This window comes from Martinezella sp. CNPSo 3890 (assembly GCF_057784455.1).
In genome coordinates this window covers 1-56,186 of sequence record NZ_JBXSOR010000024.1, presented here as the reverse complement: position 1 = coordinate 56,186, position 56,186 = coordinate 1, and the positions used below count along the sequence as shown (strand labels likewise).

At 60.9% G+C, this 56,186-nt stretch carries 55 protein-coding genes, 1 other RNA gene and 1 pseudogene (1 of these 57 running past the window's edge); 21 read left to right on the top strand and 36 right to left on the bottom strand.

The genetic code is table 11. From position 1 onward, the window contains the following. Nucleotides 1-417 carry the 3' portion of a GNAT family N-acetyltransferase gene (locus AC13RC_RS31710; RefSeq protein ID WP_113397395.1) on the top strand. It extends 165 nt beyond the left edge of the window, so 417 of the gene's 582 nt are visible here — the last part of the coding sequence; the start codon falls outside the window, past its left edge; its stop codon occupies nt 415-417. Between the two features lie 42 nt (nt 418-459). On the opposite strand, the gene AC13RC_RS31705 is transcribed toward AC13RC_RS31710, so the two are convergent. From AC13RC_RS31705 to recR, 13 genes are all read right to left on the bottom strand, one after another. After that, nucleotides 460-1,476, bottom strand: a complete 1,017-nt coding sequence (locus AC13RC_RS31705; protein ID WP_145324221.1) for a class I SAM-dependent methyltransferase — start codon at nt 1,474-1,476, stop codon at nt 460-462. A gap of 214 nt (nt 1,477-1,690) precedes the next feature. Continuing rightward, a complete protein-coding gene (gene pnp, locus AC13RC_RS31700; protein ID WP_488559565.1) occupies nt 1,691-3,829 on the bottom strand; it encodes a polyribonucleotide nucleotidyltransferase in 2,139 nt (712 codons plus the stop codon). 325 nt (nt 3,830-4,154) lie between these two features. Next, on the bottom strand, nt 4,155-4,424 hold the full coding sequence (gene rpsO, locus AC13RC_RS31695; RefSeq protein WP_113354142.1) for a 30S ribosomal protein S15: 270 nt from the start codon (nt 4,422-4,424) through the stop codon (nt 4,155-4,157). A gap of 152 nt (nt 4,425-4,576) precedes the next feature. Continuing rightward, nucleotides 4,577-5,428 (bottom strand): alpha/beta fold hydrolase, encoded by an 852-nt coding sequence (locus AC13RC_RS31690; protein ID WP_488559564.1) that lies wholly within the window; start codon nt 5,426-5,428, stop codon nt 4,577-4,579. A gap of 92 nt (nt 5,429-5,520) precedes the next feature. Beyond that, nucleotides 5,521-6,453 carry a tRNA pseudouridine(55) synthase TruB gene (gene truB / locus AC13RC_RS31685; RefSeq protein ID WP_113389925.1) on the bottom strand — a complete coding sequence of 311 codons (933 nt, stop codon included), beginning with the start codon at nt 6,451-6,453 and terminating at the stop codon, nt 5,521-5,523. 12 nt (nt 6,454-6,465) lie between these two features. After that, nucleotides 6,466-6,873 carry a 30S ribosome-binding factor RbfA gene (rbfA, locus tag AC13RC_RS31680; RefSeq protein ID WP_113354140.1) on the bottom strand — a complete coding sequence of 136 codons (408 nt, stop codon included), beginning with the start codon at nt 6,871-6,873 and terminating at the stop codon, nt 6,466-6,468. 68 nt (nt 6,874-6,941) lie between these two features. Continuing rightward, nucleotides 6,942-7,556 (bottom strand): hypothetical protein, encoded by a 615-nt coding sequence (locus AC13RC_RS31675; protein ID WP_488559563.1) that lies wholly within the window; start codon nt 7,554-7,556, stop codon nt 6,942-6,944. A gap of 79 nt (nt 7,557-7,635) precedes the next feature. Further along, nucleotides 7,636-10,383 (bottom strand): translation initiation factor IF-2, encoded by a 2,748-nt coding sequence (gene infB, locus AC13RC_RS31670; protein ID WP_113354138.1) that lies wholly within the window; start codon nt 10,381-10,383, stop codon nt 7,636-7,638. A gap of 101 nt (nt 10,384-10,484) precedes the next feature. Then, nucleotides 10,485-11,177 (bottom strand): RNA-binding protein, encoded by a 693-nt coding sequence (locus tag AC13RC_RS31665; protein WP_069613594.1) that lies wholly within the window; start codon nt 11,175-11,177, stop codon nt 10,485-10,487. Then, nucleotides 11,174-12,784 (bottom strand): transcription termination factor NusA, encoded by a 1,611-nt coding sequence (nusA, locus tag AC13RC_RS31660; protein WP_113389927.1) that lies wholly within the window; start codon nt 12,782-12,784, stop codon nt 11,174-11,176. The genes AC13RC_RS31665 and nusA overlap by 4 nt, the downstream gene beginning before the upstream one ends. A gap of 63 nt (nt 12,785-12,847) precedes the next feature. After that, nucleotides 12,848-13,453, bottom strand: a complete 606-nt coding sequence (gene rimP, locus AC13RC_RS31655; protein WP_113330935.1) for a ribosome maturation factor RimP — start codon at nt 13,451-13,453, stop codon at nt 12,848-12,850. A gap of 158 nt (nt 13,454-13,611) precedes the next feature. Next, a complete protein-coding gene (locus AC13RC_RS31650; RefSeq protein WP_113389949.1) occupies nt 13,612-14,895 on the bottom strand; it encodes a lytic murein transglycosylase in 1,284 nt (427 codons plus the stop codon). Between the two features lie 202 nt (nt 14,896-15,097). After that, complete coding sequence (gene recR, locus AC13RC_RS31645; RefSeq protein WP_069613597.1) at nt 15,098-15,703, bottom strand: recombination mediator RecR; 606 nt, start codon at nt 15,701-15,703, stop codon at nt 15,098-15,100. Between the two features lie 57 nt (nt 15,704-15,760). Between recR and AC13RC_RS31640 the strand changes: the two genes are divergently transcribed. Beyond that, nucleotides 15,761-16,384 carry an MOSC domain-containing protein gene (locus AC13RC_RS31640; RefSeq protein ID WP_113354136.1) on the top strand — a complete coding sequence of 208 codons (624 nt, stop codon included), beginning with the start codon at nt 15,761-15,763 and terminating at the stop codon, nt 16,382-16,384. Nucleotides 16,385-16,386: 2 nt separating this feature from the next. On the opposite strand, the gene AC13RC_RS31635 is transcribed toward AC13RC_RS31640, so the two are convergent. After that, a complete protein-coding gene (locus tag AC13RC_RS31635) occupies nt 16,387-16,998 on the bottom strand; it encodes a LysE family translocator (protein ID WP_113354135.1) in 612 nt (203 codons plus the stop codon). A gap of 95 nt (nt 16,999-17,093) precedes the next feature. Then, nucleotides 17,094-17,630: an RBBP9/YdeN family alpha/beta hydrolase gene (locus AC13RC_RS31630; protein ID WP_113389930.1), complete on the bottom strand. Its 537-nt coding sequence runs from the start codon at nt 17,628-17,630 to the stop codon at nt 17,094-17,096. A gap of 114 nt (nt 17,631-17,744) precedes the next feature. On the opposite strand from AC13RC_RS31630, the gene AC13RC_RS31625 reads away from it, so the two are divergent. Further along, nucleotides 17,745-18,221: an Lrp/AsnC family transcriptional regulator gene (locus AC13RC_RS31625; protein ID WP_113389931.1), complete on the top strand. Its 477-nt coding sequence runs from the start codon at nt 17,745-17,747 to the stop codon at nt 18,219-18,221. Between the two features lie 16 nt (nt 18,222-18,237). Here AC13RC_RS31625 and AC13RC_RS31620 read toward each other — a convergent pair whose 3' ends face one another. The 3 genes from AC13RC_RS31620 to ffs all read right to left on the bottom strand — a co-directional run bounded on the left by AC13RC_RS31620 (nt 18,238) and on the right by ffs (nt 20,704). Continuing rightward, nucleotides 18,238-18,561: a YbaB/EbfC family nucleoid-associated protein gene (locus AC13RC_RS31620; protein ID WP_037155519.1), complete on the bottom strand. Its 324-nt coding sequence runs from the start codon at nt 18,559-18,561 to the stop codon at nt 18,238-18,240. A 106-nt stretch (nt 18,562-18,667) separates the two neighbouring features. Beyond that, entirely contained in the window at nt 18,668-20,542 is a 1,875-nt protein-coding gene (locus AC13RC_RS31615; protein WP_488559562.1) for a DNA polymerase III subunit gamma/tau, read from the bottom strand. Between the two features lie 64 nt (nt 20,543-20,606). Continuing rightward, an RNA gene (gene ffs / locus AC13RC_RS31610) (signal recognition particle sRNA small type) lies at nt 20,607-20,704 on the bottom strand. A 91-nt stretch (nt 20,705-20,795) separates the two neighbouring features. Between ffs and AC13RC_RS31605 the strand changes: the two genes are divergently transcribed. The 6 genes and pseudogenes from AC13RC_RS31605 to AC13RC_RS31580 all read left to right on the top strand — a co-directional run bounded on the left by AC13RC_RS31605 (nt 20,796) and on the right by AC13RC_RS31580 (nt 24,633). Further along, entirely contained in the window at nt 20,796-21,206 is a 411-nt protein-coding gene (locus AC13RC_RS31605; protein ID WP_488559561.1) for an HIT family protein, read from the top strand. Then, on the top strand, nt 21,203-22,162 hold the full coding sequence (gene nudC / locus AC13RC_RS31600) for an NAD(+) diphosphatase (protein ID WP_488559560.1): 960 nt from the start codon (nt 21,203-21,205) through the stop codon (nt 22,160-22,162). Before AC13RC_RS31605 ends, nudC begins: the two co-directional genes overlap by 4 nt. 12 nt (nt 22,163-22,174) lie before the next feature. After that, entirely contained in the window at nt 22,175-22,861 is a 687-nt protein-coding gene (locus AC13RC_RS31595) for a helix-turn-helix transcriptional regulator (protein ID WP_069613605.1), read from the top strand. Between the two features lie 185 nt (nt 22,862-23,046). Beyond that, on the top strand, nt 23,047-23,274 hold the full coding sequence (locus AC13RC_RS31590) for a hypothetical protein (protein WP_488559559.1): 228 nt from the start codon (nt 23,047-23,049) through the stop codon (nt 23,272-23,274). A gap of 320 nt (nt 23,275-23,594) precedes the next feature. Continuing rightward, on the top strand, nt 23,595-23,963 hold the full coding sequence (locus AC13RC_RS31585; RefSeq protein ID WP_069613607.1) for a VOC family protein: 369 nt from the start codon (nt 23,595-23,597) through the stop codon (nt 23,961-23,963). Between the two features lie 272 nt (nt 23,964-24,235). Next, a pseudogene (locus AC13RC_RS31580) lies at nt 24,236-24,633 on the top strand (VOC family protein). 190 nt (nt 24,634-24,823) lie between these two features. On the opposite strand, the gene AC13RC_RS31575 reads toward AC13RC_RS31580, so the two are convergent. Next, nucleotides 24,824-25,678 carry a prephenate dehydratase gene (locus AC13RC_RS31575; RefSeq protein WP_113397404.1) on the bottom strand — a complete coding sequence of 285 codons (855 nt, stop codon included), beginning with the start codon at nt 25,676-25,678 and terminating at the stop codon, nt 24,824-24,826. 23 nt (nt 25,679-25,701) lie between these two features. Then, nucleotides 25,702-26,457 carry a 3-deoxy-manno-octulosonate cytidylyltransferase gene (locus AC13RC_RS31570; protein ID WP_113354128.1) on the bottom strand — a complete coding sequence of 252 codons (756 nt, stop codon included), beginning with the start codon at nt 26,455-26,457 and terminating at the stop codon, nt 25,702-25,704. A gap of 151 nt (nt 26,458-26,608) precedes the next feature. On the opposite strand from AC13RC_RS31570, the gene AC13RC_RS31565 reads away from it, so the two are divergent. Further along, the gene (locus tag AC13RC_RS31565) at nt 26,609-27,187 is read left to right on the top strand and encodes a c-type cytochrome (protein WP_113354127.1); all 579 of its coding nucleotides are present in this window, start codon (nt 26,609-26,611) and stop codon (nt 27,185-27,187) included. A 60-nt stretch (nt 27,188-27,247) separates the two neighbouring features. Here AC13RC_RS31565 and AC13RC_RS31560 read toward each other — a convergent pair whose 3' ends face one another. Beyond that, the gene (locus AC13RC_RS31560; protein WP_113396127.1) at nt 27,248-28,405 is read right to left on the bottom strand and encodes a patatin-like phospholipase family protein; all 1,158 of its coding nucleotides are present in this window, start codon (nt 28,403-28,405) and stop codon (nt 27,248-27,250) included. Nucleotides 28,406-28,526: 121 nt separating this feature from the next. Beyond that, a complete protein-coding gene (locus tag AC13RC_RS31555; RefSeq protein ID WP_113354125.1) occupies nt 28,527-29,471 on the bottom strand; it encodes an AEC family transporter in 945 nt (314 codons plus the stop codon). Between the two features lie 397 nt (nt 29,472-29,868). Here AC13RC_RS31555 and AC13RC_RS31550 point away from each other — a divergent pair, with 397 nt between their 5' ends. After that, nucleotides 29,869-30,861 carry an adenosine kinase gene (locus tag AC13RC_RS31550; protein WP_145324186.1) on the top strand — a complete coding sequence of 331 codons (993 nt, stop codon included), beginning with the start codon at nt 29,869-29,871 and terminating at the stop codon, nt 30,859-30,861. Nucleotides 30,862-31,255: 394 nt separating this feature from the next. After that, nucleotides 31,256-32,194: an IS110 family RNA-guided transposase gene (locus AC13RC_RS31545; RefSeq protein WP_488559558.1), complete on the top strand. Its 939-nt coding sequence runs from the start codon at nt 31,256-31,258 to the stop codon at nt 32,192-32,194. Between the two features lie 14 nt (nt 32,195-32,208). On the opposite strand, the gene AC13RC_RS31540 is transcribed toward AC13RC_RS31545, so the two are convergent. Together AC13RC_RS31540 and AC13RC_RS31535 are read right to left on the bottom strand one after the other, a co-directional pair. Next, a complete protein-coding gene (locus AC13RC_RS31540) occupies nt 32,209-32,811 on the bottom strand; it encodes a cadmium resistance transporter (protein WP_233788791.1) in 603 nt (200 codons plus the stop codon). A 94-nt stretch (nt 32,812-32,905) separates the two neighbouring features. Further along, nucleotides 32,906-33,445 (bottom strand): SH3 domain-containing protein, encoded by a 540-nt coding sequence (locus AC13RC_RS31535; RefSeq protein ID WP_113330920.1) that lies wholly within the window; start codon nt 33,443-33,445, stop codon nt 32,906-32,908. A gap of 192 nt (nt 33,446-33,637) precedes the next feature. On the opposite strand from AC13RC_RS31535, the gene AC13RC_RS31530 reads away from it, so the two are divergent. Further along, complete coding sequence (locus AC13RC_RS31530; RefSeq protein ID WP_095433520.1) at nt 33,638-34,639, top strand: 2-hydroxyacid dehydrogenase; 1,002 nt, start codon at nt 33,638-33,640, stop codon at nt 34,637-34,639. Between the two features lie 142 nt (nt 34,640-34,781). After that, nucleotides 34,782-36,095: a UDP-N-acetylglucosamine 1-carboxyvinyltransferase gene (gene murA, locus AC13RC_RS31525; protein ID WP_113397407.1), complete on the top strand. Its 1,314-nt coding sequence runs from the start codon at nt 34,782-34,784 to the stop codon at nt 36,093-36,095. Nucleotides 36,096-36,122: 27 nt separating this feature from the next. Here the strand turns inward: murA and AC13RC_RS31520 are convergent, their stop codons facing one another. Genes AC13RC_RS31520 through recF form a run of 3 tightly spaced genes read right to left on the bottom strand, consistent with a single transcriptional unit; the run spans nt 36,123 to nt 38,532 of the window. Continuing rightward, nucleotides 36,123-36,602, bottom strand: a complete 480-nt coding sequence (locus AC13RC_RS31520; RefSeq protein ID WP_488559557.1) for a GNAT family N-acetyltransferase — start codon at nt 36,600-36,602, stop codon at nt 36,123-36,125. Continuing rightward, nucleotides 36,599-37,369: a molybdopterin-synthase adenylyltransferase MoeB gene (locus AC13RC_RS31515; protein WP_145324544.1), complete on the bottom strand. Its 771-nt coding sequence runs from the start codon at nt 37,367-37,369 to the stop codon at nt 36,599-36,601. The genes AC13RC_RS31520 and AC13RC_RS31515 overlap by 4 nt, the downstream gene beginning before the upstream one ends. A gap of 35 nt (nt 37,370-37,404) precedes the next feature. Beyond that, nucleotides 37,405-38,532 (bottom strand): DNA replication/repair protein RecF, encoded by a 1,128-nt coding sequence (recF, locus tag AC13RC_RS31510; protein ID WP_488559556.1) that lies wholly within the window; start codon nt 38,530-38,532, stop codon nt 37,405-37,407. A gap of 363 nt (nt 38,533-38,895) precedes the next feature. Here recF and AC13RC_RS31505 point away from each other — a divergent pair, with 363 nt between their 5' ends. Beyond that, complete coding sequence (locus AC13RC_RS31505) at nt 38,896-39,699, top strand: APH(3'') family aminoglycoside O-phosphotransferase (protein WP_488559555.1); 804 nt, start codon at nt 38,896-38,898, stop codon at nt 39,697-39,699. A 70-nt stretch (nt 39,700-39,769) separates the two neighbouring features. On the opposite strand, the gene dnaJ is transcribed toward AC13RC_RS31505, so the two are convergent. From dnaJ to AC13RC_RS31490, 3 genes are all read right to left on the bottom strand, one after another. Further along, nucleotides 39,770-40,915, bottom strand: coding sequence for a molecular chaperone DnaJ (gene dnaJ / locus AC13RC_RS31500; RefSeq protein WP_152094670.1), 1,146 nt, complete (start codon nt 40,913-40,915; stop codon nt 39,770-39,772). Between the two features lie 84 nt (nt 40,916-40,999). Beyond that, a complete protein-coding gene (gene dnaK / locus AC13RC_RS31495) occupies nt 41,000-42,919 on the bottom strand; it encodes a molecular chaperone DnaK (protein WP_113354116.1) in 1,920 nt (639 codons plus the stop codon). Nucleotides 42,920-43,316: 397 nt separating this feature from the next. Next, complete coding sequence (locus tag AC13RC_RS31490; RefSeq protein ID WP_488559554.1) at nt 43,317-45,737, bottom strand: transglycosylase domain-containing protein; 2,421 nt, start codon at nt 45,735-45,737, stop codon at nt 43,317-43,319. Between the two features lie 613 nt (nt 45,738-46,350). Here AC13RC_RS31490 and AC13RC_RS31485 point away from each other — a divergent pair. Then, nucleotides 46,351-46,473: a hypothetical protein gene (locus tag AC13RC_RS31485; protein WP_257714005.1), complete on the top strand. Its 123-nt coding sequence runs from the start codon at nt 46,351-46,353 to the stop codon at nt 46,471-46,473. 230 nt (nt 46,474-46,703) lie between these two features. Beyond that, the gene (locus AC13RC_RS31480) at nt 46,704-46,946 is read left to right on the top strand and encodes a DUF982 domain-containing protein (RefSeq protein WP_095433530.1); all 243 of its coding nucleotides are present in this window, start codon (nt 46,704-46,706) and stop codon (nt 46,944-46,946) included. Nucleotides 46,947-47,174: 228 nt separating this feature from the next. Here AC13RC_RS31480 and AC13RC_RS31475 read toward each other — a convergent pair whose 3' ends face one another. Beyond that, complete coding sequence (locus tag AC13RC_RS31475; protein ID WP_488559553.1) at nt 47,175-48,062, bottom strand: SH3 domain-containing protein; 888 nt, start codon at nt 48,060-48,062, stop codon at nt 47,175-47,177. 460 nt (nt 48,063-48,522) lie between these two features. On the opposite strand from AC13RC_RS31475, the gene AC13RC_RS31470 reads away from it, so the two are divergent. Further along, nucleotides 48,523-48,756: a hypothetical protein gene (locus AC13RC_RS31470; RefSeq protein ID WP_488559552.1), complete on the top strand. Its 234-nt coding sequence runs from the start codon at nt 48,523-48,525 to the stop codon at nt 48,754-48,756. 13 nt (nt 48,757-48,769) lie between these two features. Here AC13RC_RS31470 and AC13RC_RS31465 read toward each other — a convergent pair whose 3' ends face one another. The 4 genes from AC13RC_RS31465 to AC13RC_RS31450 form a co-directional block, all read right to left on the bottom strand. After that, nucleotides 48,770-50,233: an efflux transporter outer membrane subunit gene (locus tag AC13RC_RS31465; protein WP_488559551.1), complete on the bottom strand. Its 1,464-nt coding sequence runs from the start codon at nt 50,231-50,233 to the stop codon at nt 48,770-48,772. A 349-nt stretch (nt 50,234-50,582) separates the two neighbouring features. Next, complete coding sequence (locus tag AC13RC_RS31460) at nt 50,583-51,527, bottom strand: phosphoribosylaminoimidazolesuccinocarboxamide synthase (protein WP_488559566.1); 945 nt, start codon at nt 51,525-51,527, stop codon at nt 50,583-50,585. A gap of 143 nt (nt 51,528-51,670) precedes the next feature. After that, nucleotides 51,671-52,354 carry a phosphoribosyltransferase gene (locus AC13RC_RS31455; RefSeq protein WP_488559550.1) on the bottom strand — a complete coding sequence of 228 codons (684 nt, stop codon included), beginning with the start codon at nt 52,352-52,354 and terminating at the stop codon, nt 51,671-51,673. A 12-nt stretch (nt 52,355-52,366) separates the two neighbouring features. Beyond that, complete coding sequence (locus AC13RC_RS31450) at nt 52,367-53,167, bottom strand: pseudouridine synthase (RefSeq protein ID WP_113396138.1); 801 nt, start codon at nt 53,165-53,167, stop codon at nt 52,367-52,369. A 362-nt stretch (nt 53,168-53,529) separates the two neighbouring features. Between AC13RC_RS31450 and AC13RC_RS31445 the strand changes: the two genes are divergently transcribed. Then, a complete protein-coding gene (locus AC13RC_RS31445; RefSeq protein WP_092720253.1) occupies nt 53,530-54,249 on the top strand; it encodes a response regulator in 720 nt (239 codons plus the stop codon). 3 nt (nt 54,250-54,252) lie between these two features. Further along, on the top strand, nt 54,253-55,605 hold the full coding sequence (locus AC13RC_RS31440; RefSeq protein ID WP_488559549.1) for an ATP-binding protein: 1,353 nt from the start codon (nt 54,253-54,255) through the stop codon (nt 55,603-55,605). A 66-nt stretch (nt 55,606-55,671) separates the two neighbouring features. Here AC13RC_RS31440 and AC13RC_RS31435 read toward each other — a convergent pair whose 3' ends face one another. Next, nucleotides 55,672-55,878 carry a hypothetical protein gene (locus AC13RC_RS31435; RefSeq protein WP_092720247.1) on the bottom strand — a complete coding sequence of 69 codons (207 nt, stop codon included), beginning with the start codon at nt 55,876-55,878 and terminating at the stop codon, nt 55,672-55,674. 60 nt (nt 55,879-55,938) lie between these two features. On the opposite strand from AC13RC_RS31435, the gene AC13RC_RS31430 reads away from it, so the two are divergent. Further along, the coding region (locus AC13RC_RS31430; RefSeq protein ID WP_488559548.1) for a hypothetical protein at nt 55,939-56,186 on the top strand (248 nt) is incomplete at its 3' end.

The following is a 56,186-nucleotide window of genomic DNA, read 5'->3' as shown; positions in this document are numbered from 1 at the left end:
TTCGATATCCGCCTGAGCTCCCCTTTCTCCGAGGACGGAGATACGCTGTTATGCGCTGTCATACGGCGGGAGGATGGCGCTTTGGTGGGTGACGTTAGCCTGACATTCGCAAGCAAGGTCGCACTTCAGGCCGAGCTCGGCTATACCTCCAACCCAGCCTATGCCAGGAAGGGTTATGCCACCGAGGCGGCGGAAGCCATGATTACCCTCGGTTTCGAAAAATTCGGCTTCCACCGGATCTTTGCACGGCTGGATGCGAAAAATGCCGGCTCGGTCGGTGTCGTCGAACGGCTCGGCCTGCGCCGCGAGGCGCTTCTGATCGAGAATGATCGCTTCAACGGCATATGGGGCGACGAATGCATCTACGCCGTGCTGAACCGCGAATGGGCCGCAAGAGCGTCGAAACGAAGCCCCTGAGCCCCGCTCAAAAAATGGCGGCCATCTGACCGCCATCATTCCTTATTTCTTCGCCCAGAGCACCTTGTAGCGGGCGTTGCGGCAGGTCTCGCCGAACTCCTTGAAATTCTCCGCCAGCACCGGCTCATAGGGCAGGCCGCGATTGGCGACCAGCATTAGCCGTCCGCCGCCGCGCAGCGCCGAAGCGGCAGTCTTGATCATCGCCTGGCCGAGCGAAGGTTCGGCGGCATGGCCCTCATGGAAGGGCGGGTTCATGATGATCAGGTCGTACTTGTCCTTGACCGGCTCGCTCGCCAGATCGTGCCAGAAGAAGCGCTGCGCGACCTTGGGGCAGTGCGACAGCAGATTGGCCCGTGCGGCCTCCAGAGAGCCGTAATGGGCCTCGTAGAGGTCGATGCGTTCGATTCTCGGCGACTTCATTGCCAGCTCGACGGAAAGGTAACCCCAGCCGGCGCCGAAATCGGCAGCATCGCCGGTAAAATCGGTCGGCAGGCGCGAGGCAAGCAGCTCCGAACCGGCGTCGATACGGTCGTGGGAGAACATGCCGGGCGCTGTGGTGAAGCTGTCGTCAACGAGCGTCGCCGGCTTCGCGAGCTGCGCCGTCAGCAGCTTGATATCGGCAGGGCGGGTAAACCAGAAGGCAACGCCGTGATATTTGGGCATATGCTCGATGTCGAGACCGAAGGCCTCGACGCGCTTGCGCAACGGCTGGATGCCGTCTTCCTTGCCGCCGGCAACGACGATGAGGCCGCCTTCTCTCACGCGCGTCAGGGCTTCGGCGAAGTGATCCTCGTTCTCGCCCTTGTGCTTGCCGCAAAGCACGAGCGCGCCGTCATAGCCTTCGCCTTCGATCTCCGGCGTCACGTTGATGCGCTGCGCCTGCAGCTGGCGATAAAAGGGACGGAAGCCCTGGACGGCGGAAAGCTCGGCAGCAAATCCCTCCGGCAGCGCAAAGCCCGCCTCGGCGCCGAGGAACAGGATCCGCTGACCCTCGCCGGGCGCGTCGACGGTGCCGGAGGCAAAGGGATGGAACAGGGTCTTCAGGGCATCGCGGCTCATGGGCGTGGTCTCGTTATGGGAATGGGTTTCGTCTGTCGGATATGCGCCATCGTCGTATTCTGGGCTTGTCCCTCACCCTAACCCTCTCTCCGCATGCGGGAGAGGGCTAGGGTGAGGGGCCGGGCACCCACTTTCTACAAAACGGTCGGCACCGATAATATAAAAAGGGCGCGGAAAAGATCCCGCGCCCCGGAAAGTTTATGAAGGCGCGGGCTTATTCGGCCGCGTCATCCTTCTTCTTTTCGGCAACGATTTCCTGGCCGGTTGCCTGGTCGACAACCTTCATGGACAGGCGAACCTTGCCGCGCTCGTCGAAGCCGAGCAGCTTGACCCAGACCTTGTCGCCTTCCTTGACGACGTCCTGCGTCTTGGCCACGCGCTCGGAAGCGAGCTGCGAGATGTGGACGAGGCCGTCGCGGGCGCCGAAGAAGTTGACGAAGGCGCCGAAGTCGGCGGTCTTGACCACAGTACCTTCGTAGACCTGGCCGACTTCCGGCTCGGCGACGATCGAGTGGATCCACTTGCGGGCCGCTTCGATTTCCTTGCCGGAGGAGGAGGCGATCTTGACGGTGCCGTCGTCCTCGATGTTGATCTTGGCGCCGGTCTTTTCGACGATTTCGCGGATGACCTTGCCGCCGGAGCCGATGACTTCGCGGATCTTGTCGACCGGAATGTTCATGACTTCGATGCGCGGTGCGAATTCGCCGAGCTGGCCGCGGCTTTCGGAGATGGCCTTTGCCATTTCGCCGAGGATGTGCAGACGGCCGCCCTTCGCCTGGTTCAGGGCGACCTTCATGATTTCTTCGGTGATGCCGTCGATCTTGATGTCCATCTGCAGCGAGGTGATGCCTGCTTCCGTGCCGGCAACCTTGAAGTCCATGTCGCCGAGGTGGTCTTCGTCACCCAGGATGTCGGAGAGAACGGCAAAGCGCTCTTCTTCCTTGATCAGGCCCATGGCGATGCCGGCAACCGGCTTTGCCAGCGGCACGCCGGCATCCATCAGCGCCAGCGAGGTGCCGCAGACGGTCGCCATGGAGGAGGAGCCGTTGGACTCGGTGATCTCGGAGACGACACGCAGCGTGTAGGGGAACTGTTCCGCCGACGGCAGCATCGGGTGGATGGCGCGCCATGCGAGCTTGCCATGGCCGATTTCGCGGCGGCCCGGAGAACCCATGCGACCGGTTTCGCCGACCGAGTAGGGCGGGAAGTTATAGTGCAGCATGAAGTTTTCTTTGTACATGCCGGTCAGGCTGTCGACATACTGCTCGTCCTCACCGGTGCCGAGCGTGGCAACGACGATCGCCTGCGTCTCACCGCGGGTGAAGAGCGCAGAACCGTGCGTGCGCGGCAACAGGCCGACTTCGGCGAGGATCGGGCGAACCGTCTGCAGATCGCGGCCGTCGATGCGGCTCGACGTGTCGAGGATGTTCCAGCGAACGATCTTCGCCTGCAGGTGCTTGAAGATGGCGCCGACTTCTTCGGCCGTGTACTTGGCTTCGCCTTCTTCCGGCAGGAAGTGTGCCTTCACCTTCGTCTTGACGGCGTCGACGGCAGCATAGCGATCAGCCTTCTGGGTGATCTTGTAAGCGTCGCGCAGTTCCGCTTCGGCGAGGCCGAGCATTTCCTTTTCGAGCTCGGAATAGTCTTCCGGCTGGAAGTCGCGAGGCTCCTTGGCAGCCACTTCGGCGAGCTTGATGATCGCGTCGATGACGGGCTGGAAGCCGCGGTGGCCGAACATGACGGCGCCGAGCATGATGTCTTCAGGCAGTTCCTTGGCTTCGGATTCAACCATGAGAACGGCTTCCTGCGTGCCGGCGACGACGAGGTCGAGGCTCGATTCGTCCATCTCGTCGAGATGCGGGTTCAGCACGTATTCGCCGTTGATGTAACCGACGCGGGCGCCGCCGATCGGGCCCATGAAGGGGATGCCGGAGAGCGTCAGGGCTGCAGAGGTCGCGACCATGGACAGGATGTCCGGATCGTTTTCGAGGTCATGCTGGATGACGGTGACGACAACCTGCGTGTCGTTCTTGTAGCCTTCCGGGAAGAGCGGGCGGATCGGGCGGTCGATCAGGCGGGAAACGAGCGTTTCGTTTTCGCTCGGACGTCCCTCGCGCTTGAAGTAACCGCCGGGGATCTTGCCGGCCGCGTAGGTCTTTTCCTGATAGTTGACGGTAAGCGGGAAGAAGTCCTGGCCCGGCTTCGGCGCCTTGGCGGAAACGACGGTCGCAAGCACGACGGTCTCGCCGTAGGTGGCGACAACGGCGCCGTCGGCCTGGCGGGCAATCTTGCCGGTTTCGAGCTTCAGCGGGCGGCCTGCCCACTCGATTTCGACGGTATGGATATCGAACATATCTTGTCCTTGCACTATGCGGGAAAAGGCGCCGAGGCCGACGAATTCGGCAGGGCACATCTTCAACCGCACGAAATGTGACGCATCACGGGCAAGACAACGAGAGGCTTTCGAAGGTCGGCCGAAGCGTGAAGCTTCGGCTGAAAGCATCCGGCAATCCTGCCCCATGACAGGTCAACGGTTGTTGTTGGCAGCACCGGCCCATCCGGCCTGCCGGCGGTTTCGCATCGCACCGGCGTAAGGCGCGAGGGAAACTGGTCTCAAGGGTTTATACCCTTCATAAGCATCCGGCGGGCGTCCAGGTGAACGCCCGCCGGAAATTCCGTTAGCGGCGGATACCGAGGCTGTTGATCAGCTTGGTATAACGGCCCTCGTCCTTCTTCTTGAGGTAGTCAAGGAGCGAGCGTCGGCTGGAAACCATCGTCAGAAGGCCACGACGGGAGTGGTTGTCCTTCTTGTGGTCCTTGAAGTGTTCCGTGAGGTTGTTGATGCGCTCGGTCAGGATCGCAACCTGGACTTCCGGAGAACCGGTGTCGCCTTCGGCGGTAGCGTATTCCTTGATCAGCGCAGCCTTGCGCTCAGCAGTGATCGACATCGGATGGTCCTTTCTATGAGAGGAGATTGAAGTCGCCAAACGCCGGGATGTCGTCCAGCATTGGCCGCGAATGCAATCAGGCATGCCTGATGCTGGCGCTGCCTATAAACCAAATGAGCGCCAATTGAAAGAGGGTTCTCCCTGGGCGCCCTTCAGCGCCCCGCCATGGCATCCCGGATCATGGCATTGTAGCCTTCCGGATCCTGCAGCATGGCGAAATGGCTGGCATCCTTCAGGATGACGAGCTTCGCGCCGGGGATCTCCTTCGCCATCATCTCGGTATGGTCCAGCTTCACCGCTTCGTCATGGTCGCCGATGGCAAGTATCACCGGCACCGTGATCTTGCCGAGGTCGGCTGCGGTCCATGCCGGTTGCGTCTCCCACATCTTCGAGATCTGTTTGACGAAGGCGTCATATTCGTTCGGGGTCGGCGACAGCTTCCTGTAATAGTCGCCGGCGACGTTGATGTAGTCGTTGAAAGTCTTGTTGCTCATGACATCGGGTTTCACGCCGTCGGTGGTGACATTGGCGGCTTGAGCGACCACGCGCGTCAGCTTTTCGGGATGTTTCATCGCCATGTCGATGCCGATGATGCCGCCATCGGACCATCCAACCAGCGTCACCTTGTCGACCTTCAGATAGTCGAGCAGCGCGGCATAATCCGAGGTCATCAGATCGTAGCCGAAAGACTGCTGGCTGCGCGTCGAGCGGCCATGCCCGCGGCTGTCGGCGACAATGACGAGATGATCTCTCGCGAAATCGGCGACCTGAGCGCCCCAGACATCGGCATTTCCGAGGCCGCCATGAATGAAGAGGATCGGGTCGCCCGCGCCATATTCGGCATAATACATCTTGATGTCGTTGACATCGGCCATGCCGCTCGTTTTCGGCTGCGGCATCGGCGGAAATGGCGGTAGCCAGGCCCACCGCTCGGCGGATTGGGCGTTCGTCACCGTCAGGAACAGGGAAAGGAATGCAACTATTCCGAATGCAACGCTGCGCATGTTTGCCCCCTTTGGACGGGCCATGATGGCCCGTCGGGGAACATATCGCATAGGCATCGCCCGTAATAGCCGCTATTTGCGGTTGATTGAGGTCAGCCGAACACGCGCTTCGGACGGAACTCGCCCTGGCCGATCTCGCCGATCGCGATCAGCTTGCCGCGCGCCGTGGCATAGGCCTCGGTTTCGGCAACAGGCGCATCGCGGCCGCGCACCAGGATCGGATTGCCCATCTTCAGGCGGTGCGCCTGATCGTCGCTGATGACGAGATGCGGCAGCGAAGACAACGCCTCGGCCGTGTCGATCAGCAGCGCATCGAGGGCTGCAAGCCGCTCGTCCGTATCTTCGATCTCTTCCAGCGCCACGAGATCGGCAAGCGGCACCATCGTCTCTTCGGCGAAGGGAGCGACGAAGCTGCGGCGCAGGCCGGAAATATGGCCGTAGCAGCCGAGATCACGGCCGAAATCGCGGGCAAGCGCGCGCACATAGGTGCCCTTGCCGCACTCGACCTCGAAATGCGCTGTATTGGCGTCCGGGCAAGCGAGCAGCGTCAGGCGGAAAATCTCGACTTCGCGTGAGGGGATCTCGACCGTCTCGCCTTCGCGAGCAAGGTCATAGGCGCGTTCGCCTGATATCTTGATGGCGGAGAACTGCGGCGGGACTTGCTGAATGACGCCGGTATATTTCGGCAGAAGCGCGCGAATATCTTCTTCGCTCGGACGCTTGTCGGAGGTGGCGGTCACTTCGCCTTCAAGGTCGTCGGACGCGCGTTCCTCGCCCCAGGTCACGGTGAACTCATAAATCTTGCGGCCATCCATGACGTAGGGAACCGTCTTGGTGGCATCGCCGAGCGCAATCGGCAGCATGCCGGAGGCAAGCGGATCGAGCGTGCCGGCATGGCCGGCCTTCTGGGCCTTGAACAGCCACTTGATCTTGGAAACGGCTTCGGTCGAGCCGAAATCCACCGGCTTGTCGAGGATGAGCCAACCCGAAATCGGACGGCCCTTGGGTTTGCGTGGCTTGGACATTCTCTGTCTCTGTTATTGATCTTGGTCGTTATCGTCGTCGAGATCACGGCTGACCTCGGGCGAGCGCAGAAGCGCGTCGATCTTCTTGTAATTGTCGAAGCTCGTATCGTCGCGGAAGCGAACTTCCGGCATGTACTTCATCTGGCGAAGCTGCGGGCCGAGACGGCCGCGGATGTATTTCGCATGGCGGTTCAGCGCTTCGATGACGGCGCCGTGGTCGGTAACGCCAAGCGGCGTCACGAAGGCGGTCGCGATCTTCAGATCGGGCGACATGCGCACTTCGGAAATGGAGATCACGGTGCGCTCGATCAGGTCGTCGCGCACTTCGCCGCGCTGCAGAACCTGCGTGATCGCTGAGCGCACCTGCTCGCCGACGCGAAGCATGCGCTGCGAAGGCGCGGAAGAAGTTGGTCTGGTCATGGTTGTTCCGTTAGCAGCGTCCTTTGGACGCGATAAAGCGGGTCAAATGACTCGATCCGGCGCAAAGGTCAAGGCTGGAGAGGATTTGCGGCCTGCCAGAAGCCGAGAATCCTTGCGAAAGCGGCATCCTGAGCGTCCTGATCGGCAAAGGCGGATGCCGGGATGTAGGTGACAAAGGTTTCGGTATCGAATTCAATCCGTCCGCTGCGGCGGCTGATATTCAAGATCTCGCTCCAGCCAAGCCAAATCGATGTCTGCGCCGAATTCCAGGCGGCACCTTCGGGCGTGATCGTGACAGTGACGGTGACATCAGGGCGCAGGCGCGATTGCATCACCCCTAGGCGTCGGCGTGTGGCCCACCTAAAATAGAGCAAGATCAGTGCGTAGCAGATCAGTGTCGGTACGAGCCAAATGATCGCCATCTCACCCAGGCCGATCGATCGCGACAGCCCGAACACGGGAATGAATACATATTCCCGAAGAAGATGGAAAAAGACGGGAAGCGCTACGCCGACCGCGATCGCCGACACGAAGAACCAGGCCGTCTCGCTTTGTGCATTCCTTGGACGGCGAAGGGCAAAACGCTGTCCTGCCTGGCGCATCACGGCGACATGTTCCGCCGGCTGGCGAACGAAGGAGACGGTGAGGGATTGATCGCCTGCAAGCTCTGTCGTGATCTCCATGGCGTACCCATTTAGCGGCATTTAAAAAAACCGCCGGTTTCGGCCGGCGGTTTTGATATCTAGCAAATCGAAGGATTGCTTACAGCGTACGGGTGATGTGCTCGACGCGGAAGCATTCGATCGTATCGCCGACGCGGATGTCTTCGTAGTTTTCGAAGGCCATACCGCATTCCTGGCCCATGTTGACTTCGGAGACTTCGTCCTTGAAGCGCTTGAGCGTCTTGAGCTTGCCTTCGTGGATGACGACGTTGTCGCGAACCAGGCGAACGCCGACACCACGCTCGACCTTGCCTTCGGTGACGCGGCAACCCGCGACCTTGCCGACCTTCGTGATGTTGAACACCTCGAGGATCTCGGCATTGCCGAGGAAGGTTTCGCGGCGCTCCGGAGAGAGCAGGCCCGACATCGCTGCCTTCACGTCATCCACCAGATCGTAGATGATGTTGTAGTAGCGGATCTCGATGCCTTCGCGCTCCGCCAGCGTGCGGGCCTGAGCATTGGCACGGACGTTGAAGCCGATGATCGCTGCGTCGGATGCACCGGCGAGCGAGATATCGGATTCGGTCACGCCGCCGACGCCCGAATGGACGATGCGCGCGCGCACTTCGTCGGTGCCGAGCTTTTCCAGCGCGCCGGCAATGGCCTCGATCGAGCCCTGCACGTCGCCCTTGATAACCAGCGGGAATTCCTTGATGCCCGAGGTCTGCAGCTGCGACATCATCTGCTCCAGCGAGCCGCGCTGACCGGACTGGCGAGCGGCTGCCTTGTCGCGGGTGAGGCGCTGGCGGTATTCCGAGATTTCGCGGGCGCGGCTTTCGCTCTCGACGACGGCGAACTTGTCACCGGCCTGCGGTGCACCGGAAAGGCCGAGCAGTTCGACCGGCATCGCCGGGCCTGCTTCCTTCACATGCTCGCCCTTGTCGTTGACCAGAGCGCGCACACGGCCCCACTGATCGCCGGCGACGACGATCTGGCCGGGACGCAGTGTACCCTTTTGCACGAGTACGGTGGCGACGGAGCCGCGGCCGCGGTCGAGCTGGGCTTCGATGACCGTGCCTTCGGCCGTGCGGTTCGGATTGGCCTTAAGGTCAAGGATTTCCGCCTGCAACAGGATGGCTTCGAGCAGCTTGTCGAGGTTGGTGCGGTTCTTCGCGGAGACTTCCACGTCGAGCACTTCACCGCCCATCGATTCGACGAAGACTTCGTGCTGCAGCAGTTCCGTGCGGACCTTCTGCGGATTGGCTTCGTGCTTGTCGATCTTGTTGATCGCCACGATGATCGGAACACCCGCCGCCTTGGCGTGGTTGATCGATTCGATCGTCTGCGGCATCACGCTGTCGTCGGCCGCTACCACGAGGATCGCGATATCGGTCGCCTGGGCACCGCGAGCACGCATCGCCGTAAAGGCGGCGTGGCCGGGCGTGTCGATGAAGGTGATCTTCTGACCGTTCTGCTCGACCTGATAGGCGCCGATATGCTGGGTGATGCCACCGGCTTCGCCGGCGACCACGTTCGCATGACGGATGGCGTCGAGCAGCGAGGTCTTGCCGTGGTCGACGTGGCCCATGATGGTGACGACAGGCGGACGGGAAACCAGTTCGCCTTCCTCGTCGGCAACATTGAAGATGCCCTGTTCGACGTCGGATTCCGAAACGCGCTTCACCGTATGGCCGAATTCGCCGGCGATGAGCTCTGCCAAGTCGGCGTCGATGACGTCGCCCGGCTTCATCATCTGACCTTCCTTCATCAGGTACTTGATGACGTCGACGGCGCGTTCGGACATGCGCTGCGACAGTTCCTGAATGGTAATGGTCTCGGGCAGCACGACTTCACGCGAGATCTTTTCGCGTGTTTCCTGCATCTGGCTGCGGCGGAACTTTTCCTGGCGGCGGCGCATGGCCGAAAGCGAGCGGCCGCGTGCGTTGCCGTCTTCGTCGACATCGGCGGTCGTGACCGTCAGCTTGCCGCGGCGGCGTTCTTCGTCGGTCTTCGGACGCGTGGTGACCGGCTTTGCCGGCTCAGGCCGGGTGATCTTGCCACGGACCGGAGCACCACGGGACGGGCCACGGCCTTCCTCATCCTCGTTGCCCGGGCGACGGCGATTGGCCGGCGCTTCCGCGGCGGCTGCGCCGGGGCGGGCGGACTGCGGGGCGGAAGCATCCGGACGGCGTACAACGGCCGGCGCCGGAGCAGGCTGCGTAGCCGGCTTCGGAGCGTCAACCTTCGCCTCGACCGGAGCTGCCGGGGCCTGTTCGGCGACCTTGGCTGCTTCTGCGGCGCGAGCGGCCTCTTCTGCAGCGCGACGGGCAGCTTCGGCCTGTTCGGCGACGCGGCGTGCTTCTTCTTCCTGGCGGCGGCGAGCTTCTTCCTCGGCGCGACGAACGGCGTCTGCCGCATCGCGGGCCTGTGCGTCAGCCAGCGCGCGGCGGCGAGCATCCATCTCGTCGGCCGACAGATGGTTCAGAACCACCGGACGCGACGAGCGCTCCTGCTGCGGGCGCTGCTGATAGCCCTGGTTGGATTGTGCCGGCCGCTGCTGCTGGCCGCCAGGCTGATGAATGCGCGGAGCCGGCTGCGGCGGGCGCGGCGGCTGCGGCGTCGGTTCGGCGACGCGCGTCACCGAGGGCGCCGATGTCGTTACCGGCGTGATTGGCTTTTCGTCTTCAGGACGTAGCGGGCGGCGCTTACGGGTCTCAACCACGACCGCCTTGGTGCGACCGCGGCCCATGTCCTGGCGCACGGTGCCCTGGTTTACGCCTGAAGGCTTCAAGGTGAGGGTCTTCTTACCCGAAACACTCAGCGTCTTGTCGTCTTGATTGTCGGTCATTCCGTTCCTGTTCCTTCGGACAGGGCACGGAAACGTCCGTCAGACCCTGTCGTTCAATGCATGTACCTTAATGAGGCGTCCGGCAAAGGCCGGTGACCGCGTCATTGTTTTCGCCGGCCAGCGCCGCCCGTTGCCCGGGACTGACCGCCGTTGCGGTACCGTTCGAGCAGGTTTGCGCGCTTCACTACACCCTCACCCGCCTGCCCTGCAAGCGCTGCGGCATGGATAAAAGCATTCTGGCCCATCAGTTCGTCCATTTCCGCCTCCGTAAAGACACGGAAGGACGGTATTTCCGCTTCGGTCTCCATGCCGAGATGCCAGGCCTTCCTTGCCTGATCGATCTTGCGCACGCCATCGGCGGCGGCGTTCATCGCATGGAACACGGCAAGTGCCGACCCGTTGCGAACGGCGCCATCCACCTTCGACGAGCCGGATACGAACTGGCCCGCCTTGCGTGCCATGTTCATCATCCCGGCCAGTTGCGCCGCTAGAAGGCGGTCGACGGTGGCGCCGAGATCGCTCGGCGCGGTCACCTCCGCCTTCAGGGCGCGGGAGAACAACTTCTTTGCCACTGCCTTGTCCACGAGCGCCCGGTCGATCTTGACCCAGCATCCGCGTCCCGGCAGCTGCCGCTTCAGATCCGGAACGACTGTTCCGTCCGGAGCGGCGACGAAGCGGATCAGCTCATCCGGCGATCCGCTTTCGCGTGTTACGATGCACATACGGCCATTTGCGCCGTCACCCGAAAGATCGTCGTCTTCGGGCGCGGCCTTCGGCCCCTCTGCGCTCATCATGCTTCCTGCTCGGCCTCGCCTTCACCTTCCGATACCTCTTCGGCTTCGGCGGCGAGATCGGCTTCGGTGATCCAGCCGGCCAGCAGGCGGGCCTGCACGACCATCTGTTCGGCTTCGACGCGCGAGACTTCGAGCTTGGAGAACAGGCCTTCGAACTTCTTCGTTTCGCCGTTCTTGCGTTCGCTCCAGCCGACGAGATCGTCGGCGGCGCAGCCGGCGAAGTCCTCGATCGTCTTGATGCCGTCTTCGCCGAGGGCGACCATCATCTGTGCAGTCATGCCGTTGATCTGGCGAAGCTCGTCGGAAACGCCGAGCGCCTTGCGCTTCTCGTCCATCTCCGCTTCGAGCTTTTCGAGATATTCGCGGGCGCGCGTCTGGATTTCCTGGGCGGTATCTTCGTCGAAGCCGTCGATCGAGGAGATTTCGTCCAGATCGACGTAAGCCAGTTCCTCGACGGCGGCAAAGCCTTCCGAGGCCAGAACCTGGCCGACCATCTCGTCGACGTCGAGCGCGTCCATGAACAGGTTCGTACGCTCGTTGAATTCCTTCTGACGGCGTTCCGATTCCTCGGCTTCCGTCATGATGTCGATATCCCAACCGGTCAGCTGCGAGGCGAGGCGGACATTCTGGCCGCGGCGGCCGATGGCGAGCGAAAGCTGCTCGTCCGGCACCACGACTTCGATGCGCTCTGCATCTTCGTCGAGAACGACCTTGGCGACTTCGGCCGGCTGCAGCGCGTTCACGACGAAGTTCGCCGGCTCGCTGGACCAGGGAATGATGTCGATCTTTTCGCCCTGCAGCTCGCCGACGACGGCTTGAACGCGCGAACCGCGCATACCGACGCAGGCGCCGACCGGATCGATCGACGAGTCGTTCGAGATGACGGCGATCTTGGCGCGCGAACCCGGATCGCGGGCGACCGACTTCACCTGGATGATGCCGTCGTAGATTTCGGGCACTTCCATGGTGAAGAGCTTGACCATGAACTGCGGATGCGTGCGCGACAGGAAGATCTGCGGGCCGCGCTGCTCGCGACGAACGTCGTAGACATAGGCGCGGACGCGATCGCCATAGCGGAAGTTTTCACGCGGGATCATTTCGTCGCGGCGGATGATGCCTTCGCCACGGCCGAGGTCGACGATGACGTTGCCGTATTCGACGCGCTTGACGGTGCCGTTGACGATTTCGCCGACGCGATCCTTGAATTCGTCGAACTGGCGGTCACGTTCGGCTTCGCGCACCTTCTGCACGATGACCTGCTTGGCCGACTGGGCGGCGATGCGGCCGAAATCCATCGGCGGCAGCGGATCGGCGATAAAATCGCCGAGGGCTGCGTCCGGGTTGCGGTCGCGGGCCAGTTCTAGCGGGATCTGCGTGGAATAGTCTTCGGCCTTTTCGACCACTTCGAGCAGACGCTGGAGGCGGATTTCACCCGTCTTCGGATTGATATCGGCGCGGATATTCGATTCCGTGCCATAACGCGAGCGCGCGGCCTTCTGGATCGCATCCGCCATTGCGGCAAGCACGATCTCGCGGTCGATGACCTTTTCGCGCGCCACTGCATCTGCGATCTGCAGAAGTTCTAGCCGGTTCGCACTGACTGCCATTGTTCTTAGTCTCCGTCTTCCTGCCTTTAGGTTTCCCGTTCCGTCAGGCGGTTCGTTGATCGGTTATTCCTGGTCGTCCGCTTCGTTCTGGTTCGCTGCCTCGGCTTTCGCCAGCTTATCGGCGCGCAGCGCGTCGCGGATGAGATCGTCCGTCAAGATCAGCTTGGCCTCGGCCAGCGTGCTGAACGGAATGGTCACCTTGGGCTCCTCGCCATAGGCGACCTGGTCGCGTTCGATCGTGAAGCCGTCATTGTCGACGGCGGCGATCTTGCCGCGGAAACGCTTGCGGTTATCAACGAGGATCGACGTTTCGCACTTGACGATATGGCCGATCCAGCGCTGAAAATCCGACTTTCGCACCATCGGGCGGTCGATACCCGGCGAAGACACTTCGAGATGATACGCCTTATCGATCGGATCTTCCACATCCAGGACCGGAGAAATGGCCATGGAGACCTCTTCGCAGTCCTCGACGGTCATGGTGCCGTCGTTGCGCTCGGTCATGATCTGCAGTGTCAGGCCGTTCAGATTGAGGAGGCGCACGCGCACCAGACGGAAGCCCATGCCCACAAGCACGGGCTCGATGATCGCGGCGACGCGCTGATCAAGGCCGGTTTCGACGATCAGCCGGGGTTCATTGGTATTGTCTGCGTTTGTCACGTCCGACAAGCATTCACTCCGCATTGTTCATGCATTGGGAGATCGCGCTAATAAAAAAGAGCGGGTCCTTGCGGCCCACTCTTCATCACACGATCAAGAATTTGATGCGGATATAAGCCTCTTTCTGGAAAATTGCAAGGCATTCGCGCCGAAAGCCTTTTCCGCAGCTATTTCAGCACGCCGAGCATGGAGCTATCGGGATAGCAGGTGGGCTTCATGCCGCTCTTTTCCTGCCATTGACCGATCGAGCGCCGGGTTTTGTAGCCGGGCAGGCCGTCCGTGCCGCCGACATCGTAGCCCTTGTGCTCCAGAACCTTCTGCATATTGGCGACATCCGAGCGCAGCATCTTGCCGACATCGCCCCATTTTTCCTGAAAAGCGCCGCTGCCATTGGCGATGCGGTCGGCAAGATTGCCGATATAGAGGCCGTAGAGATCGGAATTGTTGTATTCCTTGATCACGTAGAAATTCGGCGTGACGATGAATTCCGGTCCATCGCGGCCGGCCGGGACCAACATCATGCCGCTGGCGCGCATTTCGTCCGCTGGGAAGGCCTTGCCGGAAACCGGCTTGATCCCAAGCGAAGCCCATTGCGAGATCGGCTTCGCTAGATCAGGTCCTTCCTGCGCGCAGGACATATTCTGCGGAATGGTCACTTCGTATCCCCAGCCACGGCCGCGCTGCCAGCCCTTCTGAACCATATAGTTGGCTATGGAGGCCAAAGTGTCCGGCACTGAGGTCCAGATGTTGCGATGGCCGTCGCCATCGAAATCGACGGCATATTTCAGATAGTTGGTCGGCATGAACTGCGGCTGGCCGAGCGCGCCGGCCCACGAGCCCTTGAACTGATCCGGCGTCACATCGCCATGGTCGAGGATGCGCAGTGCCGCGATCACTTCGGTGCGGAACATATCCTTGCGCGTCGACATGAAGGCCTTGGTCGCCAGCACCTGCATCGCCGAATTCGGCAGCTTGGCGGCGCCGAAGCCGGTTTCGCGGCCCCAAATCGCAAGCAGGATCGGTCCCGGAACGCCATAGGTCTTCTCGATCCGCCGCAGCACCGGCCCATATTGCGAGGCGAGGCTCCGCCCGGTCGCGGTGAGCTTCTGCAGCCGCGTCTCGTTGAAATAGGGGGCGGGCGAGGAGAATTCCGCCTGTGTCTGTGCCTGCTCCTTCGGCTTCGGGAAACCCGGCGGCTCGAGGTCAGGCAGATCCCAGTTCAGCATCACGCCGGCAAAGGCGGCCTGGAAGGTCTTTTCCGAAATCCCGGCCTTTCGCGCTTCCGGCCAGAGATCCTTCTGAATCCAGGTTTGAAACTGCGCTTCGACATCGGCTTTCGAGGCGGCAAGCGCAGGGAGGGGGAGAAGGGCGAGGAGGAGGACGCAGAGTAGGGAAAGCAGCCTTTGTGCATGCCGAGTCGCTGATACGCCCCTCTGTCGCTTTCGCGACATCTCCCCCACTTGGGGGGAGATTGTTGGGAGTTCGCTGCCGCCGTTATCCGTAAAATTTCCCTCGGCATCTCCAGGCAGGATATTGGTTTGAGGCAGATCGCCGCTGCGGGCCACCAATCTCCCCCCTTGTGGGGGAGATGTCAGCGAAAGCTGACAGAGGGGGGTAAAAACTCTCCTCATACTCTTTCCTTTGTTGCGGCTCTCAAATCGCCGTCCGCGCCCTCAGCGCCGCCGCCAGCGTGCCTTCGTCGAGATAATCGAGCTCGCCGCCCACGGGCACGCCATGGGCAAGGCGGGTGATCTTGACCTCGAGGCCATCAAGCTGGTCGGTTATATAGTGTGCTGTTGTTTGCCCCTCGACCGTCGCATTGACCGCGATGATGATCTCTCGGATCCCGCCTTCGCTGACGCGCGCGATCAGCCCACGAATGTTGAGATCATCAGGCCCGACGCCGTCGAGCGGCGACAGGACGCCGCCGAGGACATGGTAGGCGGCGTTCATCGCGCCTGATCGCTCCAGCGCCCAAAGATCGGAGACATCCTCGACGACGATGATGACGGACTGGTCGCGGCGATCGTCGGTGCAGACAGTGCAGGGGTCGACGGTATCGACATTGCCGCAGCGCGAGCAGATCTTCACCTTGTCGTAAGCGTCGCCCATCGCATGCGACAGCGGGCCGAGCAGCTGGTCCTTCTTCTTGATCAGATGCAGCGCCGCGCGGCGCGCAGAGCGCGGCCCGAGGCCTGGTACTTTCGCCAGGAGCTGGATGAGTTTTTCGATTTCGGGGCCGGTGACTCGCTTTGCCATGGGAGGCTTTTAGCTCATAAGCTTCAAGAACGGAATCTCGGAAGGAACGGTTGACCGATGAAAATTCTGGCCATGTGCCGCGCTGCCCCTGAAACGCTGCCGGGCAAGAAGGCGAAAACCGGCATTAACAAGCACGCAGTCAGCGGTGCCGTCATGATCGACGAAATGGGACTGCTCGGCGATGCCATCTGCAATCGCAAGCATCACGGCGGCCGTGATCAGGCTGTTTATGTGGAGGGCTCGCTGACGCTGGACTGGTGGGCAGCCGAGCTTGGGCGACCGTTGGAGCCCGGCGCCTTCGGCGAAAACCTCGTCATCGATGGCCTGGACAATTGCAAGGTCGCCGTCGGCGATCAATTCATAGCCGGCGATCTTGTTCTGGAAGTGACCTCCGCGCGCATTCCCTGCTCGACCTTCGCGGCGAAGATGGATGATCCGCAATTCGTCAAGCGATACATCCGGGCCGGGCGGCCCGGCATCTATTGCCGCGTTCTTGCGAGCGGCACAGTGAGCGCTGATATGCCGGTCACCTACCTGCCCTATGCCGGCGAGAGGTTGGCCATGCCAGAAATGATGGCGACGTTCGGCAGGCGATTGTCACCGGAGGATCGGGCGCGCTATCTGGCGGCGCCCATTCATCACAAGCTGCGTGCGCTCATCGAAAGCGGCGCAGCAGTCTGAAATCACCGCATGGCAATCGCGACGGCGGCGCCTGCCATGGTGCCAGCGCTGGCGCGATTGGCGATGCGTACGGCGCGGCGGCTCTTGAGGAAAGTTCTGGCCTTCGCGGCAAGCATCGCCCAGGAGAGGTCGATGACGACGAGCACCGCAAACATCGTCGCCACCAGCTCGGCCCAGCCCGAAATCGTTACGCCGTGCAGATCAATGATCGAGGGCAGCAGCGCCACATAAAATACCATGATCTTGGGATTGCCCATGGTAACCGTGAAGCCCGCGAGGAAGAGCCGTATGGCTGATTGCTCGTCCGGCAGCTCCTCTCCCGCCGTATCGGAGGAGGCAAACCACATCTTCCAGGCAAGGTAGAGCAGATAGGCGACGCCCAGCCACTTGATCGCCACGAAGGCCAAATGGAAGGTTTCGGCGATGGTCGCAAGGCCGGCAACGGCGCAGGTCAGCCAGATCGCCTCGCCGAGCCACATGCCCGAGAGGAAGGGCAGCACGTTTCGCGCGCCCTTCGTCAGCACGCGCGCCACAAGTGCAGCTATGTTCGGTCCCGGCGATCCCGCCGCAATGAATAAGGCACCGGCAAAAACAAGCAGCGTCGACAGGCTCATCGAATTCCCTCCAACAGGGCAGGCTGGACGATATCTGGAAGAAGAACGCCAGAGATAGCATTCCGGCGCGGCTTTTCCAAATACCGGATTTATGTTCAGCAAAGCTCGGCGCGAAAACGCTCAAAGATTGCCTTGCCTTCCGACCAGTCGCCCAGTCCGGATGCCGCATTGATATGGCCGTGTGGCCCAACATCGACGAAGGTGCTGCCCCAGCTTTCGGCACTGCGACGCGCATGATCGAAGGAGCCGAAAGGATCGTCGGTGCTGGCGACGAGAAGGGACGGAAAAGGCAATCGCTGCCGTGGCGGATTGGCAAAGCTGCCGGCTTCGGCAAGATAGATTTCGCCTGTGGGATCGGGCGCGGCCACCATGAACGCGCCAAGGATCGCCGTCTTCTTGATGGGCGCCCAATGGGCGATCAGTTGGCATGCAAGGCTGTGCGCGATTAGGATCGGCGGCGTTTTGGAACGTGAGATTTCGCCCTCAAGCGCTGCAATCCAATCCGAAAGTATCGGTTTGTCCCAGCTCGACGGCTGGAAGCGCCGCATGGTCGGATCGTCCCGTTCCCACAATGTCTGCCAGTGACCTTCTCCCGAACCGCCCAGTCCCGGTAGCGTGATGATGTCGCTCATCTCTATCCTTTCTCCATAGTTCATACACGGAGAAAAGCTGGCATGCCGGTATGCCGATTGACATTGCAATCTATCGGATAAAACTTGTCCCAACCGATGAATTAAAGGTGAGCAATGGATACTATCGAAAGAGGACTGGATCCGACGGATCTATCGATCATCGAAATCCTGCAGCAGGACGGGCGAATCTCGGTATCGGAGCTCGGTCGCCGTGTCGGCCTGTCGCAGCCGGCGGCATCGGAGCGGCTGAAGCGGCTGGAGGAGCGTGGCGTGGTTGCAGCCTATCGCGCCGTCATCGATCCCGCTGCCGTCGGGCTCGGCATGATGGCAGTCATCCGCCTGCGCACGACGCATGAGCATATCCGGCCGTATCTGAAGCAGTTTTCGGAAATGCCTGAAATTATCGAGGTGCTGAGGCTGACAGGCGAGGATTGCTTCCTGCTCAAGGTTCTCGTGCCGACACCGGCTGACCTTGAAACCATCGTCGATTCAATCGCCCGCCATGGTGCGGTGACGACATCGCTGGTGCTGCGGAACGAACCTGTAAAGGCGATAGGCCGCGATCTCATTCGCAAGGCGGCCGCACGCTGAAAGAAATAGTCCAACCTCAGAACGGCAGCTTGAAACCGGGCGGGATCGGCAGACCGGCGGTCAGCTCGCGGGTCTTTTCGGCGGCGATCGCCTCAGCCTTTTCCTGAGCATCCTTGTTGGCGGCGACGATCAGGTCTTCGAGGATCTCGACATCGTCTTCCTTGAAGAGCGAGGGATCGATCTTGAGGCCGACCATGAGGCCCTTGCCGTTGACGGTGACGGTGACAAGGCCGCCGCCGGCCTTGCCTTCGACGCGGATGTCGGCGATCTCCGACTGCATCTTCTCCATCTTCGCCTGCATTTCCTTCACTTTGCCCATCATGCCCATGATGTCGCGCATCGTCTTTGGTCCTTCTTCTCCGAGTCTCTGTTTGAGCGGCAGGATATGTCGTCATGGTCGTCAACCGCTTCAAGCCGAAGCGGTTCCGTCAGCATTCATCCTAGCCTTAGAATTCGATGTCGTCGCCGGGTAGAATATCGCCATCGACGGATTCGGCGATTGCCGGCGGAGCAGTTGCTTCCTCTTCGTCGTCCGTCTCGGGTGCCCGCACCCGCACGTCGATGATCTTTGCGCCCGGAAATTGCGCCAGGATCGCTGCAACATCGGGGTCCTGCCGTGCATCGGCGACGCGCTGCTTCTGGGCGTTCGCTTCTGCTTCGACAAGTGTCGGCTGGCCCTCCTCGCGGCTGAGGCTGACGATCCAGTGAATACCGGTCCATTCCTTCAGCTTGACGGCAAGCTCATTCAGCAGAGTGCCGGGAGCGCCCGGTGCCAGGCTGACATCGAGCCGGCCCGGCTCCAGCTTGACCGGGCGCACGAAGGTACGCACCAGCGCCTTCATCTTCGGATCGCGCTTCTGGCTCGCAAGCTCGGCGATATCGGCCATCGAATTAACAGGCACAAGTGGCTTCGGCGCTTCAACCGGTTTTTGTTCGATGCGCCCGACAGGCTGCACGTCCGGCTGTGTATTCGGAACGGAGCGCAGCATAGCGACCGGTGCGGAAGGCGTAGGTCTTGGCGCTGGCGTTTCCACTGCACGCGCCATGGCATTGCCCTGATAGGACACCGCTCCGCCGCCACTGCCGCCGCTCGTAGACGGCGAGGGGCGGGAGCCGCCATTGCCGTCGGAAAATTCGGCAAGCCTGCGTGCCGCATCTTCCGGGGCCGGCAGATGGGCCGCGTGCGCAAGCCGGATCAGCACCATTTCCGCAGCGCCGGCGGTGCGTGAAGCGTTCTCCGTTTCGGCAATGCCCTTGAGAAGCATCTGCCAGATGCGGGAAAGTGCGGTTACCGCAACGCCTTGCGCGAATTCCGCCGCTTTCGTGCGCTCGACTTCGCTGAGCGACGGATCGTCGGCAGCATCGGGCACATATTTGAGGCGGGTCACGAGATGGGTGAAATCAGCAAGGTCGGTCAATACAACGACGGGATTTGCGCCGGCCTCGTACTGGCTGTTGAATTCGGCAAGAGCTGCCGAAACATCGCCTTTGACGACATGGCCGAAGAGATCGACAATGCGGGCGCGGTCGGCAAGGCCGAGCATGGCACGCACCGCATCGGCGGCAACGAAGCCGCTGCCGTGGGCGATCGCCTGGTCGAGCAGCGACAGACCGTCGCGCGCCGAACCTTCGGCGGCACGCGCGATCATGGCGAGCGCTTCCGGCTCGGCCTCGATGCCTTCCTTGCCGGCAATGGTGGTGAAGAGCCCGACGAGATCGGAGGCGCTGATACGGCGCAAGTCGAAGCGCTGACAGCGCGACAGCACCGTGATGGGAACCTTGCGGATTTCGGTGGTGGCGAAAATGAACTTCACATGCTCGGGCGGCTCTTCGAGCGTCTTCAACAGCCCGTTAAAGGCCGCCGTCGACAGCATGTGCACTTCATCGATGATGTAGACCTTGTAGCGCGCCGAGACCGGGCGGTAGCGCACCTGCTCGATGATCTCTCTTATATCGTCGATACCGGTGTGCGAAGCGGCGTCCATCTCGATGACGTCGACATGCCGGCCTTCCATGATCGCCTGGCAATGGTCGCCAGGCTCACGCAGGTCGATGGTGGGCCGATCGATGTCAGCGGTCTTGTAGTTGAGCGCGCGGGCAAGGATGCGGGCGGTCGTGGTCTTGCCGACACCGCGCACGCCGGTCAGCATATAGGCTTGGGCGATACGGCCGGTCTCGAACGCGTTGGTCAGCGTACGGACCATCGGCTCCTGGCCGACCATCAGGTCCGTGAAGTCCTTGGGTCTGTATTTGCGGGCCAGCACCCGGTAGCCGGTGCCGGTCGAGGCGGCATCTTTTGCTTGTCGCTCGGTGTCGCTCATCGCCCTGCTTATTGCCCGGTGCCCTGCTTGTCGCCCGGAAAGCCGGGTCCTGCTTTCGGAAAGGGTGGGAGGCTGGCACGAATGACCCGTGCCGGGCTCGTTAGGGCTGCTTCCTTCCGGACCTGACCCGGTTGGCGAGTGGCTCGTCCACCACCAACCTCCCGGATGCACATATCGGCAATATCGTCATCAAAAGCAAGCCAAGGTCAAAAAAAACTGCTAAACATTTGATAAAACAATGGAGGATGCCCCCTTGAACGAGTTTACGCTCGACGATCGTCTGGCGAATGACAGCGTTTCCGTCACCATAACTGGCCTGTGCGACGTCAGGCTGATGAAGGATCGCCGCTGGCCATGGCTCGTGCTCATCCCGCGCCGGCTCGGCAAATCGGAGGTTTTCGAGCTGACTCCGCTCGACCGGATCTTGCTGACCTTCGAAACGGATAAGGTCGCAAGCGCCCTGAAGACGGTGACGGCTGCGACAAAAATCAATGTCGGGGCACTTGGAAATATCGTCCGTCAGCTGCATGTTCATGTCATCGCGCGGTTCGAAGGTGATGCCAACTGGCCAGGCCCCGTCTGGGGCTACGGCAAGGCGGAACCCTATTCGGACGAAGACATGAACAGCCTCATAGCCAAGTTGCGGGAAACGCTTTTACAATGAGCCATTCCATCTTTTCCTCGGATGCGCCCCATCCGGAAGCCAGCAGTCTCACCGCTTTTGCGGAAAACCAGCTCAACCGGGATGCCGAGCATCGCGACGAGGAATCGATCAAGCAGGCGCTCGCCAAGGAAGGCACGCATATCCTGGCTTTCGCCCAGGACCGGCTCGTCCTGAAGCATGACGGGCAGGTGCTCGATCCTCTGTTTGCCCGCTACGAGCTGAACGACCTCGATCCGAATTGGGACGAGGCCGTTCTCCTCGGCTACCGCAAGACAGGCGAGCCCCGGCTTGCCGTGCCCGTGCGTGTCAATCCAGACGAGCTTGCCAGCCAGTACAAGCCGGCCGACATGCGCGCTCTGTGGCGTGATCTGCTGCTGGAAGGCGAAATCCTCGGTGAAGCCGCGCAGGGCATGAGCCTCATTCGCTGGAATGGCGACAACCGTTTCTGCGGTCGGTGCGGTTCCGTCATGGAAAGCCGCATCGGGGGCTACAAGCGGGTCTGCACGGCCTGCGAACATGTGATCTTCCCGCGCACCGATCCGGTCGTCATCATGCTCACGATCGACGAGGAGCGGAATCGCTGCCTGCTTGGCCGCAGCCATCATTTCGCGCCAGGCATGTATTCCTGTCTCGCCGGCTTCGTCGAGCCGGGCGAAACCATCGAGAATGCAGTGCGCCGCGAAACACTCGAAGAATCCGGTATTCATATCGGCCGCGTGCGCTATCATGCTTCCCAGCCTTGGCCGATGCCGCATTCCCTCATGATCGGCTGCTATGCTGAAGCCAAGTCGACGGACATTCATATGGACGAGGCCGAGCTTGAGGATTGCCGCTGGTTTACTCCGGAAGAGACGCTCGCCATGCTCGACCGCGTCTCGGCCTCCGGCAACACATCTCCGCCCAAGGGCGCCATCGCCCATCGCCTGATGCGCGATTGGGTGGAATGGAAGCGCTAGGACTATTGTGCCATGGCCCGCTCGGAACGCTTGCTGACGCTGTTGCAGACGCTGCGGCGCTATCGCCGACCGGTGAGCGGTGCCGTTTTGGCGGAGGAGACCGGCGTCAGCCTGCGCACGCTCTATCGCGATATCGCCAGCTTGCAGTCGCAGGGCGCCATGATCGAGGGCGAACCGGGGATCGGCTATGTCCTGAAGCCTGGCTTCATGCTGCCGCCGATGATGTTTTCGCAGGATGAGATCGAGGCGCTGGTGCTGGGATCGCGATGGGTAGCCCGCGCTACCGATTCGCGCTTGGCGGCAGCCGGCGCCGACGCGCTTGCCAAGATCGCCGCCGTGCTGCCCGCCGATCTTCGCGATGAGGTCGACCAGGCGGCAGTGGTCGTTGCCACGCGGCGTGTCACCGAAGACAAGGCCGATCTTTCCCTCATGCGCAAGGCGATCCGCACGGAGCGCATGGTGCAGCTGACCTATGGCGATGTGAACGGCGCCATTTCCACCCGGCGTATCTGGCCCTTCGCGCTCGGCTATTTCGACAATGCCCGCATCATCATGGCCTGGTGCGAGCTGCGTCAGGATTTCCGCCATTTCCGCGCCGACCGCATCGTCGATTTTGCGGTGCTGGAGGCGCGCTATCCGCGCCGGCGTGTCGCGCTTGCCAGGGAATGGCATGCCCGTGAGGGCATGGTCCACAATTGATCCGCCAAAGCATGTCGCGCAAGAGTGTGCAGCGTTTTGCGACAACGACATGCGTAAAATCAAAGATCCAAAGCGCAGGAGGCGAATCTGAAAGATCGCGACCCGCTTCAGTGTGATGCTACTGCCAGAAACTGTCAGTAGATGCGGCTATGATGGGTCTATCCAATCAGGAAGGAGGACCGATCATGGCAGGCAACGTTTCCATCATTTCGCAACATGTGCATCGCGGCGGCGTCGAGGCGCTTAAAGGCAAGCATCAGTCATGGCCGGCTCGTCTCTCTGAGCTCGCGCTTGGCTATTTCAGCCGCCGCTGGAATCGTCTCGATATCGAGGAAGCGCCGAGTTCCGTGATGCGGGATCTCGGTTTTCTCGATGGCCGTGCACCTTACCGCGAGGAAGAGCGGATGCATTAGAGCAGTTCCAGGAAAACTGCGTGGCAGTTTTCCGTCAGGAATTGCGGGAAATAAAGAGATAGGGCGGTTCGGAGATTCCGCGAAAGACTGAACCGCCCCGGAGCATCCTACGCGAAGTTCGCCGCGACTTTGCGATAACGATATCGGTAAAATCGGAAATTCAAGCGCAAGACACTGATCCGAAGGCTGCAGCAGGCTTCGGAAATGCGGCTTCGCACGCACTCATCATGACAGACAAAGCCATCCTCGGCGGGCTGAGCTCCGTCCGCCGGGCTACAGCCGCATGCCCTTAAATCCATCAAAACAAGAGGACTATTCAGATGACCAGCCCCAACCTCATCATCTTCTATGTCAAGGACCCCAGCGAAAGTACGCCGTTCTACCGCGATCTCTTCGGCCGTGAGCCGGCATTCGCGTCGCCGAACTTCGTGGCTTTCGCGCTCGACAACGGCCTAAGTCTCGGCCTCTGGCGCCGAAGCAGCGTCGAACCCCAGCCCTCCGCCATCGGCAATCGCGGCGAACTGGGCTTCATGGTCGAAGGCGCTGGCGCCGTCGAGCAGCACTATAGGGATTGGAAGGCACGCGGCCTGCCGATCGCGCAGGAGCTGACGACGATGGATTTCGGCCCGACTTTCGTTGTGCTCGATCCCGACGGCCATCGTCTTCGGGTTTGTGAGCCGGATAAGTGACTCTCTGCCCTGCTTGCCCCTCACCCTAGCTCTCTCCGCTCGCGGCAGGGCTATCGCATATGGAGGCAGATGAGCACCATAAGCTCCTTCTCCCCTTGGGGAGAAGGGGACCGGCCTTCGGCAAGCTCAGGAGACCGGATGAGGGGCTTGAGATGATAGGCAAAGACTATTTCATAATAGCGGCTTGCGGAGCCTCCCGCCCTTCGTTGGTGTTGACTTCCAACATTTGCAAAAGACACTGATCAATGCACCCAAAGCCACCGGAGGGCCAATTGCTCCATCATATTTCATTCGGTGTATCCGATATCGAGAAAGCCGCTGCTTTCTACGACGCGGCTTTCGCGCCGCTCGGCTATGTCAGGGTTTGGGAAGACTTGACCCCGGCGATCCCGATCAAGCCATTGGATATGGTCCCGTGGGTGGGGGCGACAAGTTCGCCATCAAATTGCGCGCTGGCGAGGCTCGTGCGCCAGGCGCGGGCTTCCACCTCGCCTTCGCCGCGGCAAGCCGCGAGGCCGTCGCTCTTTTTCACGAAGCCGCCCTCGCTCACGGCGGAAGGGACAATGGACCGCCGGGTTTTCGGCCTCATTATGGCCCGAGCTACTTTGCAGCTTTCGTCATCGATCCCGACGGACATCGAATCGAGGTCGTTACCAAGGTCGAAGGATAACAGCCGGATAGAAGTCCTGGTGGTTCGGTCGCCCTCGTGGTTCGAGGCCTCAGCCCTCTATGGACTTCCGCACCTCACCATGACGGCTAACCTTCTACGTCAATAGCGACCTTCGCTCCGCCTCATCCTGAGGAGCGGAGCTCGATGAGCGAAGCCTCGAAGGACGAGGCGGCCTCCGGCGCCACTAGGTCTAGAGATCGCCCCGCATCGGATGACCCTTGTAGACGCCGAGGATGCGGACCTTTTCGGAGAAGAAGCGCAGTTCTTCCAGCGCCCGGCGCACATGTGGATCGGAAGGATGACCTTCGATGTCGGCATAGAACTGCGTCGCCACAAAACGGCCGCCGAGCTGATAGCTTTCGAGCTTCGTCATGTTGATGCCGTTGGTGGCGAAGCCGCCGAGTGCCTTGTAGAGCGCGGCCGGAATGTTGCGGACGTTGAAGACGAAGGTCGTGACGATTTTTTCGTCCGGCGCGCTGCGCTCGGCCCAGTCCTCGTCGCGCGACAGGATGACGAAGCGCGTCATGTTGTTTTCGGTATCTTCGACATTCTCGGCGATGATTTCCAGCCCGTAGAGATCGGCCGCAAGCCGGGGCGCCAGTGCCGCCATGCTGCGATCGCCGGTTTCCTTCACCAGCTTGGCAGCACCCGCCGTATCGCCTGCAATGACAGGCTTCCAGCCGTTCTGACGCACGATGTTGCGGCATTGGCCGAGCGCATGGATGTGGCTGTGCACCGTGCGGATCTCTTCCTTCTTCACGCCTGGCAGAACCATCAACTGGAAACGAATCGGCATGAAATATTCGCCGACGATATGCAGTCGCGATTCCGGCAGCAGATGATGGATATCGGCGACTCGCCCGGCGATCGTGTTCTCGATCGGGATCATGCCGAGATCCGCATCACCATTATCGATGGCGGTGAGGGCATCCTCGAAGGTCTGGCAGGGCAGAGGCTCCATGGTCGGGAACATGTCACGGCTGGCCATGTCGGAATTGGCGCCGTACTCGCCCTGGAAGGAGATCTTATTGGTCTTGGTAATCATGGGATGCCCTTGGGGGAATGCCGTCAGAGAGAGGCGGCGGAGAGGATGCGTCTGGCCTTTTCGAGGTCGGCGGGAGTATCGACACCGAGCGGTATCGTGTCAACGATCTCGACATCGATGCGCATGCCGGCCTCCAGCGCCCTCAGCTGTTCCAGTGATTCGCGCCGCTCCAACGTCGATGGGCCGAGGCTCACGAATTTCGCGAGGGCGGCGCGGCGGTAGGCATAGAGGCCGATATGGTGATAGAGCGGCCCTTTGCCATACGGTGCGGTCGTGCGGGTAAAATAGAGCGCGTGCAGACGGCTGTCCGAGATCGGTGAGCCGACGACCTTGACGACGCTCGGCGCGGTCTTTTCTTCCTCGTCCTTGATCTCGACCGTCAGCGTTGCGATGTCGACGGCCGGATTTTCGAGCGGGCGCAGCGAGGCGCGGATCGTCTCAGGATCGATGGTCGGCAGGTCGCCCTGTACATTGACGATGATCTCCGCGCGACCTTCGGGATCGACGGCCTGCAGGGCTTCGTAGATGCGGTCCGAGCCGGATTGATGGTCGGTGCGCGTCATGACGACCTCGAAGCCGGCATTGGCGACGGCGGCATAGGTATCCGCATGGTCGACGGCGACGACGATGCGACCGATCGCCGCCTCGCGCGCACGCTTGGCAACCTGTACGATCATGGGCAGACCGCAAATATCTGCGAGCGGCTTGCCTGGCAGGCGCGTGGAGGCCATGCGGGCGGGAATGAGGACCAGCGTCTTGTCTAAATTTGAATCACTCATTGTTGGGCCTTCTATTCCCGAGGGAAAAGTGTCAAAACGTCTCATGGTGGAGACCGTTTACAGAGTTGCAAGAAACAGCCAAAAGACATAGGTTTCGCGCGAATTCAAGATGGGCCAGCGGAGGATGCTGGCGGCGAGGGGAGCATAGCAGATGAATTCATCCTACGTGAACATGGGAGTCGGGGCACTTCTGGCCACGCTGTTCGTGTTGAAGTCCGTGTCGCTCGCGTCAGGATTTATTTTCCATTCAGAGGCACCGGAAAAGCCCGGTTTTGCCATCGTCGCGACCGAGGAGCCGGCTGCTGGCGGTGACAAGGGGGCTGCTGCCAAGGCGGAAACGCCGATCGCTCAGCTGCTGCAGAAGGCGGATGCCAAGGCCGGCGAAGCGATCTTCAAGAAGTGTCAGGCCTGTCATTCCGGAGAGAAGGGAGGGCCAAACAAGGTTGGCCCTGATCTCTGGGGCATTGTCGACCGCCCGGTCGCAGAGCACGAGGGCTTTGCCTATTCGGCTGGCATGAAGGACTTCTCCAAGGGCGGTTCGGAAAAGTGGACCTATGACCACCTCTATCACTTCCTGGCCGCTCCGAAGAAATTTGTCGCCGGAACGGCGATGGGCTTTGCCGGCCTGCCGAAGGAAGAGGATCGCGCCAACGTGATCGCCTATCTGCGCACGCTCGCCGACACCCAGGTGCCGCTGCCGGATCCGAACGCACCGGCCGCGACGAACTGAGGCAAATTCTCGGACCAATTGAAAAACGCGGTCGCCAGGCCGCGTTTTTGTATTGATCGTTCAGATTGAAAGCCGGCGTGAGCGCGTCCGCTGATCGAGGTCGAAGACCTTCAATCCATCCTCGGCGCTTGGCGGCATGCGCCAATCCTCGGCGATCAGCGCCTTTCGCGCATCGCGCAGGCCGGCCTCCCAATGTTCGCGCATGGACAACGCAGAAAATTCGTAGTCCTTCGAATGCGAGCGGAACTGCTTGTTGCGATAGATCAGGTGGATGATCGTCACGCCGTAATCGGAGCAATGCTGCTCCAGTTTCTTGATTTCCGGATCGGCCTTGGCCTCTTCGGGAAGGCGGGCATAAAGATCTGAGATGGTCCGCCGCAGGCGATGACGCTCGAGAAAGAGGTCGGTGTTGAGCCGGGTGCGGCTGGAATAGGTAATGTCCTTGCGCCGCTCCTCGACTTCCTCGAGATCCTGCGGCAGCGGGCCGACGGCGCTGAAGAGATCGACCTGAAAGACGACCGTATCGATATCGGCACCATTGCGCAGCACGTAGCTGAGCGGCGTGTTTGAGACGAGGCCACCGTCCCAGTAATGCTCGTTGCCAATCTTGACCGCTGGAAAACCGGGCGGCAAGGCGCCGCTCGCCATCACGTGCTCAGGCCCGATCTTGATGTCCCTATTGTCGAAGAAGGCAAAATTGCCGGTGCGCACATTGACGGCGCCGAGGCTTAAGCGCACCGGGCCATGGTTGATTCGGTCGAAATCCACGTGATCGATCAGCGTCTGGCGCAGCTGCTCCGTATCATAGATGCTGGTCGCGCCCGCCGAGCCGCGTGTCTGAAACCAGGCCGGAATCTGCCAAGGGGAAAAGAAGCCGGGCACGCCGAAGGTCGAAACCCACCAACTGCTGACCGAGCGATAGAAGGGATTGGTCTCGCGCCGATCTTCCATCAGCAGATCGACGGGAAGATGCACGGTCACCTTGTTCCAAAAGGAACGCAGAGCCTCAAGCCGTTCGCCGGGCACGTTGCCGGCCATGATAGAGGCATTGATCGCGCCGATCGAGATGCCGGCGATCCAATCCGGTTCGATATTCTGTTCTCTGAGTGCCTGGAAGGCACCCGCCTGATAGGAGCCGAGCGCGCCGCCGCCTTGAAGCACAAAGACCTTCTGCGAATAGGCTGACGCGGGGTTGGTGACTGGAGCTGCAATATTCATGTGCCATCCTTTGCTGCGCTCCGGGTGGGAAGGCCGGGATGCGCAAAATATATGACCATTTTCCTGCCTGCCTCTCCGTAAGCGGAGAGATGCCATTGTTGTCGGCGGGGTCGAGCTTCGGCTATCCGAGCAGATAGGCCCAAAGCGACACTGAGAACGCCCCGAGCGCTGTCGTCAAGGTAATCGTCGAGGCCGCGAGACTGTGGCCGACCCCGAAGCGATTGGCAATCAGCCAGGCGTTCACACCTGTAGGAACTGCGGCAGTCAGCACGAGCGCGGCGCGCCATTCCGCGCTAAGGCCAAGGAGGTGGCCGGCTGCTAGCACACAGGCTGGCAGAAGGAATAGCTTGAAGGAGGCGATCACACTGGTGATGCCGAGATTGCCTGACATTCCGTATTGACGCAGCGCCATGCCGAGCGAGATCAACGCCGCCGGGCCGGCGATATTGGCAATGCTGTCGATAGCGGTTCCGAGCGTCGCGGGAATGGGAAGGCTGGTCAGATGAACGACGAGGCCGCAGAAAAGGCCGATAACGAGCGGATTGCGGACGAGATTGCTGCCGACCTGCCGCAGCAGCTCGGGGGTGCTGCGGCCGGCGCCGGCATTTTCCTTGCGCTCGGCCTGTTCCATCAGCAGCGTGCCGGCGATCATCATGGTCGGCAGGTGCACGGCGATCAGGATCGACATCGCCATGACGCCATCCGGCCCGACGGTGCGCCCGACCAGCGGCAGGCCGATGAAGATCGTGTTGGCGAAGGCCGAGGAAACGCCGGCAAGCACGCCTATGCGAGCATCCCGCCCGAAGAACCGGGTCGCGACAATATGGCCGGCGGTCCAGGTGATGGCGACGCCGGAGAAATAGGCGATCCAGAGCCGAAAAGGCGATGCGCCGCGAAAATCCGCCTCCGCTATGGTCTGGAACAGCAGGAGCGGCACGGCGATCTTGAAGACGAACTCGCTCATCGCCTCGCCGACCTCGGCCTTCAACAGGCCGGTGCGAACGATCATCCAGCCGACAAGAATGAGCAGGAAGACCGGAAGAACATCGGTGAGGATTTCGGACATGCCGGGCGAGGTCGTGAAAAAAGTGTGACTCTGGAGGATGATCCGGGAGTTGTAGCAGTTCGCCGACGTGTGAGAACCCACAAAAACAAAAAAGCGGGCATTGCCCGCTTGTGTGTCCGGTCTCGCCGGAAAGTCCCCCCGGTGCACATGCCGCCAGTTCATCCGTGGTCGGCCCGCGTACCGGTGAGGCGGAAGGCATCATTCCTTCCCAGACTGGCTCGGAAGTCTTTCGAGCTTCCCATCCCAGCCGCTTGATAAGCATTTAAAGATAGAAAGTGACAGGCAAATGACTGATTGGAATTAAGTTGGCAGCCTCGGCGCTGATTTTTCTTCCAAACTTCGGAAAAACCGATATTACCGGATACCGGCTATCACCAATACCGGGATCCTCCAATAGATGACTCGTTTCGACGTACTGACCGTTGGCAATGCCATCGTCGACATTATCGCCCGTTGCGACGATCAGTTCCTGATCGACAACAAGATCACCAAAGCCGCGATGAACCTCATCGACGCCGAACGTGCCGAGCTCCTTTATTCGCGTATGGGCCCGGCTCTCGAAGCCTCCGGCGGCAGCGCCGGTAATACGGCTGCGGGTGTTGCGAATTTCGGCGGCAGGGCAGCTTATTTCGGCAAGGTCGCAGAGGATCAGCTCGGAGAGATTTTCGCCCATGATATCCGCGCCCAGGGCGTGCATTACGAGACCAAGGCGAAGGGCACGTTCCCGCCGACTGCCCGCTCGATGATCTTCGTCACCGAGGATGGGGAGCGCTCCATGAATACCTATCTCGGCGCTTGCGTCGAACTCGGTCCGGAAGACGTCGAGGAACAGGTCGTCGCAGATGCCAAGGTAACCTATTTCGAAGGCTATCTCTGGGATCCGCCGCGCGCCAAGGAAGCTATCCTCGAATGCGCCCGTATCGCCCATGCCAATGGCCGGGAAATGTCGATGACGCTCTCCGACAGCTTCTGCGTCGGTCGCTACCGCGACGAATTTCTCGATCTCATGCGCTCCGGCACCGTCGATATCGTCTTCGCCAATCGCGACGAAGCCCTCTCGCTCTACGAGACCGACGATTTCGAGAAGGCGCTGAAGCTCATTGCAGCCGACTGCAAGATCGCCGCCGTGACGACAGGCAAGGACGGCGCCGTCATCGTGCGCGGCAGCGAACGCTATGTCGTCGACGCCCATCCGATCGAGGAACGTGTCGACACGACCGGCGCCGGCGATCTTTTCGCCGCCGGCTTCCTGTTCGGCTATACGCAGGGCCGCAGCCTGGAAGATTGCGCCAAGCTCGGCAACCTCGCCGCAGCGATTGTCATCGAACAGATCGGCCCGCGGCCGATGCGGTCACTCTCGGAGGCCGCGAAGGAATTCGGCCTGCTCTGACGGAAATCCGTCCGCGCATGATCGTAACAGCCGCCCGCTGCCGAGAGCGCCGGGCGGTTTTTACGTTTGACACGGCTGCCTAAAGTGTCGCGCAAAAGCGTGTAGCGGTTTTGCGAGAACGACATGCGCAAAATCAAGGACCTAAAGCACAGGGAGCGAATCTGAAGATCGCGACGTGCTTGTCTTATGACTGTGCCTGCTTCTTGTGAGAAAAAGAAGCGCCGGAGAGGACGGCCATCCTCTTCCGGCGATGGGGGATGGATCGGAGACGCGCAGGCCGCCATTCTGATGAATGCCGGGCCGAACTAAAGTTTGATCGCCCCCATCTTTTCCAATCGTCCTGAACGGATACCCGAGCTCTAGGCTCGGATGACAAGCATGGGAGACGGAAAAGATGACTGAGATTATCATCGGTGCCGATATCTCGAAAGATCATATCGATCTGTACCGACTATCAGATGGCGACAGGCTGCGCGTGAGCAACGACGGCAAGGGATTTGCCGCCATCCTTGGCTGGATCGGCAACACGCCTGTCGCGCGTGTGGTCTATGAGCCGACCGGTGCCTATCACAGGGCATTCGAACGCTTCATGCTCACCCGTAGCCTGCCAGTTTCCAAGGTCAATCCGCGTCAGGCGCGACGGTTTGCCGAGGCGATTGGAAAACTGGCCAAGACAGACCGTGCGGATGCCGGGATGCTGGCGCAATTCGGCATGCTGCTGAACCCGCGCCTCCTGTCGCCGGATGCCGCTTCTTTCAGTGAGCTCAAGGAGTTGCATGCCGCACGTCTGGCGCTGGTGAAGGATAGGACGGCTGCTAAGAACCGAGGCAAGAACATCACCCAGCCGCTGCTCAAACGGCAGAATACCGCCCGCCTGAAGCAGATCGAAGCGCAACTCGCCCAAGTAGAGCAGGCCATCACCGACCACATCGCAATCGACGAGAGCCTCAAGGCGCGCTTTGATATCCTGGTTTCCATCCCCGGTCTGTCGAAGATCACAGCCTTTACCCTTCTCATCGAAATGCCGGAACTGGGGAAACTCGATGAGAAGGCAGCCGGCAAGCTTGCGGGCCTCGCGCCAAGCGACAGGCAGTCCGGAGTGTGGACCGGCCGCGCCTTCATCGTTGGTGGCCGCGCCATCGTCCGGCAGGCTCTTTACATGCCGGCCCTTGTCGCCACTCGCTTCAATCCTGATCTCAAGGCCAAATACGACACGCTCAGAAAAGCTCGGAAACCGCCCAAAGTCGCCATCACCGCTATCATGCGAAAGCTCGTTGTCCTTGCAAACGCACTCCTGCGAAAACAGCAAAAATGGACACCAAAACCCGCTTGATTGAAACGGATACTTTAGTGCCAGAAGAGCGTTGCGGTCCCGCCCTCGTAGAAGATGAGGATGCCGAGAGCGATCAGGACGAACGGCACGATCCTGTGGCCGTGGCGACGGATCGGTGCACCCAAGGTCGGATGATTGACGAGCGAGTGCGCGGCACCAAGCCAGATGGCCGTCAGCACCGCGAACATGCAGCCGATGGCGAGGATCTCATAGGCGGAACGTGTTGCGAAGATCGGCGTATAGATGCTGATATTGTCGCCGCCATTGGCGATCGTCACCAGCGCGACCGCCACAATGTTTCCATGTCCCGCCGAAGCTTTCGCATGATCTTCCGGATCTTCGCCGGTCTCGATGCCGTTCCAGAGCTCCCATAGTCGCCTGAGGCCAAAATAGATCGGCGCAAGGCCGAGCAGGCCAATATAGGCAGCGGGAATGACGAGAACCAGAAACGAGGCGAGGGCACTGAAGCCATAGAGCGCGCCGATGCCGAGATATTGGCCAATGACGATCTGTCTCAGGCGGAATTTCCGATCGGCGAAAAAGCCGAGAAGGACGAATATGTCGTCTATGTTCGTCGATGCGAACATGACGATGGCAACGCCGAAAACGCCTAGCACGTAACCCAAGATCGCCGGTCTCCCTATCCGATCCCGGATACAGCATTGCGTAGCGAAAGTCGCGTGGCTGCGTTCGGCGCCAAGCGAGCGGTCGTTACTTGAAGGCTTCGCCGGGGTAAGCGCCCCAGATCTCGGATTGCGCCACCCATCCCTCGGTGCCGTCGGCGGTGACGAGGCACCAATCGCCCGTGCATTCCTTGACGCTCATCATCACGCCGGGCTGAAGCTTGGCAATGACGGCGGCGGACGGTTGGGATTCGCGGCGCATGTTGACGAAGACGGCCTTGCCCTTGCCTTTCATCCAGGGAGCGGCAATGGCCGAGCGCTGGCCCGACAGCAGAGATTGGTTGACCCAGCCTTCGGTGCCGTCGGCATCGCGCACGCGCCGCCAGTTATCATATTCCTGGATGATTTCGACCGGCAGACCCTGCTTGAGATAGAGCCACGATACGGCGTAATCCGCGCTCGGGCCGATGCGCAGATTGACCCGCTTCGATTTCAGTGTGACGAAGCGCGGCAGCGGTAGGCCGCTCGGCCCCTTGGCGGCCTGGGCGGCGGCAAGATCGGCCGACACAGCGGCCATCATCAGGCCGATTGCGAAAATGGCGCAGGACTTCAAGACGTTGCCACGCATGGGATTTCCGTTCGTTCGTCATGACAAAGGCGCGCCATTCCGGCGACCTTTCGCTCCGGTGAGCGGCAAATCCTCGGATCGCGTCAGCGAGTTTTGTTTGTCTTCGCCTGCGGGTCTGGTAGAAATGCCCGGAACGGGAAAATTATCCTGCTTCTTGGTTAAGAACATCTGAACAAGGCATCGCCGCTCGCCATGACGACGAAGAAAAAACCGAAGGTCTATGTCACGCGCAAATTGCCTGACGCGGTGGAGACGCGCATGCGCGAGCTCTTCGATGCCGAACTCAACATCGATGATCGCCCGCGCACGAAAGACGAATTGATTGAGGCCGTCCGCTCTGTCGACGTGCTCGTGCCGACAGTCACCGACCGCATCGATGCCGAGATCATCGAAGAAGCCGGCCCGCAGATGAAGCTGATCGCCAGCTTCTCCAACGGCACGGATCATATCGATGTCGAAGCCGCCGCCCGCCGCGGCATCACCGTCACCAATACGCCCAATGTGCTGACCGAAGATACCGCCGACATGACCATGGCGCTCATCCTCGCCGTGCCTCGGCGGCTAGCGGAAGGTGCGCGCGTGCTGACGGACAGCCCCGGCGAATGGGCCGGATGGTCGCCCACCTGGATGCTCGGCCGCCGCATCCACGGTAAGCGCATCGGCATCGTCGGCATGGGGCGGATCGGCACGGCCGTTGCCCGCCGCGCCAAGGCTTTTGGCCTTTCAATCCATTATCACAATCGCAAGCGCGTCAATCCGGCGACGGAGGACGAACTGGAGGCGACCTATTGGGACAGCCTCGACCAGATGCTCGCTCGCGTCGATATCGTCTCGGTCAATTGCCCGTCGACACCGGCGACCTATCATCTGATCTCGGCCCGCCGCCTGGCGCTGCTGCAGCCGACGAGCTATATCGTCAACACGGCGCGCGGCGACGTCATCGACGAGACGGCGCTGATCAAGATCCTGCGCGAGGGCAAGATTGCCGGCGCCGGCCTTGACGTGTTCGAGAACGAACCCGCCGTCAATCCGAAGCTGGTGAAGCTCGCCAACGAAGGCAAGGTGGTGATCCTGCCGCATATGAGCTCGGCCACACTCGAGGGCCGAATCGACATGGGTGACAAGGTCATCATCAACATCCGCACCTTCATCGACGGCCATCGCCCGCCCAATCGCGTTCTGCCGTTTCGGTGACTGAAGCATGCTGATTCGCCCGCCGAAACGCGGCTGAATACCCGGCTGCAAATTTGATCTCACTTCCCTCTCGCCGGTCATGTGCATGTCACAAAGCCGGCCCAGAGGTGACCACAAACATAAATCAGGAAGGGCGGAAATCATGGCGCGGGCGCTGCCGCATGAGCGGGTGCAATATGTGGTCGAGGGCGGCTTCAAGCTCTCGGGCGAGATCGAACCCAGCGGCAACAAGAATGCTGCGTTGCCGATCATCGCCGCATCGCTTCTGACCGATCAACGTGTCGAGCTCAGCAATGTGCCGCGTATTCGCGATGTCGAGGCGCTGGTGGAGCTGATCCAATCGGTCGGTGCAAAAGTGCGTTGGCTGGGTAAGAACGAGCTCGAAATCGAAGCGCGGGAGCTTCGTCCTGCCAATCTCGATCCCGATCTTTGCGCCCGCATCCGCGCCTCCATCCTGCTTGCCGGACCGATGTTGGCGCGTTGTGGCGAGATCACCCTGCCGCCACCTGGCGGCGATGTCATTGGTCGCCGGCGTGTCGATACGCATTTCCTGGCGCTGGAACAGCTCGGCGCGAAGATCGAGGTCAACAGCGTCTATAGCTTCCGCACGGAAGGATTGCGCGGCGCCGATGTCTTTCTCGACGAGCCCTCCGTGACGGCGACGGAAAATGCTCTTTGCGCCGCCGTTTTCGCCGAGGGGACGACGATCCTGCGCAATTGCGCCTCTGAGCCGCATGTTCAGGATCTCGCCCGCTTCCTGATTGCCATGGGCGCCCGAATCGAAGGCGTGGGCACCAATATGATGACCATTCACGGCGGGCAGCGGCTGGACGGTGCATCGCATCGCATCGGTCCCGATCACAATGAGGTTGGCTCGCTGATCGGCCTTGCCGCCGTCACCGGTTCGGAAATCACCATTCGCCGTGCAGGCGTCGAGCATCTGCGCTCCACGCTGATGACCTTCGAGCGCCTCGGCATCCGCTGCCAGATTGACGGTGACGATCTCATCATCCGCTCCGGCCAGGAAATGAAGATCCAGCCGGATTTCGGCGGTCATATTCCGAAGATAGAAGACCAGCCCTGGCCCGCCTTTCCGGCCGATACCATGTCGATTGCCATCGTCACCGCCACGCAATGTGATGGCGTCGTGCTGATGTTCGAGAAAATGTTCGAAAGCCGCATGTTCTTCGTCGACAAGCTGATCGCCATGGGCGCCCGCATCGTGCTGTGTGATCCGCATCGCGCCATCGTTGCCGGCCCCTCCAAGCTGCGCGCCGCTCAGCTCGAAAGCCCTGACATTCGTGCCGGCATGGCCATGTTGATCGCGGCCATGTGCGCCGAGGGCACGAGCGTCATCAACAATGCCCAGCAGATCGAGCGCGGTTATGAGCGCATCGAGGAGCGGCTGAACGCCCTGGGTGCCCGCATCACCCGCATCCCGCCGCGCGAGGCGTGACGGCTCCATCCACCGGCTGAGGATGCGTTAGGCAATCGCCTTGCGCATCTCGATCGACGTCGTCCGATCGAACCCGGCGTGGCGATTTTCGGCCGTCTTCCGAAAGCCCCATGCTGCGAAGGTGGCGTGATTGTCGGTGAGCTCGATCCGCGTTTCAAGCCGCAACGCCTTGAGGCCAAGCTCTCGCGCCGCTGTCTCGGCCAGGCCCAGCAGTTGCTTGCCGATACCTTTACCTTGCGCCGCCGGCACCACGGCGAGCTTGCCGACATAAAGGCTCTCTGCCTCCGGCAGGCAGAAAATGCAGCCGACCAACTGTTCGCCATCGAGCGCCACATAAGCGATCTCGCTAAGTGCCTTCGCTTTCAGCGCTTCGGATGTCAGCGCCAGCGCCGAGGAGGGCGGATCGATGCGTCCGTTCATATAGGCGAAGGACGTCAGGATCAGATCCAGCAACGCATCCCAGCGATCGAAGCCATCATCGAGGCGACGAAGCGTGATATCGCTCATTCAGCAGCAACCCGGGCGCGTTTGCGGCGATAGCGCACGGTTTCGAAGCGCGATGAAAGCCCGTCATAAAGCAACAGGCGACCGATCAGCGGCTCGCCGATGCCTGTGATGAGCTTGATCGCCTCCATCGCCATGAGCGTGCCGATGACGCCGGTCAAGGCGCCAATGATGCCCGCCTCGGCGCAGCTCGGAATGAGACCCTCCGGCGGTGGCGCCGGGAAGAGATCGCGATAGCGAGGATTGAGGTTACCGTCCGCATCGCTCTCGTAAGGCTTCAACGTGGTGACAGATCCATCGAAGCGCCCGACAGCACCTGTCACCAGCGGCAAATGCGCTGCTTCGGTGGCATCGGCAGCCGCATAGCGCGTATCGAAATTGTCGGAGCCGTCGATGACGAGATCGAAACCGGCGAGGTGCCGCGCAGCCGTATCGGCACTGAACCGTTCCTCGAAGCGGATGGTGCGCACATGCGGGTTCAGCCGCGTGATGGCGTCTGCCGCGCTCTGGGTTTTCAGTTCGCCGATCGTGCCCGTATCGTGAATCACCTGCCGCTGCAGGTTGGACAGCGAAACGCGGTCATCATCGGCAATGCCGAGCGTGCCGACGCCGGCGGCCGCAAGATATTGCAACACCGGCGCACTAAGGCCGCCGGCGCCGATGACAAGCACACGCGCCGCCTTCAATTTTTGCTGGCCAGTGCCACCGACCTCCGGCAGGAGGATATGGCGGTGATAGCGGGCGATTTCGTCTGAGCTCAAAGGATCCATGGCAAAAGTCTAGCACAATCGAGGGCGAGGAGGCGCTAGGATTTCGTAATGCCGCCATGCGCCACGGTAAAGAATTGCGCGCGCTCGCCAAGAGCCGAGAACATGGATTTGTCCGTGCCGGTCATGAAGGCCTGGCCGCCGAGCCCGTCGATGAGATCGAAAAGCGCAGCACGCCGTCCCTCATCAAGATGGGCGGCGATCTCGTCGAGCAGCAGGATCGGCGCATAGCCTGTGAGATTGCCAACTAAACGCGCATGGGCAAGGATGAGGCCGACGAGAAGCGCCTTTTGCTCACCGGTCGAGCACCGCTCCGCTTCCATATCCTTCTCGCGATGCCTCACCAGAAGATCGGCCCGATGCGGCCCATCCAGTGTGCGACCGGCGGCCGCGTCGCGGTAACGCCCCTCGCGCAGCATATCGGCATAGGTGTCTTCGAGATCGACGGCCGGCCGGTCGAATTGTCCGTCGAGGAAGCCGGAAAGCTCCAGTGCCGCCGATGGAAACGGCGTCGCCTCGCGCGTTTCGGCGATCAGTCGCGAAAGGAGGCTGAGCATTTCCTGCCGCGCGATCGCCATGGCGATGCCGAGGCTTGCCATCTGTTCCTCGATGCCGCCGAGCCAGGATGGATCGAACCGGCTTTCGGATAAAAGCTTGTTGCGGCTGCGCATGGCGCGCTCGAAATCGCTGGCGCGGCGGCCATGGGCGGGGTCAAGCGACAGGACTAGTCGGTCAAGGAAACGGCGGCGTTCCGAGGAGCCGCCGGTAAAGAGGCCATCCATGGCCGGCGTCAGCCAGAGAACGCGCAGATGATCGGTCAGTTCGTCGACCGTCTTGGCTGGAGTGCCGTTGATTCGCAGCCGACGGGCGGCTGATTCGTCGGTCGTATCGATGCCGGTGCCGATTTCGACGCTGCCATCCATGCCCTCGAGCTCCGCGAAGATGGAAAAGCCGCCTGGCGCATCGACCCGGGTGACATCGGTATAGGCGGCGCGACGCAGGCCGCGGCCAGGCGATAGCAGGGAGACCGCTTCCATGAGATTGGTCTTGCCGGCGCCGTTGTCGCCGGTCAGCACCACGTGCCGCTCGTCAAGCGTCAGCGCCGCCGCCGCATAGTTGCGGAAGTCGGTCAGCTTGAGGCGCGAGATGGAAACCTTGTTCGGCATCTGTCTTTAAGATTCGCAATCGATGGCCGAGGGGTATGCCGAACCCCGCGCAAGTGCAAGGTTTTTGCCGATGGTTTGAAATGTAAGCGCCGTCACGGGCCACCCTCGTCCTTCGACGGGCGCAGGATGAGGGTTGGAGTGAGGCCGCAGGCTGAGGGAAGCTGTGGGCAAAGCGAGGGGATGAGCCCTCATGGTGAGAGGCCAAGGGGCCGTCTCGGACCACGAGGGCGGGTGATTCGCCCGCCATTCGGCATCCTTGTCTTTTGAGGAGATCTATTTGAATTCCTGCCGATATTGGCATTAACGCACGGCACTACCTATATCGCCATGCTCGGGGAGGTTTGGGATGAAAGGGGGCATCAATTGGAATTTGCAAAAGCACTGCTCGTGCATACGCGCGCCGATTGGGCGCGCGTGAAAACGGGCGAATCGGGCGATCTCGTCTATCGCCGCGAAGATGGCCTTGCTTATGCGAAAATCGCGTCGTCAGCCCGGTCGGCCGATCTTGCAGGCGAACGCGATCGGCTGCTTTGGCTGCAGGGCAAGGGTGTCGCCGTCCCAGGAGTTATCGATTGGCGCGAGGTGGAGGAGGGTGCATGCCTGATCATGACAACAATTCCCGGCATACCGGCAGCCGAGCTGGATGGAGATGCGCTGCTGAAGGCCTGGCCATCGATGGCGCGGCAGCTGAAATCTCTTCATGAGCTGCCGATTGATCGATGCCACTTCGATCGCAGCCTGTCGCTGATGTTCGCAAAGGCAGCGGATGTGGTTTCGCGAAATGCCGTAAACCCAGATTTCCTGCCGCCGGAGGATCAGGATAGGCCGGTCCGCGAACTGCTTGATCGCGTCGAGCGCGATCTGCCGGTTCGGCTCGATCAGGAAGCCATCGACAGGGTTCTCTGCCATGGCGATGCCTGCATGCCCAATTTCATGATCGATCCGCATAGCCTGCAATGTACCGGGCTGATCGATCTAGGCCGTGTCGGCAAGGCCGATCGTTCTGTCGATCTCTCGCTGATGATTGCCAATGCCGAGGGAAGCTGGGTGACGCCCGAACAACGAGAGCGAGCCTTTTCGATCCTGTTCGAAACCCTGGAAATCGCAGAGCCGGACCGCGAACGTCTCGCCTTCTACCTCCGGCTCGATCCGCTGACCTGGGGCTGATTCGCGCATGCCAATAAAAAATCCGGCCGAATCATCGGCCGGATTCATGTGAAACATTTTGATTCGCGGCTCAGTCGCTGAACGTGTCGAAGAAATCCTTCATGCGGGCGAAGAAGCCTGTCGATTCGGGATTGTTGTCCTTCGAGGAGATTTGCTCGAATTCCTGCAGCAGTTCCCGCTGCCGTTTGGTCAGCTTCTGCGGCGTCTCGATCTGGATCTGGATATAGAGATCGCCGACCTGGCTGGAGCGCAGCACCGGCATGCCCTTGCCCTTCAGTCGGAACTGCTTGCCGACCTGCGTCCCCTCGGGAACGGTGACGCGCGATTTGGTGCCGTCGAGCGTTGCGACATCGAAGGTGCCGCCAAGTGCCGCGGTCGTCATCGATATAGGCACCGCACAATAAAGATCGGCGCCATCGCGCTGGAAGAACTCATGCGGCTTGACGGAGAGGAAGATGTAGAGATCGCCCGCCGGTCCACCGCGCAGACCAGCCTCGCCTTCGCCCTGCAGGCGAATGCGCGTACCATCTTCGATGCCGGAGGGAATGTTGACGGAGAGCGAGCGCTCCTCGGTCACGCGGCCCTGGCCGTGGCACTTGGTGCAGGGATCGGGGATGATCTGGCCGCGGCCATGGCAGGTCGGACAGGTGCGCTCGACCGAAAAGAATCCCTGCGCAGCGCGCACGCGGCCGGAACCCTGGCAGGTGCCGCATGTCTTCGGCTGCGTGCCGGGCTTGGCGCCCGAGCCGGAACAGACGTCGCAGGTGATCGAGGTCGGAACCCGGATCTGCGCCGTCTTGCCGCTGAAGGCCTCCTCCAGCGAGATTTCCATATTGTAGCGAAGATCGGCGCCGCGCTCGCGGCCGCCGGAAGAACGCCCGCGCGAGCGGCCGCCACCCATCATCTCGCCGAAAATGTCCTCGAAAATATCGGAGAAACCGCCGCCGCCGAAACCGGCTCCGAAGCCGCCACCGCTGCCCATGCCGCCATGCTCGAAAGCGGCGTGGCCATAGCGGTCATAGGCTGCGCGCTTCTGCGGGTCCTTGAGCGTTTCGTAGGCTTCGTTGATTTCCTTGAACTTCCGCTCGGCATTGCTGTCGCCCGGATTCTTGTCCGGATGATATTGCATTGCCAGCTTGCGAAAGGCGCTCTTCAGCTCTTTCTCGTCCGCCGTCTTGGAGACGCCCAACGTCTCGTAAAAATCCGCTTTTGCCATATTAAGGATTAGAACCCCGGAAATGGATTTCCGGCTGCCAAAAGGCAGCCGGATCTAAGTTTCCTCAAACCTTTCGGTTCGCGCTTATGCAGACCGCTTGCGGTCGTCTTCGTCCTTGATTTCCTCGTAATCGGCATCGACGACATCGTCCTTGCCGCCTGCTGCCGAGGCATCACCGGAACCGGCTTCCGCCTGCTGGGCCTCATAGATCGCCTGGCCGAGCTTCATGGAAACCTCCATGAGCGTCTGGGTCTTGGCCTTGATGTCTTCGGCATCCGGCTCGGAAGCTTCGGTCGCCGTCTTCAGCGCTGCGATCGCGTCGGAGATCGCGGTGCGATCGGCTTCGCTGACCTTGTCGCCGTAATCCTTCAGCGACTTCTCGCTGGAGTGGATCAGGCTTTCGGCCTGGTTCTTGGCTTCAACGCCTTCGCGACGCTTCTTGTCTTCAGCGGCATGGGCTTCCGCATCCTTGACCATCTTCTCGATGTCGGCATCGGAGAGACCGCCGGAAGCCTGGATGCGGATCTGCTGTTCCTTGCCGGTGCCCTTGTCCTTGGCCGAAACCTGAACAATGCCGTTGGCGTCGATATCGAAGGTGACTTCGATCTGCGGAACACCACGCGGTGCCGGCGGCAGGCCGACGAGGTCGAACTGGCCGAGCAGCTTGTTGTCGGCAGCCATTTCACGCTCGCCCTGCGAAACGCGGATGGTCACGGCCGACTGGTTGTCGTCGGCGGTCGAGAAGGTCTGCGACTTCTTCGTCGGGATCGTCGTGTTGCGTTCGATCAGACGGGTGAAGACGCCGCCCAGCGTTTCGATGCCGAGAGACAGCGGGGTCACGTCGAGGAGCAGAACGTCCTTGACATCGCCCTGCAGAACGCCGGCCTGGATGGCGGCGCCGAGTGCGACGACTTCATCCGGGTTGACGCCCTTGTGCGGCTCCTTGCCGAACAGCTGCTTGACGACTTCCTGTACCTTCGGCATGCGGCTCATGCCGCCGACAAGAACGACTTCGTCGATTTCGGCAGCGGTAACGCCGGCATCCTTGAGCGCTGCCTTGCACGGAGCGATGGTGCGCTGGACGAGATCGTCGACTAAGCTTTCCAGCTTGGCGCGGGTCAGCTTCAGCGTCAGGTGCTTCGGGCCGGTTGCGTCTGCCGTGATGAAGGGCAGGTTGATTTCGGTCTGCTGCGAAGAAGACAGTTCGATCTTGGCCTTTTCGGCAGCTTCCTTCAGACGCTGCAGAGCGAGCTTGTCGCCCTTGAGGTCGATGCCGTTGTCCTTCTTGAACTCGGCAACGAGGTATTCGACGAGACGCATGTCGAAGTCTTCACCGCCGAGGAAGGTGTCGCCGTTGGTCGACTTCACTTCGAAGACGCCGTCGCCGATTTCGAGGATGGAGATATCGAAGGTGCCGCCGCCAAGGTCGTATACGGCGATGGTCTTGCCGTCCTTCTTGTCGAGGCCATAAGCGAGTGCTGCAGCCGTCGGCTCGTTGATGATACGCAGAACTTCAAGACCGGCGATCTTGCCGGCATCCTTGGTTGCCTGGCGCTGAGCGTCGTTGAAGTATGCGGGAACGGTTATAACGGCCTTGTCGACCTTTTCGCCGAGGTAGGATTCGGCGGTTTCCTTCATCTTCTGAAGGATCATTGCGGAAATCTGAGCGGGCGAATAGCCCTTGCCGTTGGCTTCGACCCAGGCGTCGCCATTGTCGCCCCGAACGATGTTGAAGGGAACAAGGTGCTTGTCCTTCTCGACGGTCGGATCTTCGTAGCGGCGGCCGATGAGGCGCTTGACAGCGAAGAGGGTATTTGTGGGGTTGGTGACAGCCTGGCGCTTGGCCGGCTGGCCGACGAGACGTTCACCGTCGTCGGTGAAGGCAACCATGGAGGGGGTGGTCCGGGCGCCTTCGGCATTTTCGATCACTTTTGCGTCCTTACCGTCCATGACGGCGACGCAGGAATTTGTCGTTCCAAGGTCGATACCAATTACTTTTGCCATGTCATTCTCTCCTTGAAGCAAGCTATCGGAACCCCTGTCAGGCATTCCATTGACAGCCCCTTACGGGATGGTCTTGAGGATTGCGCAGCCATGACTGCGGTGATGCCGCGTATATAAGTAGCGGTTTTACTGACTGCAAGGCAGGAAATAGCCTGAAATCCAGCAAAACAAATGGTTTGTCGCCCAAATTCCATGTGGTCCCGTATGCGCCGGGGATCAGCGGATTTGACACGACCGCGTATCAGAGCAGCCTTGCCGCGGCCATGCAAGCGTCTGCTGCATGATTCCTTAAATCGGGATCGATTTAGGGAAAAAATTATGCAGCAGATATGAAGGGCTGCGGCGGCCTTTGCGCGCGATATATGACGCGCGGCGCTGTAGGCGCAAAATTGCAATTTTATCGGCCGAGGATGACGTCGAGCAGCGACGAGCGGTGCGACCGTGTGGTGGCGACCGGAGCGCCGCTGTCGCCGACATCGGCAGGCGGTATATCGCTATCATAGGGGTTGGAGCTGTAGGGATTGGTATCGTCGGCAAGATTTGCAGGCGGCAAATCCTGCGGATCGTCGTTGGCGGCGGTCTGGTTGACGATCTGCGGCTGGATCGGCTGCTGCGACGGCCTTTGCTGCAAGGTCGGCTGCTGCACCGGCTGTCCACCATCGGCGACGCCGGAGATGATGTTGCCGATGGTGGTCGGCTGGTCGCTGTTCGGCGCCGTCTGCGCCATTGGCAGGCCGTTGTCGATGATCTGGCCGCCGCCGAAGATCGGCGTCGGCGTAATGCCCTTGTGGGCGGCGGCCATGAATTCCTTCCACGCTTTCGCCGGCAGCCCGCCGCCAGTCACCTTGCGCATCGATTTGCCGTCGTCATTGCCGAACCAGACGCCCGTGGTCAGATGGCTGGTGAAGCCGACGAAGAGCGCGTCGCGAAAGGATTGCGTCGTGCCTGACTTGCCGGCCGCCTGCCAACCGGGAATGCGCGCCGCCTTGCCGGTGCCATTGGCGATGACGCCCGCCATCATGGCGTTCATGTTCGTGACGATATCCGGGTTCAGGACGCGCTCCGGATTGTCGGTATTGGCCTGGTAGAGCACCTTGCCGGAAGCGGCCGTCACCTTGGTGATGACATGCGGAGCCACTTTGTAGCCGCCGTTCATGAAGGTGGCATAGGCGGAGGTGAGCTCCAGCAGAGATACTTCCGAGGTGCCGAGCGCGATCGAGGCATTGGCCTGCAGGTCGGATTCGATGCCGAGCCTGCGGGCAACCTTGATGACCTGGTCCGGCCCGACTTCGGCGACGAGCTGCGCGGCAACGGTATTCAGCGATTTAGCCACCGCAGTTGCCAGCGTCACCGGGCCGCTGTAGCGCTGCTCGTAATTCTCAGGCGCCCAGTTGCCGATCTTGACCGGCATGTCGTTGCGGATCGAATTCGGCGTCAGGCCCATCTCAAGCGCCGCGGTATAGACGAAGGGCTTGAAGGCGGAGCCGGGCTGGCGCTTAGCCGTCACGGCACGGTTGAACTGGCTCTGCGCATAGTCGCGGCCGCCGACGAGTGCGCGGATCGCACCCGTCGCATCGACGGAGACGAGTGAGGCCTGCGAGGCGTTGAGCTTCTTGCCTTCCTTTTCGAGCACGTCGCTCAGCGCCTTCTCGGCTTTTTCCTCCAGCGACATGTCGAGCGTCGTGTCGACGATCAGATCTTCCTTGACGTCGCCGCCGATCAGCTTCGGCAACTGGTCCATGACCATGTCGGCGACGTAATTCTCGGCACCGCTCCAATAGCTCTTCGATCGGGTCGGCGGCTGCGCCATCGCCGTCTTGATGTCGGATTCGCTGATGAAGCCCTGGTCGTGCATCGCCTGCAGCACGAGCTGCGCGCGGGCCTCGGCGGCGGCCGGATCGCGGGCCGGCGACAGTCGCGAGGGGGCCTTGACCAGACCAGCGAGCATGGCGGCTTCGCCGAGATTGACGTCCTTTGCCGATTTGTTGAAGTAGCGCCGCGAGGCAGCCTCGACGCCATAGGCGTTGGAGCCGAAATAGACGCGGTTCAGGTACATCGTCAGGATCTGATCCTTGGTGTACTTGTGCTCCAGCCACAGCGCCAGCAGCACTTCCTGCACCTTGCGTTCCAGCGTGCGGTCCGGCGAAAGGAACAGGTTCTTGGCGAGCTGCTGCGTCAGCGTCGAGCCGCCTTGGACGGCATGCCCGGTTACCACATTGGTCACGACGGCGCGGGCAAGGCCGATCGGGTCGAAGCCGAAATGCGAATAGAAGCGCCGATCCTCGATGGCGATGATGGCTTCCGGGATATAGGGGGACATGTCGCCGAGCGCGACCGCTTCGCCGCCCGTCGTGCCACGATTGGCGATCAGGCTGCCGTCGAGATCGTTGATCTTGACGTTCGGTGGCCGCTCTGGGATCGACCACGTGCTGGCGCTCGGCATGCGCGAGCCATAATAGGCGACGAGACCGGCAAGGCCGATGCCGGCCCAGAGGCAAAGCACGAGGCCCCAGTAGATCGTCGAACGGATGAAGCCGAAAAAGCCGCGCCGCGGCCGCGCACGACGTGCCGGTTTGCGGCGGTTGCTGGCACGGGTGCGGCGAGGCTTTTCGACCACGGGTTCATCCTCGTCGTCTTCATCCTCGTCTTCGTCGGGTTCCGGCTCTTCATAGTATGCTTTGGAAGAAGACGAATATTTCTTGGCCGAGCGCCTGTTGCCGACGATGCGCTCCCCGGCATTGAATCCGTCCTCGATGCGTTCTCGGCCGCTGGAAAAGGATGGTTCTATCCTCTGGCGTGATTTCTTCTTATCTGCCATTGCCGGCCGGTCGTACCTCGGTGCCCTTGTATTCCATGTCTTCTATCAGGCTGATTACGGGAGCGGTAGAAATCCTTAAGCTTGATCCGTCGCCTGGTCGGCGCGCGACCTCGAAAACCCTCATTGGCTTTCAAGGCGGAGCAACCCGCTATTCGTCCACGCACCGCTCGTGAAGACATCAAGTCCCGCCTGAACTGTAAATGCGGCGATTTAAGGAGGGATTAAGAACATTCCGATTCGCTTGCCGCTGCCTTCGCCCGGCGCCTGCCAAGCGTGTGCAGGGAACTTTTCGCCATCCTGAGCATTATCCCCTCACAAAAACGATAGAGGGCGAACCCATGAGTTCATTGCTGAAGATAGAGGAAGTTGAAGAGAGCAAGTTGCGCGAGGTCTGGAGCGTCGAGGATTTCGTCCGGCGTCATCGGATTTGCAAGGAGGAGGAAGCCCGGCTGAAAAAGCTGTTTGGCGACTTCGCAACAAAGCAGGAATTGCTCTCAAACGCGCAAAGGCCGCCCCAATTCCGTTGATGGGTCGCTGAAAGGATTTGGCAGGCCGGCGCGATGTTTCGTGGGCTGCTGCGACCGAGGGATTCGCAGCGTTGGAGGCTATGCCGATGTGGAAACGTTTCGAATTGTGGCTGGTCGACCAGATCGACCGGATATTCGGCCTCGAACGGCTTGCACGCCGCGCCGGTTTTTCCCCGGATGAGGCAAGGCGGATCGCACGTGAAAAATAGATCGCCCGTGCGGCTTCCGTTATCCGCAACAATGTCCGTTCTCCTGAAATCTCAGGACAGCGCCTCGCTTGCCTTCATGCGGAGCGAGGCTGCGATCCGGATGCGTCGATACTTCGCGCGGCGCACGCAATCTTCGATATTTTCGAATGGGCTGATCAAGGTTATAGTATTGACATGTGGCCGTCTTGCAGGGCGGTTCCAAGCAATTGAGCGCGTGAGGAGGAGTGTTCATGCGACACATCAAATGGAGCAATCCAATCGAGATCGGTTTTGCTCAGGGTACGTTCCAGGTCGTGACAGGCCCGTCCGAGGCCCTCAATTGCATGGCCAATCTCTGGCCTGACCGGCGCGGTCCGCTCTACGTGGCGGCAAGAAGCCTTTGCCGGGCTGCCATCGACGGCCGCAAGTCCGCCGAAGAGGCACGGGAAATGTTCATCTCGGCGACGCGGGAAGCGCATCTCAAGATGCATTGAAGCATGCCGCAACCACCGCGGATCAACCGCCCAAATCTTGCGAACCGGCGGAAGCGCGGCAGAAGTCGAGAGTTTTGAGCGCGTTTCCTCTACGAAAGCATCTCTTGAATGCAGCTCCCGCATGATGGTGAGCGCGTTCTCCTTGGAGGCGATGCAATCTCATGAAAAGGCCGGCGACTTTCGAAGTCGCCGGCCTTTTGGTTTTTCAGGCGGTCGCAGGGCTGGCCGTCAGCGGTTCGAGCCTCTCACGGACATTCGGCAATTGGGCTCCGACGCGGGGCATGGATCCCTGTGGTCAGGGCTATAAGGCCCCGGCTCGCCTGCATTCGGTCGCGAGTTTGCCTGAGGCGGCGGCTGCTGCGGCTGTGGTTGTGGTTGCGGTTGAGCCTGCTGCGGTTCCGGACGCGGGCGGTTGTCTGGACGATTATTGTCCGGGCGATTGTTGTCGCGCTGGCGATCCGGCCGGTTACCCCAATCCTGGTTGTTGTCCGGACGCTGTCTGCCCCAGTCGCGATTGCCGTCGCGTTGCCTGTCCCAGTCGCGATCACGGTCGGGCCGGCGATCCCAGTTGCGGTCCGGTCTGTCATTCCAGTCTGATCCGCGATCCCAATCGCGATTGCGATCCGGGCGACGGTCCCAATTGCGGTCCGGCCCGTTATCCCCGCCTGGAGGATTGCGGTCCCAGCCGCTGTCGGGGCGGCGATCGACCCAGCCCGGGCCGCGCCGCCAGCGGTCGCGGTCACGATAGAAGTCGCGACCGCGATAATAGCGACCCCAGTAGTCGTCGAAGTTGAAGACCACCGTCGGGATGCCAAGCGGGCGGTAATATTGCGGACCGACATAGATGCGGCGTGACTGATAGGTTGCTTGGATATAACGACCCGCAACCCACCCGCGGCCGCCATAGAAGGAAACATCGCACCATGGCGTATCGTTTAGGCAGCCGTTGATCTGAAGCGGTACACCGACGGGGATCATCGTCACTGCCGGATAGGCGGTACTCGGACCGGACCGCATGTTGACGTTCGCGGTGGCAAAGCCTTCTGCCGCTTCCGCGATGGCTGGCAGCGCCACGAGCGCCGCCAGAATGCCCGCCGCAAGAATCTTGAACCTCATAGATTACTCTCCCTTTGCGCACCCATGCCGCGAAATCGCCGGCTGGTGCCTGTTCCGCTGTCGTGCGCCTACCCCGGCGCTCTTCGGTAAGACTTTCCAATTTCGGCAAGATAAAGGCCTGGCGCAGCACGGAATCTGATAGGATTCCATGGTGCCTCTTCAATCTTTACATGTGTTGTAGAAGTAATTGCATGAATGCAGCTTGAACGGCATCAGTTCGAAACTGAAAAGCTGCGAGTCTTTTTGACAAGGCTCACTTGCCTTCCTCGGCGTTACCGACGTGGCAGCGTCGGCTGCCTCAAGAGTTTTTTCGAAGAAACTTAGAAGCGGCCTTGAAATTGACACCTTGGACGCCGATATACGATCCAGTCATGCAGCCGACGGGCGCTGGCGCGCTGGAAAGCGAGCCGTTTGGTCCGTCGATATCATGGAAGCAGCGTTAACTCTTCGTTGACCTTTCATGATCAATCTGGCTGCAGTTCCGCCCTTGCCTTTGACCACGGATGTACTGGCACTGATGCGAAGGCGGATGGCGAAAGGCCGGATCATTCCGGCCTTTTTGTTTTTTGGCGATGGCGTGCGTCCGACGAAAGCGGAGCGCGCCATTTTCATTTTCGGCATCTCTCGCGCAGCAAAAGAAAAGCCGCCGCAGATGCCTGCGGCGGCTTTTCACTTTAAGCGATGCGCCTGCTAGGCAGGCGATATCGTCAGTTCGCCTTCTTGGCCGAAATCTTGACGACCTTGGCCTTGGCAGGAGCCTGGGCAATGGTTGCCTTGCTGGCTGGTACATAGCCGGCGCCGATGTTGACGTTCAACCCGATATAATCGAGTGCACTCTGCTGCACGGCCTGTGCCAGGCTCTGCTGGGCAGCGGTCACGTTGCGCTGGGCATCGAGAACGTCGAGCAGCGAGGATGCGCCGTCCTTGTAGCTTGCCGTCGAGAGCTGCAGGGCTTCCTGGTAGGACTTGACCTGAGCCTGCAGCGCAGCGACCGTCTGTGCGTCGCGGGCAACGGCAGACAGGTAGTTTTCAACGTCTTCGATTGCCGAGCGTACCGTCGACTGCCAGGCGAGATAGTTTTCGCGGCTCGTCGATTCCGCACTCTTGACGCCAGCGCGCAGAGCGCCGCCGTCGAAGATCGGCAGGTTCAGCGCCGGGCCAAAGGACCAGGTGGTCAGGCCGCCGCTCGCCGACGAGGTATGGATATACGTTGGCGAGATCGAGCCGCTGAGCGTGATCGACGGGAAGAGCTTGGCTTCGGCAACGCCGATCTGGGCCGTCGAAGCTGCGAGGGTGCGCTCTGCCACGCGAATATCCGGACGGTTACGAATCAGGTCTGCCGGAACACCGCTGCGGACGCTGCCGCGGAAGATCGGCTGCCTGCCGCCGCCCTGCATCTGCGCGATGATCGTCGATGAGGGAACGTTGAGCAGCGTTGCGATATGATGCACCTGCTGGCGGTAGCTGATTTCATAACCAGGCACCAGGGCCAGCGTCTGGTTGACGAGGCCTTCCGCCTGAACCACGTCGAGACGTGATGCCGCACCGGCTTCGAGCTGGAACTTGGTCAGCGAAAGCGTGTCGCGCCGCGACTTCAGGTTTTCCTGAGCGATCGAAATCAGGGCCTGGTAATAGCGGGCATTGACGTAGCTGTTGGCGAGATCCGAGAGGAAGGCCAGGCGCTGGACGTCGACGGTCGAGTAGGCTGCGTCGAGCGAGGCGTTGGCGCTTTCCGTTGCACGGCGATACTGACCCCAGAGGTCGAGCAGCCAGGAAGCCGAAGCAGTGCCCGTCGTCGTGTTCCGTCGTCCAGCTGAGCTTGATACTCTCGAGCCACCCTTCTGGCCGCTGGTCGTGTTGTCGCCTGACACGGTGAGGCTCGGGAGGCCGCCTGCACCTGCCGTGACAACGGCAGCTTCTGCCTGGTTGATACGTTCCAGTGCCTGCTGGATGGTAAGGTTCTGGGCAAGTCCCTGTGCGGCGAAGGCATTCAGCTTGGAATCGCCGAAAGCGGTCCACCATTGCGAGCCGGCGATATCGCCGTTCGCCTTCGTACCGCCCTCCGAGAATTTGGCCGGGAGAGGCATTTCCGGTGGCTTATGGTCTGGGCCGCTGACGCAGCCTGCCAAAACAAGCAGCAGGGCGGGGGCGGCAGTACGAATGGAAACCATCACATTGTCCCACAATTCAATTTACTGATCAGTTTTTTTCGGGATCGACGTGACCCCATATGCTGGCGCTCCAGTCTTACGCAACACAAACAATGACCCGAAGCGGTCGGCGTCAATCTAGCAATGAGTTTTGCAATAGCACAGTGGCTTTTACGAATTCTCGGCTGCGAACATATGTGGGATCGGCCGAAATATCAGTGCGCCGTTAAAAAAAATCTAAGGTGTTGCAAAAAACATACCCTTTTACACACCACTCAAGGCTGCGGCGTAGACAAAAATCCGTGCATGCCGCAACTCTAGGGAGTTGCTTCGCAGAATCGCTCCAGTCAAAAGTCCGTTCGGACTGTCCTTACGGGAAGTAGCGGGCGAGGCTTGCGCGAACCCGGTCAAGCGGTGTCGCGCCGCGATCGTCAGGCACGAAAGACATGCCCGTGATTGCTTCATAGGCGCGGATATAGACTTTGGACGTCTGTTCGATGAGGTCGTTTGGAATCTCCGGAATCTCGTCCTTGTAAGGATCGCAGCGCTCGGTGACCCAGGCGCGGACGAAATCCTTGTCGAAGCTTTCCGGGCGTGCTCCCTTTTCGAATCTGTCCTCATAGCTGTCGGCCAGCCAGTAGCGGCTGCTGTCGGGCGTATGGATCTCGTCGGCAAGGATGATGGTGCCGTTTTCGTCGGTTCCGAATTCATATTTGGTATCGACGAGGATCAGCCCGCGCTTGCGGGCGATGTCCTGCCCGCGTGCGAACAGGGCAAAAGCATAATGTGTCAGCGTCTGCCATTGCTCTTTTGTCAGAAGCCCGTGCTCGACAATCTGGGTCGGCGTCAGGGGCTCATCGTGGCCGCCGTCGAATTCCTTGCTCGTTGGCGTGATGATCGGCTCGGGCAGGATCTGGTTGTCGCGCATGCCATCCGGGAGCGTGATGCCATACATCTCGCGCTGACCCTTTTTATAGAGCGTCAGAATCGAGGTGCCCGTGGTGCCGGCGAGATAGCCGCGAACGACGACCTCGACGGGCAGGATATTCAGCCGCTTTCCGACGACGACGTTCGGGTCCGGATAGTCGATGACATGGTTCGGGCAGATATCGCGTGTCTGTTCGAACCAGTAGCGCGCCGTCTGCGTCAGCACCTGACCCTTGTAGGGGATGCAGGTAAGGATGCGGTCGAAGGCACTCAACCGATCGGTACTGATGATAATGCGGCTGCCATCGGGCAGATCGTAATTCTCGCGCACCTTGCCGCGATAGTAGTTGGGCAATTTGGGGAAATGGGCTTCGGAGAGAATTCGCAACGCGTCCACCAACAGGCTCGTGCATCCGCACGGCGGATGCTTCTTGAGCGGACCCTTAGCGCATTGCAGCCGGAATCGGAACGGTTTTCACATATAATAATATTGAAGTGGCTCCATTCGTCAGGTCGCGGGCGCGAAAAGTGTCAGCCCGGCCGGCGCCAGCAACCATTTTCACCCTGCTCGAGGATCGGTGTCGAAAACACGCCGACGATCCTCTCGCTCCATCGCTTCCCGTTCAGATCGACACGATCCCGCCAGCGATCGGATTGCAGCATGGCCGCGCCGATCACGACAGGCTCGATATTGCAGGACGCCAGGAGAGCAAGTCCGGAAACGATCGACGTGCCGCTGGAGATGACGTCGTCAATGAGCGCTACGCGCTTGCCTTGCAGCAATGGCAACATGCGCGGATCTATATAAAGACGCTTTTCCTGGTTCGGCGTGGTGATGGAGGAAAGCGCGACCGACAGTTCGTCGCGATACCAGAACTTGCGCGATGTCCCGAGCGGCACGTAACGCGCATGGCCGAGTGCGCGGGCAACTGCTGCAGCCAGCGTCAGGCCGAGGGTCGGCAAGCCGGCGACGACATCGATATCATAAGCTGCGATCCGCTCCGCAAGCGCCTCCGCCAGAGCCTCCAGCACGGTGAAGCTTGCCTGATTGACGATCAGCGATGCCAGCGCATGTTCGCCATCGGCAAGCACCCGGATCGGCAGGCGCAGCTGACGCCCGTCCGGCAATTCGGCGACATGAAAATCCGCGCGCTCCGCCATGGGATCGAACGTGTCAGGCGCATGCAGCTCCTGCCAGAAGTCATGGGGTTGCATGGCAGCCTGCCTCTATCTGTTGATCTTCATTCCTGCGCGCCGGTGCAACCCGAGGATCTCTGCCTCGGTCAGGGCTCGCACGGCCCCCTTCGGCAAATCGCCGAGCGCGATATCGCCGAAGGCGACACGCACCAGCCGCAGGCATTCGATGCCGAGCGCCTCGAGCATGCGCCGTATCTGACGGTTGCGACCCTCCTTCAGCTCCACCTCGATCCAGCCATTGCGATCGCCGCTGCGCAGGAGGCGGGCGGAACTGGCGGTCAGCAGTTCGCCATCATCGATGATGCCGCGTTCCATGCGCGAAAGCTGCTCGTGATCCATGATCCGGTCGACCTGCACATGATAGGTCTTGCCGACATGGCTGACCGGATCGAGCAGGGCCTGCGCCAGCACCGTATCATTGGTAAAGAGCAGCAACCCCTCGCTCGCCTTGTCCAGTCGCCCGACCGGAGCGAGGTGGCGGGCATCGATCTCCTTCAGGCAGTCATAAACCGTCGGTCGCCCTTCAGGGTCATCGCGGGTGGTCACCAGCCCGCGCGGCTTGTTCAGCATGAAATAGAGTTTTTTCTCCGCAGCGATTTCCGTGCCGTCGACCGCGAATTTCGAATGTTCGAGATCGACCCAGATGGCAGGATCTGACACTTTGCGCCCGTCCACGCTCACGCGGCCGGCCGCGATCAGCGCCTCTGCCTGGGTGCGGGAGCAATAGCCGAGTTTGGAAAGCGCCCGCGGCAAGGTCACGCGCTTGCCCTCTGGCTCCGGCCTGCCCTTCGCCGCCCTGCCGGATCTCTGCGGTGATTGCCGTTGGCTCACCCGTCTTGCCTCATGTGCTTGTTGCCGTGGCCCGGCATGGCAGCCGGTGGAGCACAATCCTTTCGCATGGCAGAGAACCGGACGCAAATCGCATTGTCGAGGCAGGATCGGAAAGGCCAGTCTAAAAGGCAGACAGGGCTCGCATTTCATGGATGCGAGCCCTGTCGCGGACCGGAGCGGGCGATGGGGTCGGGTAGACGGCAACGTGGCTGCCGCCATTCGCTCCGGAGGGATCGCGGTTGCAGAGAAACTGCACTGCTTCTTTTGCTGGGATTTTTCAAAAGAAGGGAAATTTGTTACAGTTTGTAACGCCGGCCGTTTCCCTGTTGCCAAGACCGCCTCTCGCCCCCCATGGAAGAGCCATGGTTTCCGCATCGCTGCTTCTGGTCGAGGACGACCGCGAGATTAGGGCGCTCCTGGAAGAGTTCCTGAGCCGTGAGGGTTTTTCCGTGCAGGCGGCCGACAGCGCCGCTGCCATGGATCGCCTTTTGTCCAAGGGCTTTCCTGATCTGATTATCCTCGATCTGATGCTGCCCGGCGAAGACGGCCTGTCAGCATGCCGTCGTATCCGCGCCCGCAGCAAGGTACCGATCCTCATGCTGACGGCGAAAACGGAAGACATAGACCGCATCCTCGGCCTCGAAATGGGGGCCGACGATTATCTCGGCAAGCCTTTCAATCCGCGCGAGCTCCTGGCGCGCATCCGCGCGATCCTCCGCCGTTCCGGCCCGGAGCGGCCGGAAGATATCAGCCGTCCATCGAGGAGAAAGAGCTTTGCGGGGTTGACGGTAGACCTTGATGGCCGGGTGATCGAGATGGACGGTGAGCGCGTCGTGCATTTGACGACGGCCGAATTCGATCTGCTCGTTTGCTTCCTCGAAAGGCCGCGCCGTGTGCTATCGCGTGAGCAATTGCTCGACTGGACGCGCGGCCGCGGCGCCGATCCTTTCGATCGCACCATCGACGTCACGGTCTCCCGCTTGCGCACCAAGCTCGGCCATTGCCTGCCCGATGGCGCCCATATCATCACCACCGTGCGCAATGCCGGCTATCTCCTCACAATGGACGTGAAAGATGTCTGAGCCATGCTGAAACTCGGTCTCGTCGCCCGCATCATCATGATCGTCGCCGTGGCATTGTTCATTATCCAGCTTGCGGCTTTCGTTGCCGCGCAGCTCAAGCCGGATACGCCGTTCAATCCGGAGCTGTCGCCGGCCATGCAGGTCAAGACGGCGGTCCGTCTTCTCGATGCTGTTCCGCCTGAGGCGCAGCCGATCGCCGTGCGGGCGCTGCATGCCAATGGTTTGGCGATACGGCTTGCCGATGCGCCGGCAGTCGGTGAGAAGAGCGAGACTTCGGATCTGACGCTCACCGGCAAGCTGGCGCGTGAATTCGCCAACATCGCCTTCGGCAACCGCTACTTCAACATGCGCTCGCTGTCGGAAAGACCGCAGGGCTGGTTCTCGGTCGGTGCGCCGGACCGGATCATGGAAGTGTCGATCGGCGTCGTCGGCGGCAAGATTGCGGTCTTCAATCTTCCCGAGACCCCGACCGTCCGATTGCGCGGAATTCCCATCGGCCTTATCTCGGGCATTCTCGGCATGCTGGTCGCAGTCATCGCCATTGCCGCGGTGGCGCGCGAAACCCGGCCCTTGACGCGCCTGTCGCGAACCGTCAACTCGATAGGTAACGGATTGCAGCCGGTTCATATTCCCGAAAGAGGCGCCTGCGAGCTGCGCATGCTGATCAAGGCGATCAACGCCATGCAGCTGCGCATCGCCGCCCTGGTCAGTAATCGTACCCTGATCCTCGGAGCGATCTCGCATGATCTGAGGACCTATCTCACCCGCTTCCGCTTGCGCATGGAAATGATGCCCGATACGCCGCATCGAGAGCGGGCGATCGCGGACGTCGAGGCCATGCAGCGGCTGGTGGAGGATGCGCTCGGCTTTGCCCGCAGCACCGCCGTTTCGGACGGCAAGACCATCGTCGATCTCGATGCGGCCATTCGAGGTCACCTTGCGGAGCGGCAGGACGGGCAGGGCCTCGTGGGTTTTGCGCCGATCGGGCAGCCGATCGGCGTGACGATGACCGAGACCGCTCTGGTACGGGTACTCGACAATCTTATCGACAATGCGCTGCGCTATGGTGGCCGGGCCGATATTGTCGCCGAGCGTCGTGGCGATCACGCCGCCATCGTTATCGGCGATCGCGGACCGGGCATCCCGGAAGAGCGACGCAAAGAGGTCCTCGAACCCTTCGTGCGGCTGGAAGAATCGCGCAATCGCGATCTCGGTGGCAGCGGGCTCGGCTTGGCGATCGTCCGCCAGATTCTCGATGCGCATGGCGGCACACTCTGTCTGGAAGACCGCGAAGGAGGCGGCCTGAATGCCGTCGTCCTGCTGCCGCTGGCGGTAATTGAAAGAAGAGCGGCCTGAAGACAGGCGTCGCTTAAGTGTCGATCGCGCCCGGGCACGATCGACGCGTTGTGCAAGGCGGCCTGCTCAATGGCAGGTCAGGAAGCTCTGCAGCTCTTGCCGGCTCAAGACAATGCCAGCCGCCGCCTTCTGCGGATCAGGATGCGTGTAGGTGAAGCTCGGCAGGTCGGGCAGATCCAATGCCTGGCGCATGCTCATAATACCGAGCGCACGGCGGCCATTGGCGCTGTCGAAGCTGACTTCGATAATGCTTTCCGGTCTTGTAGTATGCATTGTTTCCTCCCTTCCCCTTTATATCTAGCCTCAACCATAGCAGAAACCTTAGGGAAAATCTTGGTTTTTCTGAGGCTTGCGGTCGAGGGATTTGCCCCGGAAACCCGATCGGTCGTTCGGTTGCTTGAAAGGAAGGGCTTTAATGGATGCGTAGGGCGCATAATAGGGAGAACGTCTTCAGATTCTGACGCCAGAGCAAAATTTGACCTTCCGGACAAGATTTTTGCAGCTTTTGAGGTAAAAACCACCTGTTTTCCGTCGCGCCCCACAAATCCGCTTTTTAATTCAATCACTTACAAAAATGTCAG

Coding starts and splice junctions, on each gene's coding strand:
- nusA (WP_113389927.1), bottom strand. CDS start 12,784: ATGGCAGTCAGTGCGAACCGGCTAGAACTTCTGCAGATCGCAGATGCA.
- rbfA (WP_113354140.1), bottom strand. CDS start 6,873: ATGACCAGACCAACTTCTTCCGCGCCTTCGCAGCGCATGCTTCGCGTC.
- infB (WP_113354138.1), bottom strand. CDS start 10,383: ATGACCGACAATCAAGACGACAAGACGCTGAGTGTTTCGGGTAAGAAG.
- AC13RC_RS31705 (WP_145324221.1), bottom strand. CDS start 1,476: ATGAGCCGCGATGCCCTGAAGACCCTGTTCCATCCCTTTGCCTCCGGC.
- AC13RC_RS31620 (WP_037155519.1), bottom strand. CDS start 18,561: ATGCGCGACATCATGGGCATGATGGGCAAAGTGAAGGAAATGCAGGCG.
- AC13RC_RS31550 (WP_145324186.1), top strand. CDS start 29,869: ATGACTCGTTTCGACGTACTGACCGTTGGCAATGCCATCGTCGACATT.
- AC13RC_RS31475 (WP_488559553.1), bottom strand. CDS start 48,062: ATGAGGTTCAAGATTCTTGCGGCGGGCATTCTGGCGGCGCTCGTGGCG.
- AC13RC_RS31485 (WP_257714005.1), top strand. CDS start 46,351: ATGTGGAAACGTTTCGAATTGTGGCTGGTCGACCAGATCGACCGGATA.
- AC13RC_RS31435 (WP_092720247.1), bottom strand. CDS start 55,878: ATGCATACTACAAGACCGGAAAGCATTATCGAAGTCAGCTTCGACAGC.
- AC13RC_RS31630 (WP_113389930.1), bottom strand. CDS start 17,630: ATGAGCGACATCATCACGCTACCGGGACTGGGCGGTTCGGGAGAAGGT.
- AC13RC_RS31470 (WP_488559552.1), top strand. CDS start 48,523: ATGATCAATCTGGCTGCAGTTCCGCCCTTGCCTTTGACCACGGATGTA.
- AC13RC_RS31555 (WP_113354125.1), bottom strand. CDS start 29,471: ATGTCCGAAATCCTCACCGATGTTCTTCCGGTCTTCCTGCTCATTCTT.
- AC13RC_RS31595 (WP_069613605.1), top strand. CDS start 22,175: ATGGCCCGCTCGGAACGCTTGCTGACGCTGTTGCAGACGCTGCGGCGC.
- dnaJ (WP_152094670.1), bottom strand. CDS start 40,915: ATGGCAAAAGCGGATTTTTACGAGACGTTGGGCGTCTCCAAGACGGCG.
- AC13RC_RS31675 (WP_488559563.1), bottom strand. CDS start 7,556: ATGGAGATCACGACAGAGCTTGCAGGCGATCAATCCCTCACCGTCTCC.
- AC13RC_RS31520 (WP_488559557.1), bottom strand. CDS start 36,602: ATGAGCGATATCACGCTTCGTCGCCTCGATGATGGCTTCGATCGCTGG.
- AC13RC_RS31570 (WP_113354128.1), bottom strand. CDS start 26,457: ATGAGTGATTCAAATTTAGACAAGACGCTGGTCCTCATTCCCGCCCGC.
- AC13RC_RS31690 (WP_488559564.1), bottom strand. CDS start 5,428: ATGCGCAGCGTTGCATTCGGAATAGTTGCATTCCTTTCCCTGTTCCTG.
- recF (WP_488559556.1), bottom strand. CDS start 38,532: ATGCCGAACAAGGTTTCCATCTCGCGCCTCAAGCTGACCGACTTCCGC.
- AC13RC_RS31585 (WP_069613607.1), top strand. CDS start 23,595: ATGACCAGCCCCAACCTCATCATCTTCTATGTCAAGGACCCCAGCGAA.
- AC13RC_RS31640 (WP_113354136.1), top strand. CDS start 15,761: ATGAAAATTCTGGCCATGTGCCGCGCTGCCCCTGAAACGCTGCCGGGC.
- nudC (WP_488559560.1), top strand. CDS start 21,203: ATGAGCCATTCCATCTTTTCCTCGGATGCGCCCCATCCGGAAGCCAGC.
- AC13RC_RS31625 (WP_113389931.1), top strand. CDS start 17,745: ATGGATACTATCGAAAGAGGACTGGATCCGACGGATCTATCGATCATC.
- dnaK (WP_113354116.1), bottom strand. CDS start 42,919: ATGGCAAAAGTAATTGGTATCGACCTTGGAACGACAAATTCCTGCGTC.
- AC13RC_RS31560 (WP_113396127.1), bottom strand. CDS start 28,405: ATGAATATTGCAGCTCCAGTCACCAACCCCGCGTCAGCCTATTCGCAG.
- AC13RC_RS31565 (WP_113354127.1), top strand. CDS start 26,609: ATGAATTCATCCTACGTGAACATGGGAGTCGGGGCACTTCTGGCCACG.
- AC13RC_RS31615 (WP_488559562.1), bottom strand. CDS start 20,542: ATGAGCGACACCGAGCGACAAGCAAAAGATGCCGCCTCGACCGGCACC.
- AC13RC_RS31590 (WP_488559559.1), top strand. CDS start 23,047: ATGGCAGGCAACGTTTCCATCATTTCGCAACATGTGCATCGCGGCGGC.
- rpsO (WP_113354142.1), bottom strand. CDS start 4,424: ATGTCGATCACTGCTGAGCGCAAGGCTGCGCTGATCAAGGAATACGCT.
- AC13RC_RS31545 (WP_488559558.1), top strand. CDS start 31,256: ATGACTGAGATTATCATCGGTGCCGATATCTCGAAAGATCATATCGAT.
- AC13RC_RS31490 (WP_488559554.1), bottom strand. CDS start 45,737: ATGGCAGATAAGAAGAAATCACGCCAGAGGATAGAACCATCCTTTTCC.
- AC13RC_RS31535 (WP_113330920.1), bottom strand. CDS start 33,445: ATGCGTGGCAACGTCTTGAAGTCCTGCGCCATTTTCGCAATCGGCCTG.
- AC13RC_RS31575 (WP_113397404.1), bottom strand. CDS start 25,678: ATGATTACCAAGACCAATAAGATCTCCTTCCAGGGCGAGTACGGCGCC.
- AC13RC_RS31465 (WP_488559551.1), bottom strand. CDS start 50,233: ATGGTTTCCATTCGTACTGCCGCCCCCGCCCTGCTGCTTGTTTTGGCA.
- pnp (WP_488559565.1), bottom strand. CDS start 3,829: ATGTTCGATATCCATACCGTCGAAATCGAGTGGGCAGGCCGCCCGCTG.
- truB (WP_113389925.1), bottom strand. CDS start 6,453: ATGTCCAAGCCACGCAAACCCAAGGGCCGTCCGATTTCGGGTTGGCTC.
- recR (WP_069613597.1), bottom strand. CDS start 15,703: ATGGCAAAGCGAGTCACCGGCCCCGAAATCGAAAAACTCATCCAGCTC.
- AC13RC_RS31440 (WP_488559549.1), top strand. CDS start 54,253: ATGCTGAAACTCGGTCTCGTCGCCCGCATCATCATGATCGTCGCCGTG.
- AC13RC_RS31650 (WP_113389949.1), bottom strand. CDS start 14,895: ATGTCGCGAAAGCGACAGAGGGGCGTATCAGCGACTCGGCATGCACAA.
- AC13RC_RS31480 (WP_095433530.1), top strand. CDS start 46,704: ATGCGACACATCAAATGGAGCAATCCAATCGAGATCGGTTTTGCTCAG.
- AC13RC_RS31515 (WP_145324544.1), bottom strand. CDS start 37,369: ATGGATCCTTTGAGCTCAGACGAAATCGCCCGCTATCACCGCCATATC.
- AC13RC_RS31635 (WP_113354135.1), bottom strand. CDS start 16,998: ATGAGCCTGTCGACGCTGCTTGTTTTTGCCGGTGCCTTATTCATTGCG.
- AC13RC_RS31665 (WP_069613594.1), bottom strand. CDS start 11,177: ATGATGAGCGCAGAGGGGCCGAAGGCCGCGCCCGAAGACGACGATCTT.
- AC13RC_RS31455 (WP_488559550.1), bottom strand. CDS start 52,354: ATGCAACCCCATGACTTCTGGCAGGAGCTGCATGCGCCTGACACGTTC.
- AC13RC_RS31530 (WP_095433520.1), top strand. CDS start 33,638: ATGACGACGAAGAAAAAACCGAAGGTCTATGTCACGCGCAAATTGCCT.
- murA (WP_113397407.1), top strand. CDS start 34,782: ATGGCGCGGGCGCTGCCGCATGAGCGGGTGCAATATGTGGTCGAGGGC.
- AC13RC_RS31445 (WP_092720253.1), top strand. CDS start 53,530: ATGGTTTCCGCATCGCTGCTTCTGGTCGAGGACGACCGCGAGATTAGG.